Genomic DNA, 57,671 nt, shown 5'->3' on the forward strand with positions numbered 1-57,671 from the left:
CATGGAAGATGATCATGTGGCGACCTCCTACGAGACACCACTAAGGGCCGATGCTTTCGAGATGGATGACGATCTCAAAATGGAGCTTATTGCCAAGCACTTCAGGGAGATCATGCATATTTTGGGCATGGATCTGACCGACGACAGCCTGAAAGGTACTCCGAATAGAGTCGCTAAAATGTATGTTAAGGAGGTATTCAGCGGCTTAAACCCAAAAAACAAGCCTACAGCAAAGCTGTTTGACAACAAATACGAGTACAATGAAATGCTGGTAGAACGTGACATTACCTTCTATTCGTATTGCGAGCATCATTTTGTGCCTATTTATGGCAAGGCTCATGTGGCATACATTTCCAGTGGGAAGGTGATAGGCTTATCAAAAATCAACCGTATTGTTCAGTATTATGCAAAAAGGCCTCAGGTACAGGAAAGAATGACCGTGCAAATTGCAAATGAGCTGAAAAAGATTTTAAAGACAGACAACGTGGGAGTGGTGGTAGATGCCGTGCACATGTGTGTTTCTTCACGTGGAGTGGGCGACACCAACAGCAGAACAGGTACTGCACATTTCAGCGGAAAGTTTTCAGATGAAAACACCAAGAAAGAATTTTTGAATTACATCAATACGCCCAACAATCTCAATGGTAAATAGTTAGTGAAGTAGCAATAAGCTACACCAAAAAAACTATTTACTAATGAGTGACGGGAATGCAAAAAGCTATCTGGTCGTTGGCGGATCGAAGGGCATTGGGCTTGAGGTAGTGAAGAAGCTGCTTGAAATGGGGCATTCGGTTCACAGCATTTCAAGATCACAAAGCCCTTTGAGTCATGCTAACCTGGTGCACCATCAGCTTGACGTCACCATCGGAGACTGGTCGGGGGTCTCACTTCCTCAAGTGCTTGACGGATTTGTATACTGCCCGGGCACCATTAATTTGAAGCCATTTCACCGCCTCACTGAGGCAGATTTCAATCTTGACTTCATTGTCAATCTCATCGGCGCAGTAAAAGCCTTACAAAAGGCCTACCTATCGCTAAAAACTGCTGACAAATCTAGCGTAGTACTCTTTAGCACAGTGGCTGTGTCGCAGGGCATGGGCTTTCATGCTTCGGTAGGGGCCGCCAAAGGAGCCGTTGAGGGGCTTGCCAAATCGCTGGCTGCGGAGTGGGTGAGCCAGGGAATAAGGGTGAACACAATTGCGCCTTCTCTTGTGGACACCCCGCTTGCCGCCGGCCTTTTATCGTCTGAGGACAAACGAACCGCTGCTGAGAAAAGAAACCCAATGGGGCACGTAGGTACTGCCCAGGAACTGGCTGAAACTGTTATTCACCTTCTCACCTCCGCTAGCTGGATCACAGGCCAAGTGATGCACCTTGATGGCGGAATGTCGAGTATCAGACCGATTTAATCATCATTCTTCAAAACAATTCGGTCGATCTTAAAGATATAGATAGTATATCATTCAATATGTAATATTCATGCCAAGTCCGCCAGAAGCATTTCTAATTTTTAAAACTGAGTTAAAAAGGCTTGAGCTAGAGAAAGAAAGGCTTCGAATCCAGTATGAGCAAAGGATATCATTGCTAAACGAAGAACTTGATTACTTAAAAGAACAGATAAACTCTCAGGAAAGCATGCTTAAATCGGCTTTCGACTATGCGTCTAAGCTTGAGCAAAGCATGAAGGCCTTCAAAGAAGACATTATCCAGGACAAAGCACGCTTGAAAGAAAGCCGCCATTAAAGCCACGCCTATGGAAGCTATAAGAAACTTGAAAGAAGCCGACATGGAAGCAATGGGTTTCCAGCTACGTTTCGAAAACCGCTGGGCAAGGGTTGTCTATCACCCTGGCTTGAAGGTCGTCCTTTGCCAGCTACTTTCGGACTACGTACCTATAGAACATTTTCGCTCTATGTTTCAACAAATTTCAGCTCTAATTGAAAATGGAGATTTTACAAAATTCATTTTTGATAAAAGATCACTGCGCACATTTCATCAGCCTTCAATGGAATGGTATTTTCTTTATTGGAAACAGGAAATGATGCGTTATGGATTACTTCAACATCGAAAAATACTGCCGAATCTCAACTGGTTTAAGACAGCCGTTGCCATTGAACGAGAGAAGATCGCCAGCAAAATGTCGCCAGAAGCAGTTAAAAAACTAGACATCAGGTATTGCGATAATATTCAGGAAGCTATTCAACTATGAACAGTGCAAATGTTTCCCACCTCAGAGCTGAAGACATACTTTCCATGGAAAGCCTGGTTAGGCGCAACTTTGTCAATTCGCTAACGGGATTCAAAAGCGTGACCTTGATCGGAAGCAGAAGCTTGGAGGGAGTTAATAACCTGGCTGTTTTCAGTCAGGTGATCCATGTGGGAGCAACACCTCCGCTGATTGGCGTACTTTTCAGGCCGCATACTGTTTCCAGGCACACGTTCGAGAACATTTTGGCTACCGGTTCATTTACCTTGAACCATTTCACAGAAAAGACCGTGCTGCAGGCACATCAAACCAGCGCAAGGTATGGAGAAAGTGAATTTGAAGCCACCGGGCTAACACCAGAATTCAACGGAAGCTTTTCTTCTCCCTATGTGAAGGAAGGTACGATAAAAATAGGTCTTGAGCTTGTGGAAGTGCAAACCATCAAAGCCAATGGCACCGAACTCGTTATTGGAGCCATAAAAGAAACGTTGGTGCCAGAGTTTTGCATCGGATCAGACGGTTTTGTTGACCTGGAAGCTGCTCAGGTCGTCACTTGCAGTGGGCTCGATTCGTACCACTCCACCAACAAAATAGCCCGACTTACCTATGCCAAGCCTGGAAAAATACCACAACGAATAGACAAAATCTTGTCCCATTAAAAAATGTGGCTTTCCACACCGGTATTTGTTGAGGGAAATACCAAGTATCCAAAAATCATCCGATTATATTAAAATTTTTCAATTTACTCAGCTATTTTTGCGCCCCTGAAATGAGCCTTAACATGTATTAAGGTCTAACAACTTTTCATTGAACTAAAAACTGACCATGAACAGTATAGTGTATTTAGTCCCTGCTCTGGGGATTTTAGGATTGATCGTAATGATCATGAAATCGTCGTGGGTATCGAAACAAGATGCCGGTGATGACAATATGAAGGTATTGGCCGGCTACATCGCCGACGGAGCCATGGCTTTCCTGAAGGCAGAGTGGAAAGTGCTTGGCTATTTCGTGGTAATCGCCGCAATTCTGCTTGCCTATTCGGGCACTCTTGTTCCTGACTCTCACCCAACCATCGCCATCGCCTTTGTAATAGGTGCGGTTCTTTCTGCATTTGCTGGCTGGGTAGGCATGAACATCGCCACAAAGGCAAACGTGAGAACCACCCAAGCCGCCAGAACCTCACTGGCCCAGGCCTTGAAAGTTTCTTTTAACGGTGGTGCCGTTATGGGCCTTGGTGTAGCTGGTCTGGCTGTTCTGGGCCTTGGCTCACTGTTCATTGTATTGGTTCAGATTTTCGTGCCGGAAGGAGCTGCGGCTACCGGCCTTGAAATGAAAACTGCTATTGAAGTGTTAGCTGGTTTTTCTTTAGGAGCCGAATCTATCGCTCTTTTCGCCCGTGTTGGTGGTGGCATATACACCAAAGCCGCTGACGTAGGCGCTGACCTGGTGGGTAAAGTTGAAGCCGGCATTCCCGAGGACGACGTTCGTAACCCTGCAACGATTGCCGACAACGTGGGTGATAACGTAGGTGACGTAGCTGGCATGGGCGCTGACCTTTTCGGGTCTTACGTAGCCACCATCCTTGCCACCATGGTATTGGGACAAGAAATTGATGCTTCTGCCGATGCTTTCGGTGGGTTCTCTCCCATTTTGCTACCGATGATTATTGCCGGTATGGGTCTTGTTTTCTCTATAGTAGGTACATTTTTTGTCCGCATCAAAAGTGAAACTTCCAGTGTTCAGGCAGCTTTGAACATGGGCAACTGGTCATCTATCTTCCTGACTGGTGTTGGTTCTTTCTTTCTCGTAAACTACATGCTTCCTGCTGACCTTTCCATCAGAGGTTACGAATTCACAAACATGGACGTGTTCTACGCTATCCTGCTCGGCCTTGTGGTTGGCGCATTGATGAGCATAGTGACCGAGTACTACACTGCCATGGGTAAAAAACCTGTCAACTCGATTGTTCAACAGTCTTCTACAGGTCATGCAACCAATATTATCGGTGGCCTTTCTGTCGGAATGGAATCGACAGTGCTACCTATCCTAATTCTTGCCGCCGGCATTTATGGCTCGTTTTCGTTTGCTGGTCTTTATGGAGTAGCCATTGCGGCTGCCGGTATGATGGCCACTACAGCCATGCAGCTTGCGATCGACGCCTTTGGCCCTATTGCAGATAATGCCGGAGGTATCGCTGAAATGAGTGGCCTGCCAAAAGAAGTTCGTGAGCGCACTGACAACCTGGACGCAGTAGGTAACACTACCGCAGCGGCAGGGAAAGGTTTTGCTATCGCTTCGGCTGCACTTACTGCACTTGCGCTATTTGCAGCATTTGTCGGTGTAGCTGGAATCGACTCAATCGATATTTACAAGGCTGATGTGCTTGCAGGCTTGTTCGTGGGCGGAATGATCCCATTTATATTTTCCTCCCTTGCTATTGCCGCTGTAGGTCGTGCGGCTATGGACATGGTAAATGAAGTGCGCCGTCAGTTCAAGGAAATTCCTGGCATCATGGAGTACAAAGGAAAGCCAGAATACGACAAATGCGTAGCCATTTCAACCAAAGCTTCGATTCGTGAAATGATGCTGCCCGGTGCTATTGCCCTGCTGACTCCGATCATTGTTGGTTTCAGCTTTGGCCCTGAAGTACTCGGAGGAACGCTAGCCGGTATCACTGTTTCTGGTGTATTGATGGGAATTTTTCAAAACAACGCCGGTGGTGCCTGGGACAATGCCAAGAAGTCGTTCGAAAAGGGCGTTGAAATCAATGGCAAGATGGAATACAAAGGCTCTGAGCCGCACAAAGCGTCAGTGACTGGTGATACTGTTGGTGATCCTTTCAAGGATACTTCCGGGCCGTCAATGAACATTCTTATCAAGCTTACGTCTATTGTGGCGCTCATCATTGCGCCACATATTTCCGAAAAACCTCACACAGCATCGATAGACCAGCAGCTCAATGAGCAAACTGCAAAAGAGATCAGCGTGAAGGTGGAGAAAGTACTTGAAAAGGTTAAGTAAAACCAAGTCTCGCAAAAGCTATACAAGAAACGAAATGACCCGTACCTCTTTCTGGTACGGGTCATTTTTTTGCCCTATTCTGTGTGCTCCTTTGGAAACTTCACCACAATCGTGGTGCCCTTGCCAACCTGGCTCTTGAGCACGATTGCGGCCCCCAGCCTGTCAGCTATTTTCTTTACAACGTACAGGCCAAGGCCGTCTCCCTGCGATAACTGACTGCCTTTGAAAAACATATCAAAACATCTGTCCTGGACATTTTGCGGAATACCCACTCCATTATCTTCCACAGTAAGACTTACATGATCTTTAGGCCCCTCGGTAAAGCTTATTACGAGCACAGGTTCTACTTTTGAGGAAAATATCAAGGAGTTTTCGACGATGTTAGTGAGCACGCTTTCTATCAAGTCTTCGCTGGCATTAAAGCCTAAATCAGGGGCAATATTTACGGTGACTTTTGTACCATTGTCGGTCAATCTATCCTGAAAACCATCCAAAACCTTTTCCACCAGTTTGGCACACAAATCGCTGCCGATATGAGTAACCGTTAATTCGGTACTGGAAACATAGCTAATAGCAATTAGCTTCTTAAGCATGCTGTCCATCCCGCTGATGACCTTATCAATCAACTCATAGAGTTCTCCTACTTTCTCGTCAGTATTTCTATCCTCAACCAGCTGGACAATCCCTCTTAAAGTCGTTAAAGGGCGCCTCAAATCATGTGAGGCCCGGTAAAGAAAAGTGTCCAACTCACGGTAAGCTTTTTGCAGGTTAAGGGTCTTCTCCTCAACCAGCATTTCTAGCTTTGAGTTGATCAGATTGATTTGAGCATTCACACTGCTCAGTTCCTTGTTGCGGGACTCGATAAATTTGTTCTGTTCATCTACTTTGATCCGCTTTTCATCTAGCTCATTATTTTGCGATTTAATTTCACGCAACGCATTCTCCAGCGACTTACCCATGCTGTGAACCTGCGCACCGAGCTCACCCAAATTCTTATTCTTTGAAGCGTCCGAAAAATTAAGGTTCGCATACTGCTGTAGCGACTTTAGGGTCTCATTGAGGTTGTCACCAACCTTTGCACTCAGCAGCTCAAGCATGTGATTAATGTCGGCCCTCAGCCTCCTTAATCTTGGGTTTGCCGCCTGCTCTTTGAGTCTTACCGAAAAAACGCCGTTGTTCACCTGCTCGATTAGAAACTGCATTTCCATAATCAGAGCTTGATCTTTTTCGAGATTAGACTTGATCCTATCAACCTCCCGATTTATCTCACGGGCCATGTCTTGCATTTCCCTGCTTCCTTTCTCCGATATCTTTTCGTAACCGGTTCGGTCGCCGTTCAAAAAAAGAAAAAAATTGATGAGGCCGCTCTTCAGCAGCATAAGAGGCCTTACTACCCATCGGGAAGTAATAGCCACCACCAGCACTACGCTTAGCACAGCTCCTAAGATGCTCATTATCAAATTCTTCCATAGCATTCTAAGATAAGGAGCCATAAAATCTTCCTTCGGCACTTCCGCAACAACAAGCCAGTCAAACTCAGGCAAAACCCTAGTCATTAACAAAATGGTTTTTCCCTCCCTTTGGAACTCTGCGATTGACACCCTGCCACTAAGTATGTCGTCTGCCACTTTACTCAAGCCTGGCTCATTTTTAATATTTGATCCATTTGACTCAGAACTACTATACCCAATCCTGGTTGTGTCGTTATGAAGTTTGATTGTACCGCTACGGTCAACAATGTAAAGCTGACCAATGGACTGAAGGCTATCATAGGCAATTACTGAACTAAACTTATCAAGACGCATGGCCACATCAGCCAGCCCCAGCACACTTCCGTCATCCCCAACAATCTTGTTGTTGACATAGAAAAGCAATTGCTTTTGCCGCACGTATTTGTTGATGTCTATGTTGAACTCCCGAAAGTTGTCACTATTGAGGAATTTCTTAAAAAAAGGATCTGCAGCGTCGGTTAATTTTCTCCGAGGCCAATAATTTGAAATAATAACCGGGTTTTCAACCGGGATAATGTGAAGACTAACAATATTCTTGCTCGCCCCAATTTGGTCCAGGTACCTGAGAATTTGCGTGGTATCAGGTTGTTCGTTCCTGAGCCAGTCCTTAACAAATGGGCTGTTGGCTAAATATTTTGACACATGAATCGATTCGCTGACATTCTCCATAAACCGAACGGCAGCATAGTCAACCAACACAGGAAGCTCATTTGAAATCACCCTTTCCGTGACCGTCTTCTTATTTTGATAAAAAGTCCATACACTTAAAATGGCACCTACAACCAAAATCAATAGTGAAATCAGCACGGTTAGTATAACCTTGAGTCTCTGTTCCCCCAGAAAGGAAAAAAAATTATATGAAGGTTCTTTTAACGAAGACATCTACCCTTGACTGATCTGTATAACTTTAAATCTACAAGTTTGTTATCGTCATTAGCAACTGACTCCGGTAAAGGCCATTCAACTGTGTGCATTTGACAAACTTTTTCAAACATTAAACTCGGAAAAATAAGTGACTTATAAAGGGAAGATGTTAATCTTGTAGTAATGAAGTATATGAAAAAACTTGTTTTTCCCTGCCTTGCATTAATTCTGCTGCTTTCCTCCTGTAAGGATGAGGAGGATAAGAAGAGCTATCTCACCTTCGACATGTACAGCCCCGAGCTGGACGTAACGAAGACAATCTGGCTCTATCTTCCCGCCGACTACCAGACAACCGAAAAGGAATATCCGGTAGTTTATTTTCAGGATGCTCAATGGGTTTTTGAAAAGCCTGAAGGGTACTCACAGGAAATGCATGTGGATGAAAATCTGCGAGCACTTGAGAAAGAGGGGTTTGAAGGAGTGATTGTAGTAGGCATTCAAAGCAACGAAGAGACGAGAGCAGATGAATTTAGTCTATATGCCAACCCTTCGCTGCGGGCGGGTGGGAAAGGCCAGCAATATCTGGACTTTATGGTTCATACGCTAAAGCCAAACATTGACAGCCTGTATAGAACGAAAGAAGACCGCTCCAACACTGCTATCATGGGCGCAAGCCTCGGGGGCCTTGCAGCATTCTATGGGCTCACCCAATATCCTGAAGTATTTGGAAAGGCTGCTCTTTTTTCGGCGGCTTTGCATTTCAACGCTGACTCTGTGTTCTCACAGGCTAGCCATAAGCTCGTTATGGAAGACGCTCGGGTCTTTGGAGTTGTTGGGAAAAATGAGCACAACAGTGAAGTGAATTTTCCGGCAGACAATGAGACGCTTTTCAAGGCGCTGACAAAATACATCCCATCTGAAAACGTAAACTTCACCATCCATGAAGATGGCGAGCATAAAATTTGGTTTTGGGAAAGGGAATTTCCCAGTGCAGTACTTTTCCTATTCTAACCCTCGGAATTTTGCTGGATAAACACAGCTAACAGCTTTACTTTCCGGGAAAAACACCGTCAAAACTTCCGTTCAAGGTTTGCATATTAAATAATTATTGAAATTGCATAACGTTTGATGCACTTTGGCACTTTATGAAACTATCGGAGTATCTCCTCACAACCCCTTATTACCTTTTCTGGAAGGGCAAAAAACTATTTGACTCAAGTGACCAGGTCATAGACTTTTACATAGGAGAAATGATGGACTACTTTATTATGAAGCCGATCATAAGAAAGTTTCCCCAATCCAGAATTGTTGCAAAAAACAGACATATAAAAAAGGAGCTTGAATCACTCGGAGTAGCAGCTATATCCTGGCCCTCCTTTCCTGACGTCGTTGTAATGGCCAGACATGCCATGCACGAATTTCCCATTGACAATGTGATCAAAATAGGAATGGCGCATGGTGTGTACCAGTTCAAAAAGTTTATCGAAGCCAAAAAGTACAATGTTTTTCAGCGATTCTTTATGACCTCTGAGGAGCACATGATGATGGGTGAAAAAATTGGTATAAAATGCGGCGTTGCCATAGGTTGTCCTAAACTGGACCAAGCTTTTAACGGAGAAATTGACGATACTTATCTTGAGGAACTAAAGGCTTCTTTGAATTTGGATTCGGCAAAACCCACCGTGATGTTCTCGGCCACGTGGGACAAGTCGGGCATGTCTGCTATTCACCTGTGGCATGATAGAATAGAAGAGCTGACCGATACCTACAATGTAATGGTGACCCTTCACCCGTTTATGAGTAAACGATTCACGGATGGCTTACGTAGCAAAAAGAGCATCGTTTACATTGACAGCTACAATACTGTTCCTTACCTGATGCTGGCTGACGTTCTGATTTCTGATACCAGTAGCATCATTGGCGAGTATTGTGCCTTCAACAAACCTATCGTATCCTTTAAGGTAGATACAGGCACGAGATTAACAGACGACATCAAGGAGCTGATAAGGTCCATTAGCATTTCCGTCCAATCATTTGATGAAGCAAAAATTGCCATTGAAAAATCGTTAAATAACGACACCCTTGGGGCGGCCCGGGAGGCAGCCAATAAGAAATTCTTCTATGCGCTCGACGGAAAAGCATCCGATAGAGCGGCTGAAGAAATTGTAAAAGTGCTGCAAGAAAATAACCTGCACGCCGACGCATCATTAATGCAGGTTTAAGACCGAATAACAGCCTGCTCGCCAATCCAGCCAGCCCCAATTTAATTTACAATACTTTGTTCCTTGCCTTAAATAACTCTCACTTTTTTATAGATTCGTTTTGGTAGCCCTCATTCATTTTCGATCTCACACACCGCAAAACTCCATTGGAAAACCTTATCAAAGACGGCAAGCTGAGGTTTGTCAAAAAAGGCTGGAAGCCATTTGATTTTCAGGTTGATACCTGGCGGGCCTTTCTTGAGGGGAAATCTGGTTTGCTCAATGCGCCCACCGGGAGTGGCAAAACCTATGCCCTTTGGGTGCCCTGCCTGCTTGAGTACATGAGGGAATACCCAACCGACTACAGGAAACCCAGAAAGAACGGCTTGAGAATCCTTTGGATCACGCCATTGCGTGCACTGGCGAGAGATATTCAACTCGCCATGGAGGGCATGTGCACAGACTTTGAAATTCCCTGGGAAATCGGCATCCGAACAGGTGATACCAGCACTTCAGATCGGGCAAAACAGAAAAGATCAGCCCCGGAATGCCTGGTCACCACACCGGAAAGCCTGCATTTGCTACTTAGTCAGAAAGAGGCTGTCAATTATTTTAAATCGCTTACCACTATCATCGTTGACGAGTGGCACGAGCTTTTGGGCACCAAGCGGGGAGTTCAAATTGAACTGGCCTTTTCCAGGCTTCGGGCCACCAACCCGGGCAACCTCAAAATATGGGGCGTGTCGGCCACCATTGGCAACCTCGACCAGGCCCGGGAGGTATTGCTGGGGCCAACGCTATTCCCTGGCAGTGTTGCTATCAAAGCCAATATTCACAAAAAAATAGAAGTGATCTCTGTGCTGCCCGACGAGGCTGAGAAGTTCCCGTGGGGAGGACACCTGGGTGTGAAAATGATGGATAAAGTACTCCCAATCATCGAAAAGAGCAAAACTACCCTACTTTTCACCAACACCCGCTCTCAAACAGAAATCTGGTACCAGCAGATTTTGCACGCAGCCCCTCACCTTTCTGGTGCCATGGCCATGCACCATGGCAGCATGGACAACAACGTAAGAAAATGGGTTGAAGAAGCCTTGCACGCCGGCAAGCTCCAATTGGTGGTGTGCACCAGCAGCCTTGACCTTGGCGTTGATTTCAGACCGGTAGATACCGTCATCCAGGTCGGAGGGCCCAAGGGTGTTGCCCGCTTCATGCAGAGAGCCGGTAGAAGTGGTCATCAGCCTGGCGCTACCAGTAAAATTTACTTTGTGCCTACCCATTCACTCGAGCTGATCGAAGGAGCTGCCCTGCGGTCGGCTATAGACAAAGACTATTACGAAAGCAGGAAGCCTCTGGAAAAGTGCATGGATGTGCTGGTGCAATATCTGGTAACACTTGCCGTGGGTGAAGGCTTCATACCTGATGTCATTCTTCAGGAAGTAAAGCAAACCTATTGTTTTAGCTCTCTCAGCCAGGAAGAGTGGCAATGGGCGCTGCAATTTATTACCACCGGCGGCAGCAGCCTCGGCGAATACGATGAGTTTTCGAAGGTCGAAATAATTGAGGGCGTTTATCGGGTAACAGACAGGCGAAAGTCTACCATGCACCGGCTGTCCATAGGCACTATCGTTGGCGACCCGTCGCTTAGGGTCAAATACCTCACAGGTGGCAATATTGGCACTGTGGAAGAAAGCTTTGCTTCGAAGCTTACAAGAGGTGATGTATTCTGGTTTGCTGGTCGCAACCTCGAATTCATCATGATCAAAGACATGACCGTGCTCGTAAGAAAAGCAAAGAAAAAGCGTGGACTCATACCCCGCTGGGGTGGTGGGCGAATGCCTCTCTCCTCTCAACTATCCATCCTCATCCGGCAAAAATTAGAGCAAGCGGCGCTGGGCGACTTCAGTGATATTGAATTGGAAACCATACTGCCCATCATTGAACTACAGAAGCGATGGTCGATAGTGCCAGACGCTGGCAAACTCCTGATTGAGAAGGTAGAGAGTCGGTTCGGGCACCACCTCTTCATCTACCCCTTCGAAGGGAGGTTTGTACACGAGGTGCTCGGCGGCCTGGTGGCTTACAGAATCGGCAAACTTGCCCCGATCTCTTTTTCCATTGCCATGAACGACTACGGCTTCGAATTGCTGACCGACGAACCAATCCCCATCGAAGAAGCACTGGAGCTGGACCTGTTTTCCACCACCAACCTATTGGAAGACATTCACCACAGCATCAATGAGTCGGAAATGGCCCGTCGGCGGTTCCGGGATATTGCTTCCATCGCTGGCCTTGTTTTTCATGGCTTCCCCGGAAAAACAATCTCCAACAAGCACTTGCAAGCCAATTCGCAAATCATCTACAAGGTTTTTGAGGACTATGACAAGGAAAACCTGTTACTCAAGCAGGCCATGGATGAGGTGATCACCCTTCAAATGGAGCAAAGCAGACTGCTGGAGGCTGTAGACAGAATCAACTCACAGCAAATCACCCTCATGTACCCGCCCCGGCCAAGCCCCTTCGCCTTTCCCATCATGGTTGAGTCGCTGAGGGAAAGGCTCACTACCGAAAGCATTGAGGACAGGGTGATAAAACTACAGCAGCAGTTGGAGAAATTTGCCGATAGCCAGGGCTAGCACATTGCTTATTTTTGTTCTACTTCCTTATATTTAAGCAAACATCATCACTCATTATGCGAACCCTTGTCTTTATTTCTCTTTTGCTATCTTCCACTTTGTCACAAGCACAGTCCATAACCGGACAGTGGGTAACCATTGACGACAACACAGGTAAAAAGCGTTCTGTAGTAGAAATATATGAGAGCGAGGGGAAGTATTTCGGTAAAATTGTTAAGCTTTTCAGGGAACCTGGTGAAGAACAAGACCCTGTATGTGATGAATGTGAAGACTACAGAAAGGGCAAAAAAATAATAGGAATGAATATCATCACCGATATGGAAAAAGAAGGAAGTGAGTTGGACGGTGGTGAAATAATGGATCCTGAAAATGGGAATATCTACAAATGTAAAATATGGAGGGAAGATGATGAACTAAAAGTCAGAGGCTATCTCTACTTTCTCTACAGAACCCAAACCTGGCTGCCACAGGAATAAACAATACGTGAAGGATTCATTGGAGTTCACCCTACTTGAACAATCTCTGGTACTTTCGATTCATAAATCCATTTTCTGGAAGGAGCAGGAGTCCCTCATTGTTTCCGATCTTCATCTCGGCAAGGCCGGGCATTTCCGAAAAGCGGGCATACCCATCTCATCCAAAATTCATACCGAGGATTTGGACAGGCTCGATCTCTTGCTGAACAAGTATCAACCAAAGCGGCTCATCATGCTGGGAGACCTTTTTCACAGCGACAAAAACAATGAGTGGGAAGCATTCAGTGATTGGCGAAGCCAGTACCAAAACCTCAAAATCACACTGACTTTGGGCAATCATGATATTATCGAAACTGTCAATTACAAAAAAATTAATGTAACCGTGGTGGATGAACTTCTGCTAGCACCCTTTTTTATGAGTCATCACCCAACCGAAAACGCTAACGGATACAATCTTGCAGGACACCTCCACCCCGGTATCAGTCTCAAAGGAAAGGCAAGGCAAGGTGTGCGAATCCCTTGTTTTTATTTTGGGGAAAAAGGAGCTCTGATGCCTGCATTCGGCAATTTTACGGGGTACGTTGCTATTTCCCCAGGGCAACTCGACAAAGTTTTTGCAGTAACTCCCACTTCCGTAATTACCATTCAATGAAAAGCATTAATTTACATTTTATAACTTTACAATTTGTTAATATAAATCCGGGGGGTTACTTGACCAGCTATTTCAGTATTAAAGCAAAAGCCGCCAATGAAAGATGACGAGATTCTTGCAAAAATAAGCAAGGGTGACGAGACGGCTCTGGACTACTTGTATAAGAAGTACTACAGGATGATGACGAAGATCGTCTTGTCGAACAATGGTACAGAGGAAGAGGCGAAGGATGTATTTCAGGAGGCTTTGATCGTTTTTTGGCAAAAGGCTGTGAGTGGAAATCTTGTGATGACCTCCAAAATCAGTACTTTTTTGTACAGTATCTGTCTCAATCAATGGAGAAAAGAGCTGGACAGGAAAAGTCGGCTTTCAAATGAAGAGAAAGATGGAGAGGAATTTCAAGAGCATGACGCAGAAGAAAAGGCACGTATTATTCAGGAATGCATTGGCGATCTTGGGGATATTTGCAAAAAGCTGCTAACTTATTATTATTTCGACGGTATGTCGATGAATGATATAGCAGAGAAACTTCAGTTTGCGAACACAGACACAGCAAAGACCAAAAAATACAAATGCATGAAACGACTTGATCTATTGATCAGAAGTAGGTATAAAGAAGAAGACTTTCTCGACTAAGAATGAGTAACACGGACTTTAAAGAACTTATTGAGCAGTACCTGACAGGAACCATCTCCGATGGCAACAAAGCAGTCCTGGAATCTAAACTTGCCTCAGATGTCTCGCTTAGAGCTGAAATGAAAACTCAGAGCGACATGGTTTCCGGTTTGAAAGAATTCCGTAAGGCCGAACTAAAGACCAGGCTGGACAATGTTCCGTTAGAAGTTGGCGTGTTGGGCACCCTTGGCCAATCCGCCGTGGTGAAAGTGGCTGCAACTGTAGGCACTGCTATCCTGCTGGTGGGAGGCATGTACTACTTTAGTGAAGAGGCTGTTGACCCTGCCCCTGAAATTGGGCAAATGAACCCAATCACTTCTTTCGAGCAAGATAAAACTGCACCCGACATAGCATTTAAAGAGCTTCCTTCTGTTGAAACACCAGCCAAGCCCGTTGAACATAAGCAGCAGTTTGCATCTGTTACTTCAACCTCCAGCGCAACAGCTGCTGAAGATATACCGGACGTTGCGGTACCTGCCGCCGAAGAAATTACTCCCACATTTGAAAAACCAACAGTTGCTGAGTTTGAAACTGATGTGGAGTTTGAGGTTGAAGCAGTTGGCAAAGAAGATGCGCTGGCTGAAAGCGACCCTATTGAAATTAACAAGCCAATAGATATTGAGGTCAAATCTGAGGCTGGCAACAGCAACAAACTTCAGTACCAATTCTACGAAGAAAGGCTTTATCTGTATGGCAACTTCGAGGAAATCCCTTACGAAATATTGGAAATCAATAGCAAAGATGGTAAGCGGATTTACCTGTTCCATCAGGACGTTTACTACAAGCTAAGCTACCCAACCAAGAAGATCAGCACACTTGAAAAAGTTACCAACGAAGATCTTCTCAGCGAGTTAAAGATTTTCAGAGATAACAAGGCGCTTAATTAAAGCGCCTTTTTATTTCCCTTCCTGCCCTATAAGTAGCTGCAAATTACTATTTTTGGCTTTTCCCCGGTAAAGCTCAAATGGCTACATACGAGAAGAAAGTCAGAAAAAAGAAAAAACTCGGCAGCTACCCTTTCGTAAGCGTAGTATTCAGCATATCCCTTGCCTTGTTTGTCCTTGGCCTGTTCGGCGTTTTTTTCCTGCTGACAAACAACCTTACCAGTTTTATTCAGGACAATATTGAGGTGCAAGTTTACCTGAATAAAAACGTCACTGAATCAGAAAAAATACAGCTACAGAAAACGCTCGCCGATAAAGACTACGTAGCCAAAAAAGAAGGGAGCCATGTAGTTTTAATCTCCAAAGAAGAAGCTGCCAAAGAATTTATTAAAGAAACCGGCGAAGACTTCACTCAATTCATCGGCGATAACCCACTCAGAGACTTAATTATCCTTAAGATAACCCCTGATTATCAGTCCACTGAAAAACTCGCCCAGATAAAAAGCGAATTGGAAAGCATAAGGGGCGTGTTTGAGGTTGTGTACCTCGACAACCTGGTTGAAAGTATCAATAAAAACCTGACCAAGATAGGCCTTGTGCTTATTGGCTTCTCGGCTATCCTGTTGCTGGTCGTCATCATTCTGATTAACAACACTATTAAGCTGGCACTTTTCTCGCAGCGCTTCCTCATCAGAAGTATGCAACTGGTAGGTGCTACTGCCGGCTTTATTCAAAAACCGTTTCTTATGAGAGCCACGTTTTATGGCTTGCTATCTGCTATTATTGCCAGTGTCGGTCTTTTTGTGCTTTTGAAATATGCCAATTCAAAAATCGAAAACCTGGCAGATTTGCAACGAACCGACGAGGTAATGATTCTTTTCGGTAGCCTGCTGCTGGTGGGCATGCTGGTAGGCTTCGGCAGCACTTACAGAGCTATCAACAAATATCTGAAAATGTCTTTGGACGAATTATATTGAAGAAATGAGCAACAAAGAAAAGTTTCCATTCCAGAAGATGAACTACATCATCATGATTGCCGGGGTATTAGTATTGTGTCTTGGCTTTATTATCATGACACTCGATACTGAGCCTTATGGTTTCGGGTTTGCCGGGTTAACACTTGGCCCCCTTACCGTGCTCGCCGGCTTCATTATCGAATTTTTTGCGATTTTTTATCAGCCCAAAGAGAGTAAATGAACGTATGGGAAGCCATTGTCCTTGGCATCGTTCAGGGACTGACCGAGTTTTTGCCGGTTAGCAGCAGCGGCCATATTGAAATCGGAACCGCCATCTTCGGCATACAATCTGAAGACAACCTCCTGTTCTCCATTGTTGTACATGCCGCAACTGCACTAAGCACGATTGTCATCTACAGAAAGGACATTCTACAACTCATCGTTGAGTTGTTTAAGTTTCAATGGAACGACTCCACCAAATTCGTTTTTCAAATAGCCCTATCTATCATTCCGGTAGGTATCGTGGGCGTTTTTTTTGAAGATCAGGTCGAATCCTTCTTTGGCGGACGAATCATGCTGGTGGGATCCATGCTGATAATAACAGCTGCACTACTGGCATTCACCCACTTTAAAAAGAACAATGAAGGAGAGCTAACTTTTCCCAAGGCGTTCGCTGTAGGCATCGCTCAGGCCATTGCTATTCTTCCTGGTATTTCAAGATCAGGTGCCACTATCTCCACTGGGCTGTTGCTGGGCATCAAAAAGGATGTTGTGACCAGGTTCAGCTTCCTTATGGTGTTGGTACCAATCCTGGGAGCTGCTTTCCTTAAACTGCTTGATTTCTTGAAGACTCCGGAAATTGCCAGCCAGGTAAGTGCTACTGCCTTATCACTAGGCTTCCTGGCTGCTTTTGTTTCAGGCATGGCAGCCTGCCAATGGATGATTAGCATAGTAAGGAAAGGCAAACTGATCTATTTCTCTGTTTACTGCCTTATTGTAGGTCTTGTTGCCATATTTGTTAGCCTGTGAAAGGAAAGAAGCATTACGACTTTGAGGCTGGAGAGACCATCGGTATAGATAAACCTAAAGAATGGACCTCTTTTGATGTTGTAAAGAAAGTTCGCAACACAATCAGGATAAAGAAAGTGGGCCATGCAGGAACGCTTGATCCTCTGGCTACAGGCCTGCTGATCATCTGCACAGGCAAAGCCACTAAAACCATCAACCAGATTCAGGAACAAAGAAAAAAGTATACCTGCACACTGGTACTGGGCAAAACGACCCCAAGCGTTGACCTGGAAACGGCTTTTGACAGTGAGACAGACACAAGTCATCTGTCATCAGAGCAGGTAGCTGGGGTTCTCGACACCTTTCAGGGAGTTATTCAGCAAGTGCCGCCGATCTATTCTGCCATCAAGGTGGACGGTAAACGAGCCTACGAAAGTGCCCGAAAAAATGAAACACTTGAACTGAAAGCACGTGAAGTAACTATTTACTCACTGCAGATGTTGCGCATAAATCTTCCGGAAGTGGAGTTTGTTGTAGAGTGCTCGAAGGGCACCTATATCCGAAGTCTGGTGAGAGACATAGGTGAAAAAATTGGTGTGGGTGCCTATATGTCTGCCCTTCGAAGGAACTCTATAGGTGATTATCAGGTTGAAGATGCTTTTACCATAGAAGAGTTCAGCAATATTTTTACATCAAAGCCAGGAAATGAAAGTAGTTGAGGGCATTGCAAGGCTTGATCATGATGGCTACATGGTTGTTACCGCCGGCACTTTCGATGGCGTGCATGTAGGACATAAGGCTATTTTGCAACAGGTATGCGAACAAGCCAGCATTCACAATGGTAAATCTGTTGTTATCACCTTCTGGCCTCATCCAAAGTTCATATTAGGCGATGCATCCACACTCAAACTTCTTTCTACCTGGAAAGAAAAAGAGGAGTTGTTCAGAAAATCGGGCATCGACTTTCTCGTTAAGATCCCATTTACAAAAGAGTTCTCAGAGCTAACTGGTGATGCGTTCATCAGGCAAGTGCTGGTAGATGCGATTGGCACCAAAAAGCTCATTATTGGCTACGACCACAAGTTTGGCAAAAACCGTGAAGGAAGCTTCGAATACTTACAGGAAAATGCTTCTCAGTACGGCTTTGAAGTAGAAGAAATACCCCGGCAGGACATTGACCATATTGGCATAAGCTCAACCAAGGTTCGCAAAGCACTCATGGATGGCAATATTGAACATGCCAACGAATTTCTGGGTTATCACTATATGCTCGAAGGCGAAGTAGTGAAGGGCGACAATATAGGGACAGGTTTGGGCTTCCCCACTGCCAATTTGCACGTTGAAGAAACCTTTAAACTGATCCCAGCCGATGGCATTTATGCGGTGACCGTTGATTTCAAAGGAATGAGCTTTGATGGGATGCTCTACATCGGCAACAGACCCACGCTGCAAGCCTCACCCAAAACTATTGAGGTAAATATTTTTAACTTTGATCAATCAATATACGGAGAAAGAATCCGGGTGAACTTCGTGGCATTATTAAGAGAAGACCAGCGGTTCGAAAGCCTTGAAGCACTCAAGCATCAACTAGCCTTAGACAGAGGGCAGGCGATCAAAGTATTGAAACAGCTTAAATAATTGCACCTATGATTAGCAAAGTTGTGAAAAATGCCGAGGAAGCAGTGGCCGACATCCAGAACGGCTCGGTGTTAATGCTAGGCGGCTTCGGGCTTTGTGGCATCCCCGAAAACTGCATATCTGCCTTACTTTCAAGCGGCGTGAAAAACCTCACATGTATTTCAAACAATGCTGGTGTGGATGACTTCGGCATTGGGTTGCTGCTAAAAACAAGGCAAGTCAAAAAAATGATTTCCTCCTATGTGGGAGAAAATGCAGAGTTTGAGCGGCAACTGTTGAATGGTGAGCTGGAGGTAGACCTGGTGCCTCAGGGCACGCTGGCCGAAAGAATTAGAGCTGGCGGCGCTGGCATTCCAGCCTTCTTCACCCCTGCCGGTTACGGCACCGAAGTGGCCGAGGGTAAAGAAGTAAGGGAATTTGATGGAAAAAAATATTTGTTAGAAGCCTGGTTGAAGGCGGACTTTTCGCTGGTAAAAGCCTGGAAGGGAGACACCGCCGGGAATCTGGTTTTTAAAGGCACAGCCAGGAATTTCAACCCTATGATGGCCACCGCTGGTCGGGTTACAATTGCTGAAGTAGAAGAGCTGGTGCCTGCCGGTACGCTCAACCCCAACGACATTCATACGCCGGGAGTTTTCGTTCAGCGAATTTTCCAGGGTGTGAACTACGAAAAACGCATCGAGCAAAGAACAATACGCCAGGCGTAACTGTAGCCGTTTAAATATTGAACCAATGGGATTAGATAAAATAGCCATCGCCAAAAGAATAGCCCAGGAGGTGAAGGATGGCATGTACATCAACCTGGGCATAGGTATCCCTACCCTGGTGGCCAACTACCTTCCTGAGGGTATCGACGTGGTGCTGCAATCGGAAAATGGTTTGCTGGGCATTGGCCCCTTCCCTACTGAAGATGAAGTAGATGCCGACCTGATCAATGCTGGGAAACAAACAGTGTCTATGATACCTGGCTCTTCCCTTTTTAGTTCGGCCGACAGCTTTGCGATGATCCGTGGGGGGCATATACATTTGACTATTTTGGGTGCTATGGAGGTGTCGGAAAATGGTGACATCGCCAACTGGAAAATCCCCGGCAAAATGGTAAAGGGCATGGGGGGAGCGATGGACCTGGTTGCTTCTGCTGAGAATATCATAGTGGCCATGCAACACAAAAGCAAAGACGGCCAATCGAAATTATTAAAGGAGTGTACACTACCTTTGACGGGCATTCGGTGCGTGAAGAAAATAGTAAGCGACCTCGCCGTGCTGGAAGTACTATCTGAAGGCGGGTTCAAACTGCTCGAAAGAGCACCAGGCGTAAGCGTAGAAGAAATAAAAGCTTCGACTGCTGGCAAGCTTATTGTAGAAGGTGAGATTCCTGAAATGAGGATTAATTAAACATAACATAAATGAAAATTCTTAAAAGCTTTTGGATTGCAGGTCTTCTTTTGGCCGTCGTTGCTTGTAAAAAAGATGATGACGATGGTGGTGGATTGCCTGTTTTCTTCTCTTTGCAAAATGATATTGACCTGGGTAAGCAGGTAAGTGATGAAATTGCAGCCAACCCGGCTGAATACCCGGTTTTGGACGAGACAGAGTATGTTGAAGCGTATGCCTACCTTCAGGGAATAACAGACGAAATCTTAAACAGTGGCAAAATCGAATATAAAGATGAATTTGCCTGGAAAATCCACATTATCCATGATGACGAAGTACTCAACGCATTTGCTACGCCTGGCGGGTACATTTACGTATACACAGGTTTAATCAAATACCTTGAGCAGGAAGACGACTTGGCTGGCGTAATGGGGCATGAGCTTGCCCACGCCGATAGAAGACACAGTATGCAGCAGATGCAGAAGGCATATGGTCTTCAACTGGTACTCAACGTTATCCTTGGCCAAAACCCTTCAAAGCTGGCAGAAATTGCTGGAGCTGTTGCCGGAAATGCAACCACCCTGGCATTTAGCCGTGACAACGAATCAGAGGCTGACGAGTATTCTGTGATTTACCTGGCAGAGGGCAAATACGCCTGCAATGGCGCCTATAGCTTCTTTCAAAAACTAATCGATAGCGATCAGGCTGGCAAAACACCAAAGTTTCTTAGCACACACCCAGATCCTGCGTCAAGAGTGGAAGACATCAATGCCAAAGCGACCGAGCTAGGCTGCGACACCACTCCTCTTGCGCCAGCCTCCTACGAGGACTTTAAGAATAGTTTACCTGAATAATAAAGCATTAATGAATAAGTCAGAAATACGTTTTACTGTTGAAATGGACGAAAACCGTGTCCCGGAGAAAATAATCTGGGATGCCGACGAAAAGGCGGGTGAAGAGCTCAGCGAAACCAATGCCATAGCCCTGGCCTTGTGGGATGCCGACCAAAAAAACACGCTCCGCATCGACTTGTGGACGAAAGATATGGAAGTGCCCGACATGAAACGTTTCTACATAGACTGCATCGGCGGCATGGCGCAGAGCGTACTCAATGCCACTGGAGACGAATTTATGTCGCAAGAAATGAATGCACTATGTGACAAATTGGTCACTTACCTGCAAAAAGAAGGAGAGCAATAAGCTCTCCTTTTTCCTTTTAACGGATAAAGCTCTTCTCCATCCGGCTTTTTTCCCTTCTTCCCTTCCCTCCCATTTTATGTTTGTGGCCCATACGTGAGTGCAACTGGGCAAAGTAACTGTAAGGCGTGGCTATTCCATCCATTGGGCACGACTAATCGCATAAAGAACTCCAGTGTTTCACCTGGCAGCATTTCGTGACAATTTTTAACAACTCCGTACCATTCAACCGGTGAAATAGCATTTTAAAAAATTACAATTTCACTATTCTAATGTGGAGCCTACTTTTATAGCCTGGTTACACACTCTATCGGGCACTGAATTTGGCCGACAGAAAATAGCTACATCATATACTCAATAGCTTAAACGTGTCCTAAATAATGACTTTGAAGAATAGTTATCAAAGCACAGGTACACTTATTTCCTATTTTTATACTACTAGCATAACTATTTGATGTTAAGACTTCTTACCATTATATCCCTGTTGTTTTCGTCTGTTGCAGCTCATGGCCAAACAGTCTCCATTTCGGGGACAATAAAAGGAGCCAACGATTACTCCGGTCTACCTGGTGCCACCGTGCTGGGTGAAAAACTAAGCTCTCCCCCAGCCTCAATGGGTGTGGTAACTGATCTCGAAGGGAAATTCAAACTGGAAAAAGTAGAACCGGGTAGCTACAGATTTCAGTTTCAATACATAGGTTATCAGACGGTGATAAAAAATGTAACAGTCGGTGCAAAGGATATTTCCTTTGGAGACATTTTACTCGAAGAAGAAACCACTACGCTTGAAGAAGTAAAAGTCACCGCTCAGGCGATGATGAGTGAGCAGAAAGGAGACACCTCTGTTTTCAATGCCCTGGCTTTCAAAACAGTGCCCGACGCCAGCGCTGAAGACCTGGTGCAAAAGATGCCGGGCATTGCTATGGTGGATGGCGTGATGCAAGCCCAGGGTGAAAATGTTCAACGAATTCTTATCGATGGGAAGCCATTCTTTGGTGGGGACGTGCAGGCAGCCTTGCAAAGTTTGCCAGCCTCCGTTATAGAAAGTATTCAGGTGTTTGACAAAAAGAGCGATCAGAGCGAGCTAACGGGGTTCGACGATGGCGAAAGAATAAAGACCATTAATATCATTACGAAACCCAATCGCAGAAGAGGACAGTTTGGAAAAACGTCGGTGGGCGCCGGTACTGATCAACGGTACATGGCAGGCGCTAATCTCAATATGTTCAATGGCGACCGTCGGGTCACTATCTCAGGCCTTAGTAACAACATCAATATTCTCAACTACTCGGCAAGCCCCAATGCAAGTGCCGACAGCAGAACCCAGGATGGTATCATCGTCAACAATGCCATCGCAGTAAACTTTGCAGATACCTGGGCAAAGTCGCTGGAGGTAAGTGGCAGCTACTTGTACAACCACAGGCAGGATGAAACAACCCAAACCAGGTTCAGAGAATATGTGCTCCCATCTGACTCAGGGCAGGTTTACTCAGAAAGCAGCTACAACAATGCCACAAACGCCGAACACAGGGTGTTTATGAAAGTCGACTACAAGATCAACGACAACAACAGGATCATCTGGCGGCCATCTACTTCCTTCGGCAACAACATCCGCAACTCCAACTTCCTGGGCCGTACCACAACCGACTTTGGCCCTTTGAATCAAACCGAAAACAGCTCTTCATTCGATCTTTTCGATTTAGACTACTTCAATAACCTGATGTACAACCATCAATTTGAAAAAAAGGGCAGGGCGTTCACCATCAACCTCCGAAACGGCTTTCACGTCAACACCGATGACAGGTACAGACTGGCCGAAAATATTTTCTACCAGTCGGCTGACAGTAGTGAGTTGCTTAAGCAAAATATTGAGTGGAACCGAAGGGGGCACGACTGGAGGGTCAACGCTTCCTATACTGAGCCCGTCGGTGCGAACGGACGGATTGAACTGGAACATACAATGGGAGACAGAATCAATGATTCTGACAGAAGACTGTACGACTTTTCGGAGCAGTTTGATGACTACACCCTACTCGACCAGGCGCTGAGCAACACCTTCGACAACAGTTACTTTACGCAAGAAACAGAGCTGGGCTACCAGTACTCACTAAAAAAACTTACTGCGCAGGTAGAAGTGGAATATCAGGATGCCAAACTGAAGAACGACCAGCAGTTCCCAAGGGAATACACGCTCAACCGACGCTTCAACAGCGTGCTGCCATCGTCCCGGCTTCGCTACAAATTTACGGACAATACCAATATCGAATTAGATTACCGCACCTGGACCAGGGAACCACAAATAGGACAGCTACAGGACGTTATTGACAACTCAAACCCGCTTCAACTTCGCACAGGAAATGTAGATCTTAACCAAACTTATACCAACAGAATAAGGACCAGGATCAGATCAAATAACCCCGAAACGAACAGGTCGATGTTTGTTTATGCCCACACCGAACTCACCGGGAACTATATCGGAACCAGCACCTTTATTGCCGAAGAACAAACTACCGTTGGTGAAGGGGTGGTGCTTGAAAAAGGCTCTCAGCTTATAAGCCCGGTTAACCTGGATGGGTACAAGGAATTCAGGTCATACCTGAGTTATGGCCAGCCCTTCTCATTGATTAAATCAAATATCAACTTCAATGGTGGCGTTAACTACACAAGCAGGCCGGGCCTCATCAACAACGAGCTCAACCTGGCCAACTCGTGGAACTATAGGCTTGGCTTTTCGCTAAGCAGCAACATCAGTGAAAATATCGACTTCAGGGTGGCCACCTGGTCGAGATACAATGTGGTGGAGAACAGCCTGCGGCCGGCGCTCAACAATAACTTCTTCACTCAAACTACCAGGCTCAACTACAACATGATCTTCGGAAACGGCTTCACGTTCAGAACAGACGTGAGGCATCAAATCAACGCAGGGCTTTCTGCCGGTTTCGACAACAGCTTCACTCTTTGGAACATGAGTGTGGGTAAAAAATTGTTCAAAAACAAGCTTGGTGAAGTAAGTTTGAATGTGTACGACATCCTGAAGCAGAACAACAATATCCGAAGAAATATATCCGAAATTTACATTGAGGATACCCAGTCGAATGTGCTTAACCGGTATGTGATGCTTTCTTTCACCTACAATTTCCGGCATTTCTCCATGGGAGCCAGCCAGGAAGACTTCGAAGAGATCAAAACGAATTAGAAAAGGCAATATGGGACACGGAGAGGCTAGAGGCTTTGGAATCTTAAAAGCACTTCCTCCTTATAGCTCCGGCTGATGGGCACCTCTTTGCCTGCAACGTTGACGTGCTCGTTGGTAAATGACTTTATCTGTGCACTGTTGATCACAAATGACCGATGTGTTCTGATAAAACTGCCGGGCAGGCTTTCTTCAATATGACTGATTCGTTCTTTGGTGATGATGGTCTCGTCAGCCGTGAAAATCTTTATGTAGTCGCTATAGCTTTCAATGTAAAGAATGTCGTCCAACACTATTTTCACAGTTTTTCTATCTGATTTTACCAGTATTGAGGCTGGTATTTGCGGGACTGCTGTGTGCGCTTTTGTGTTGCCTTCAGTCAACTGATAAAATTTATCTACCGCCTTCATGAACCGCTCCAGAGAAACTGGCTTGAGCAGGTAATCCACCACATCCAGATCAAAACCCTCAATGGCATATTCCCGGTAGGCCGTTACCAAAATCACCTTTGGTCGGTGCTGAAGTGCCTTCAGGAAATCGAGACCTGTGAGCTTAGGCATTTGAATATCGAGAAAAATAAGGTCGATGGAATGGCTGCGCAAAAGCTGAAATGCCTCCGTGGCCGTACGGCACTCAGCTACGATTTCAAAGCCACCAATTTGCAGCAGATAGCCCCTGATCACCCGAATGGCAATCGGCTCATCGTCGACAATAATACATTTACGAGTCGCTTCCGGCATCATCTTTTGGCTTTAAGTCTAACTCCAGGTTTACAATAAAATGCTGCTTATCATTTTCAATCCTGAGCTCGTGGCTGCCAGGGTACAACAACTCCAAACGTTTCCTCACATTTGACAGCCCCACCCCGCCGAGCTGCCCCGCTTCCTTCTCGTTTTCTGAGAATGAATTGGTCACTGCGAGGTAAAGCCGCTCACCCTTTGTTTGGATTGAAATGGAAAGAAAAAGCTGCTGATCGTCCTGCATAAAACCATGCTTGAATGCGTTTTCCACAAATGGAAAAAGAAGAAAAGGTGCGATACTACAGTCATTCCCGTTGGCCTGAATATCCAACTCAAGCCGAAGTCTTTCTTCAAACCTAAGTTCTTCCAGTGCTATGTAATCCTTCATTAACTTAATCTCGTCGGCCAGCGGCACCAATGGCTTATTGCTTCTGTACAAAAGAAAGTCGAGCAGTTCGGAAAGGCGCAGGATGCTAACAGGGAGAACATCCGACTTCTCCAATGCCAAACCGTAGAGGTTATTGAGGGTGTTAAATAAAAAGTGAGGGTGTATTTGACCCTTGAGCAACTGCAGTTCTGCTTCCTTCAGCTTCAACGCTGCTTCGAGGCTGGCACTTTTCAATTCGGCCCTTTCTCGCTCAGCTTTCATCCAAAGTCGCAGCAACTTAAGAGCGACACCCAACAGTACGATAGAATAAAGACCTACCGGCTGAAAAATGAAATCCCCGGCTACCGGCCCTAGTTTCTCATAGTTGTACTCAGCGATGGAGATATAGGTGAGTGCAATTACCCACATCTGGAAATACATCGACACAATAAGTGTGTACACGAAATACAATCCGAACTTGCCATAGTTCCTCGTCAGAAGGTACTTAGGTACAAGGTTGTAATTAATGAAATAAGTGGTGCCAATGGCCACGGGCAGCATCAGGCAGGCAAAACGCAGAGAGAAGCCATAATCGCTACTTATCCTGGCAAAATAAACCATCAGGAAAGCAAGGGAGAGCCACCAGAAGACCACATGTGCCAGCACTCTACCACCTTTTGAATAGGCCAACTTGTTGAGATAATCGCTTATCATTGCTGCAAAATGCCGATAAATTCTAAATCATACAGTGAAAGTCGACGAAATGCCATTTTCGGCAGGTATTCTACCAAAAATGTAGAATCCCCACGAAAAGTGGTTGTCCACCGACATCGTCGGCAACTCCGTCTACTTTGCCCATTTTGCCTGGCTAAAAACCGTAAGATTGCCCTGGATGTTTTTTTTAAACCCTTAAATCTTTACAACTATGTTTGAATTATTTTGGATGGGCGGAATAGAATTCATGTCAGTTCTTACGCTAATGTTTCTTGCTGCATTGATCTTCAGCGGGCTTTCTGCCTCAGATATTTTCTCCAAAGGGTTGAAAGGTGACGAAGTCAAAAGGAGGCTGGACTATGTAAAGTTCTTTGGACTATTGGCCCTTGTCACTGGAGTGCTTGGTCAACTCATTGGAATGTTCATGGCCTTCCAGGCAATCGAGCAAATTGGAGAGGTATCGCAAGCCATGCTGGCAGGTGGGCTGAAGGTGTCAAGCATCACCAGCATCTACGGCATGCTTATTTTTGTTATCACAAGGCTTATCTGGTTTGGCCTGCACTACAAAGCCAACAAATAGCAGCAGTTTGCATTTGCCCCTGCAATGCAAGCGGGCTACCCATCGTCCACTCAACTCCACTGTTATGTAGGGCAGTTCGGAACGGCAGGATAAAAGTTTGTTTAATAGTTGTTTGGAAAAAGAGGCTTCACTTATGGGGTCTCTTTTTGTAATAATATAACTATTTCAATTATTAATTGACTTATTTAAATGAATCGCCATTTTTTTGAACGATCTCTGCCCATATCACCTTGTGTTTAAAGATGCATCGAAGTATCGCAGGACGTGTATGCCTAAATCTGATGACCGACCGGCTTCTCTCCACTAACGGGTTCCCTCTGTCCTCTTCGCATCTTCAATAGATTTCTCACCTTAAACCAATATAGATATGGCAAAATGTTTCGCATTAATGGGCTGGAGTTTGCCCGTGATAGAAAGCATGCAAAAACTTGGAAAGCCTTATGTAGTCGTTTCGTTTCCAGACTTCGCACCGTATGCAGCCGAACATAACATACCCTTTGTTCCTTATCAGCTAGATGAGTGGAGTGACACTTCCAATTCGCTTGACCTTGTTGAAAAGCTAAAACCATATAACGCTGACGTGGCTGTTCCGCTTTACGAGGAAACAGTAGAATGGGCCGGAGCACTGAATTCAATTTACAGAAATGACCCCAGGGTACTTAACCGGGCTTTTCTTTTTCGAAACAAGGCCATTATGAAGCGCAAAGCCCTTATTGGAGGACTGAGGGTTGGTCTGTTTGAAGAGGTGTATAGCAAAGACGGTGTGAAGGCCTTTATGAGACGACTGAATGAAGCCAATCTGCAGCTGGAAGGTGAAGAGGATAGCTGGGTACACATCAAGCCCTTTGCCTCGGCCGGTACTGTTGGCCATCGCCTGATGAAGTCAATGGCTCAAATAGACGAAGAATGCGAAGATGGCGATTTCCCATGTCTTGCTGAGAGTCACTTGCCGGGCAGGGAGTTTTCCTGTGAAGCATTTATCCATAAAGGCAAAATCAGGTTCCTCAATATCACCGAGTATGTGAAACTCGGGTATTCTAATTTTATTCCCGAAGGCAACTATCTGGAAACAAAGCGTGAATTGATCCACAAACAGGTGCAGAAAATGGTCGATATTTTCGGTATTGAGTTTGGTATGGTACACCCCGAATGGTTCCTTACCGAAAACGATGAGCTGAATTTTGGAGAAACTGCCTGTAGAATTCCCGGCGGACACATTCTTGAGCTTTGCTCCAAGTCGTACGAGTTCGATGCATTGGCAGCTTTTGTCGTTTCGCACGATCCGAATGCAACCGACGAAGAGCTGGATGCTATCTTCCCTCCAAAGGGCTTTAAACCGGAGTACTATCACGGTAATGTGATGATCTATCCTCACAAGCGTCAGTTCTCGAAACTTGAAATACCCGAAGAGCTCAACAACGACCCTTACTTCATTGAGCACAGCCTGGTGCCGCCCTACGAAGGTCAGAAAATCAGTGGCGACCGTGGAGGATTTGGCAATCACTTTGGAACTATCAACTTCAAGGGAGAAGACCCCGACCGCATGACAGAGCTTTTAAAGCATTATCAGAAAGTCGATTTTTATGTATAAGCGAAGGTAAACCACCCTTATGGAAATAGCATCCGACAGGATATTTCAAAATTTTGAAAAGAGTTTAGAAGAGTTTAAAGAGTCAATTGAGTTAACCAAGCAGGAGAAAGCTGCCAAGCTGGCAAGTCAGGTAGATATACTCAGTCAATCCAGGAATGGGCTGGTCTACCTGCTTCAAAAAATCGGTGAGCTCGACCGTGCGGGCATTTTCAACAACACAGTATGGAGCGAGCCCGACAAGCTCATTCCTCTGCTGGTGAAGGGCACCCTGAAAGTCGGCCACCCTACCTCCAGCTTTGAGATTCTCTCTGAGCTGCGGCTGTTAGCTTTTGCAACCGGCATTGAAAAAAGCGATAAGATAGCGCAGAAAGACGCTCAAAGCTTTTTGGAAGAGGTGATGGTGCACAACCTTGAGTTTGCTCACCAGGACGTTTCGGAAGAAACCCGTTTGGCCATGCCTGTGAGAGAGTTGAAAAAGGCGTTCAATCTCTTCGGCTTCATCGTCTCAGAAATCGACCTGCAGGGCGTGTATGAAAAGCTCGCCGAGGAAATCCGACTCATCTGCGCTCAACGGCCCATCATGACCCGCAAAGCCAGAGAGCTCATCCGATTGGTTAACGAGCGTTTCGATACCACAGGAGACTCCGAAACGGATCGGTCAGTCCGGCTGTACATCAACGCTATCTATGCTCCTTCTGAAGGAGCAAGAAACAATGCCAGCCTCAAGGATTACGAGCATTTCCTTTCGGAAAGCAGCGTGGCCACTTTGGAAAGGGAGGCCAGAGCCATGGGCGACCATATGAACGCCACTGGCCTGGTGAGTGGCTACCACTCTGTGCTACTCAAAAAGCTCGTTGCTGACTATGAAGACCTGGTTCCTGTTTGCCTCCACCTCAATGACCGGGGCGTAGCGGAATGGGAAAAATTTCATGGATTGATTTCCACGCTGATCAATGAAACAGTCAGCCCCGACAATTGCCAGTGCATTTATGGACTGGCCCGAATGTTGGGAAAAAGCCTGTTTTCCCGCCGGCCTGTCAGGGTGGGTCTCGAGAACCTCCGCAAAGTTAAAATCCACAGTATGGTGGAAAAGCGGATTAGCAAGTCACTGATCAACAAAGATGCTGATGTAACCGTATTGCAGTACCTGATCGGTGGCACCATCAAAGTGCTGGGGCAGCACCTTGGTGTTGGCCAGGGCAACAACCCCACCTGCCAATCGGCCAGAGGGATCAGCATGTGGAGCCAGCATGCCCCCGCCATGCTCATAGATATGATCATTACTGTGGCCGCTCAGAACGATCTGGTTATGCGCTTTGACAACCAGGACCTGACCTCTAACCAGCTGGGGAAAGGGCTGCTTGACAACCTGGATCACAACCTTGATGTGGTGTCGGTAGTGCTTGTGCCTCATTTGGATAAAATCTACAATGAGATGATGAGGCGTTCGTCATTTCGTGGTGAAGATCCGCACAAATGGGTAAACCCGGCCATGTATGGGCAGTGGGTGCACGTGGGCTTTGCTTCGTGTTATGACTACCCGAGCAATTCGATCGTTGACTATGCAGGTTTTGTCAAAATCTTTTACGCTGCTTTCCACCCCGACTTCAACGGTCAGCACCAAATGGTGTACCCCAACCCAGTAGGCATTTTTCTTACTACCAACAAAGGAGTGATGGTGGGGCTTCATGCCATCTCGCTGCTCCGTGTAGACAAGAACAAAAAAGGAGAAATGAGGGCCTACTTTCTCAACCCCAACAATGAGGGGCGGCAGGACTGGGGCCAGGGAATTAAACCCACAGTGTTTGGAAATGGCGAGAAGCCCGGGGAATCATCGCTGCCGTTCTATCAGTTCGTTGCCAGGGTGTACGCCTTCCACTACAGCGCCCTGGATGTGAAAAGCTGGTTGAGCCTGGTGCCACAAGAGGAAATCAGTAAAGTAGAGCCCCTGGCCAAAGAAAGCTGGGGAAAATCATATGTCTGGAATCAACAAACTAAACTATGGTAAGGCACTCATCGAGAATTGAGCTCAGCCAGTCTTCTCTGGTGAAAAACATCAACTTCATCAGAAAGAAAATTGGTCCAGATGTGAGGATTTCCTCGGTGGTGAAAGCCAATGCCTATGGCCATGGCATAGCGCAATTTGTGAAAATGGCTGAGAAAGCTGGCGTAGATCATTTTGCTACGGCATCGGCTTTTGAAGCCGAGGAAGTATTGGCAGCCAAGTCGGAAAAGGGAGGTATCATGATCATGGGCATACTGTACGATCAGGATATTGAATGGGCCATTGAAAACGATATTGAATTTTTTGTTTTCAACTACGCCCGGCTACCTCTGGTAATGGAAATAGCGAAAAGGCTTGGAAAGCGTGCAATGGTACACATTGAAGTGGAAACCGGTGCCAATCGCACTGGCATGAATGCTAAGGAGTTTCCAAAAACGCTCACTTTCCTCAAGAAAAATGCCCCCGATCTCGAGTTCAAAGGGCTATGTACACATTTCGGTGGTGCTGAAAGCTTCGCTAACCAGTTCAAGATCACCTCTCAGCATAAGCGTTACAAGGACTTCCTTCGGGAGTGCAAACAAAAGGGCATCATGCCCGAATACCGGCACATCGCCTGCTCGGCCGCTGCATTGGCGATGCCCGACACAGTATATGACATGGTGAGGATTGGCGTAGCTCAGTATGGTTTTTGGCCCAGTCCGGATATTTACTACACCCACTTACAGGAAACAGGCAAGCCGTCCGATGGAGCCCTGAAAAGGATTTTCAATTGGAAAACTGATGTAATGGACGTGAGGGATGTTGACCCCGGCGAGTTTATCGGATATGGCACTTCCTATCAGGCAACACAAAAAATGAAAATAGCAGTAATGCCTTTAGGTTATTCCAACGGCTACCCCAGGGCGCTCTCGAACCGGGGACAGGTGCTCATTCACGGGAAAAAAGCCCCGATAGTGGGCCTGATCAACATGAACCTGTTTATGGTAGATGTATCCCATATACCTGGCGTAGAAGTGGGCGACGAAGTGGTGCTCGTAGGTCGGCAGAACAACAACACCATCAATATCAGCTCTTTTACGAACGTGACTCAGCTGATCAACAACGAAATGCTCAGCAGATTGCCGGCAGCCATCCCAAGGAAAATTGTCAAATAGCCGGTTGCACTAATTTGATTCCATAGTTTAAATAACTGTCGTTGTTCCATAGATTTGCACTGCCATTAAAACACTATTCCATGGCCAAACGATTTGTGGATTTTAAGAAACTTAGAAACTTCCGTCTGCTTCGCAGGATTTTCTTCCTGCTTATTTTTCTTGGTGTTGAAGAAGGACTAAAATGGGCTGATAGTGAGAGGTACATTACTATTCCAAGCTATCTCGACAAGCTGTTGGATGTGGTGTTGTGGGCAGTAGGCGCACTGATTACCGTAACTGTCATATTAAGATTTACCGAAAATAGGGTCTTTCGGTTCAATGACGATGAAGTAGACATCGAACAACGAATTCTTTTTACAAAAATCTATTCGACCACACTGTATCTTCTTGTAGCAGCGGTAGTGTTCTGGAGAATGGGGCTGGAAATTGAAAACATCACCATTTTTCTGGGCCTTATCACCACGGGCGTAGCCTTTGCCGTTCGGGACGTCATTAACTCCTATTTTGCGTGGTTTATTATTCTCACCAAACATCCCTTTCGCATAGGTGACTATGTGAAAATTGGGGATGAGGCAGGCACTGTAGAACGCATCGGCACTTTCTTCGTGACTTTACAGAATCCCGGAGCCATAGATTTTATTAAAGTACCGAACAATACACTGCTTAGCAAAGCCATTATCAACATGGGGAAAAACAGGGTAATGCATACGGTAAAGTTCCCCATCAAAACCATCCCGGCCGATATCCAGGCCAGAATGGACAAAATTGATGAACTGGCAAAGGCGGTTGTAAAGGACAAATCGATCCCAAAAATGCAGCTACAGGCCGACGGAGCCGTCATGACAGTCTACATTGTGCTCCCCCTACCTGTCGGTCAGGTAACCAAGCGCACTGAGTTCATTGTGAAGGCCAATGAGGTGCTGTCAGACATCATTGCTGAGCCAAGGGCACTGCTTTCGTAAGGAGCCTACCAATTAAAATTTGATTAGAACTAAAAGCAACACCATATTGGTAGGGTTGAATTTCAAATTATCATTATTTTTGACCATGTTCACTAATTCTAAGTGGCGGTCGAAATGAGATTTCTGTTTAAAATACTAGCGATTACTTTGCTAAGCCTTTTCATAGCGACTGAGGCCCAATTTGTCTTGTTTGTTTTCGACAACAACAGTGCTCTACTGGAGGACATCGAATTAGCAGAATTGGGAGGAACCGAAAGTGGCGAAGAAGAGAAAGCTGATGACAGTAGCGAAGAAGTAGAAAAGTTTTTCGCAGCACACCAGTTTGACCTTTACCCAGAGCTGTTTTTGCATCGTGGGCAGCAGTTTTTCTACAACATGTTCATAAAAGCAAATTTGCATTTCGAGGTGATATCACCTCCTCCTCAATTACTTCCGCTCGCCGCCCCTCTGGCAGTTTTCTAAAAATTTGTAGCGATAGCAGATTACCTTTATCCTCTGCAAAACGCATCACTTGAAGTGCCACCATAGCTGGCAATTTAAGTAACATGCTTCAAAGGTATCAGGTTTCCGGGGGTCGCCGATCAGGTGACCAATTTGACTGATTTAGATTTGCTTCAGGTGCTACACTGAGGCACCACATATATTTAATTAACACTAACAGGTAAAACACTGTGAAAGCACATACAAAAGAAACCCAAAGCACAATGACGCCAGCAAAAGCGCTGGCCTTTCTCAAAGAAGGAAATCAACGATTTCAAAACAACCTCAAAGCCAACCGCAATCTGCTGGAGCAAGTGAACGACACAAGTGAGGGACAGTGGCCTTTTGCAGTAATATTAAGCTGTATCGACTCCCGGGTGTCGGCAGAGTTGGTCTTCGACCAGGGGCTGGGCGACATCTTCAGCGTGCGGATAGCAGGCAACTTTGTCAACGAAGACATATTGGGCAGCATGGAGTTTGCCTGCAAAATAGCAGGATCAAAGCTCGTTGTGGTACTGGGCCATAGCAAATGCGGAGCCATCAAAGGCGTATGCGATAATGTGACCATGGGCAACCTGACTGCGCTCATGAGCAAACTCAAGCCTGCTGCAGACGCTGTTAAAGAACCTTCGGAGAACAGAAATTCAGGCAATTCCGAATTCGTGGAAAATGTGGCAGCTATGAATGTGAGAATGACGATGAAGAATGTAAAGGATAGAAGCCCCATTTTGAAAGACATGCTCGACAAAGGAGATATTGGTATAGTTGGTGGTATGTACGACGTAGAAACCGGAATTGTCCGGTTTTTTGAAGATTAATTACACGATGTAATTAAAAAGGGAGCCCTAATCAGCCCGGTCAGCACCTGGGCTGGTTAGGTTTTTTTTATCGCTTAGCGGCCACATAGTTGGCCACTGTGCCCACCGGTGCCAGCCAAATACCGTTAGCGGGGTTAGCAGCATATTTCATCAGCTCTTCCAGCATCTTGAGTCTGGTGGTTTGGTCTCCACCCTCCCCCATCTCGTGCCCGGCCAGTACCAGCCATTGGCCCGATCTTTTGGCCTGTTCGATCAATGAAAGTATTTTATCGAAATCTTTGCCGTCGCTCTCCACACCTGTGAGCTGTGCAAAGTCAACGTAGGAAGGGTCATTAGCCGATTCGTCCATCCAGCCCCGGCTGTTATCAAACATTTTTGCCACTATGGGCACATAGCTTTGGGTGCCCTCGCCCCTGCCAACGAAAGTCTGGCCACAGGGGTAAGCAAATACCTTGCAGTCGATGCCAAGCATCTCTTTGATTTGCTTGTTCGCTTCTATGAGCTCCGCCCCCATTTTCTCCAGCGTATACTCTTCCAGGGCTTTTGAACGAGACCACACAAAATTGCCGGAGCAGGGATGATTCAGAGAATGGTTGCCTATTTCATGACCCGAGGCCACCGCCTTTTTCCAGCCTTCCAATTGGCCTTTTACCGCTGAGGGCACCACGTAAAAAGTGGCCTTCACTCCGTATGCGTCCAACAGCGCTGTGCCCCCATTCACCTGACTGGCACGGGCGTCGTCGAAGGTCAGGCTAACGGCGCATTGCTTGCCATCGGGCCAGGGAAAGGGTTGAGAATTTGCTTGTGCAAAAATGTTGCAGTTTACAAGTAATAAAAAGGCGAAAACAAACACCCCCTGCTTTGCGCTCGTGCTTCCGTATGTAACAAGTATTTTCATACTACTCTTGATTATCCGATTGAAACCCTTTTTCGGGACTAAAACTTCAACTAAGCAATGATGGTGTTCAGTCTTTTTTGAAACTACCTCACGAGCTGAATTTACGATTAAAAAAGTCTTGTCCATAGCCGGGGCTCGATAGCCACCGGCTAGAGGAATGATTTAATGGAGACAGTGTATTGATCGATTGTTTATTTTGGATATTTTAGAGCATCAATAGACCATCAACTCACATGTATACCAACTTTATCAGTCGATATAACCGGGGAGCCTGTGTGTTGCTGCTTTTTGTGTTTCACAGCAGTTTTTCGCAAAGCCCGAAAGCGGATCAGGACATACCCCTTTACCCGCTTGAAAAAATATTCAGCATGCTCCGGTCCCAGCCCGACTCGGCAATTATGCTTTTACCCCACTATTTTGCCGCCAGCAACGACAGCATCAAAGGAAAGGCCTATAACTACATGGGCAATGCCTACTATTTCAAATCGAATTATGACACTGCCATTCAATACTTTACCAGGTCATCAGAGATATTCAGCAGGCTACAGGACGACGAGAACCTTTCAAAAAACTACAACAACATGGGAGTTGCTCACTATTTCCTGAGCCAGTATGAAAAAGCCTTTGAGTTTCATAAAAAAGCACTGGAAATCCGGGAGAGGCATCAAGACCCTGGCATTACGTCAACCTATAACAACCTGGGGCTGGTGCTTACTGACCTTGGGTCAACTGAGGAAGCACTCTACTACTACAAAAAATCGCTAGATGCGAAAATACAATACAGGCAGTTCACCAGCCTGTCCACAACTCTTACTAATATCAGTAATATTTACAGAGACAGAAACGAGCTTGATTCTGCTTTGATGTATGAATTAAAAAACCTTCAGCACCTTGATAGTTTGCCAGACAACAGAAACCTGGCCACCTGCTACAACAATCTGTCAATAAGCTACCTGCGACTGCTTGACCTCAAAAAGGCTGAATTCTATGCCCTAAGGGCGCTTCGGCTGGAAAAAGAACTGCAGAGAGGTTTTGAGTTGATCAATGTGTGCAAAAATTTAGCAGAGATCTACCTTCAACAGAAAAAAGCGGCCCTTGCTTACCAGTACCTCGACTCCGTTTTTTTGCTTGTGCCCAATCATGGCGATTACAGGGCGGTTACAGGCGTATATCTTTCGCAGGCTATTGCCGATTCTGTGAAAGGAAACATGGGTGCCGCATACGTCCATATGAGGAAGTATATGGATTCCAAAGTGCATTTCGACGAGTTAGAAAGAAAGAATCTGGTGCTGGATCTTGAGAAAAAATACCAGGGAGAGATCAAGGAGCAAAAAATTCTGAAACTGGAGCAGGCCCACACCATCAAAGATCTTGAAGCAGAGCGCTCGAACCTGTTCAGGTTGTTCCTCATTGCCATAGTTATCCTGCTCTTGCTGGCTGCTGCAATCCTCTACAGCCGCTACCGGCTAAAACAAAAGACAGCCGGGATGCTGGACGCTAAAAATAAGGAGTTGCAAAGCCTGAATCAGGTCAAAGACCGTCTGTTTGCTATTGTTTCCCACGACTTGAAAAGCCCGCTGTCGTCGTTTCACACTGTCACCAGCACCCTAAATCAATACTATGAGCAGATTAGCCCCGATGACATAAAAAGGTATCTTACAAAGCTGGAAACCGCTGCCAAATCGTTGGAGGATCAAATGAAAAACCTGCTCGAATGGTCGTTGCACCAAATTTCCGAAAGAAGCTTAAAAACGGAAGTATTTGAGCTGCGGGACATGGCTGAAAAATTGAGGAGTTTCTTTCATCTCAACCTTGAGGTGAAGCGGCAAAACATTTACATTGAAATTGAAGCGCCGATTCACCTGGAGACTGACAAAGAGTACCTGCAAACCGTTTTGCGTAACCTTATTTCTAACGCTATCAAGTTCACACCGGCAGAGGGAAGCATCTGGCTGCGGGCCAATGTTATTGACAATAATGTGATCATAGAAGTGGAAGACTCAGGAATTGGGATAGCAAGTGACGATTTCCACAAACTTTTCACACTGGAATCGGACAAAAAATCGATTGGCAGCTCCAAAGAAAAGGGAACAGGGCTGGGGCTTGTTTTAGTGAAAGAAATGATAGAAAAACTAGGGGGTACCCTGGCGCTGACCAGCGAGCTGGGAAAGGGCACAACGTTCACGATCCGTATGGCTGGCAAACAACTTAAAAAAGCAGCCTGATGAGCACTGGTAAGGTCAGGCTGATAATGATCGACGACCATGAGTTGTTCAGAGATGGTCTGTCTTTGTTCCTTCAGATGCAAACCGACCTGGAGATCGTAGCTACGGCGGCCACGCCCATGGAACTGCGTCACCTGCTGTCAGCCCACCAGGTGGATGTGGTGATGATGGACATCAGCTTGCCTCAGCAGTCGGGCATTGACCTCAGCAAGCAGCTGCTAAAAGAATACCCGAAGCTGAAAATCATTTTTCTTTCAGGCAACGAGGGACAAGCCTATATAGAGCAGAGCCTGAAAGCGGGCGGTAAAGGCTTTGTGCCGAAAAGCGCCCCAAAGACGGAAGTGCTGGAAGCTATCCGACATGTAGCTGGCGGACAGTTCTACTTTCCCAGCGAATTGGCGCAATCTATTTTCCAGCAATATATCTCACAGCTGCACCTCCAAACTGATGCAAGCACTGTAACAGAGAGAGAACTGGAAGTGCTCCGCTGCTTTGCCAATGGCATGAGTTTCAAGGAAATTGAAGACCATCTACACATCAGCAAGAAGACCATTGAGCACCATAAAAAAGCTATTTTCGACAAGCTGGGCTTTTCTTCCAACGCCGATCTGGTGAAGTATGCGATCAAAAACAATATCATAGAATTATAAGTAGGGGTTTTTCTCTCGATTTTTGCGGGATTCCCCCCATACTAAAAAATCAGGCTTAGAGTGACTTTTGGTGTATAAACCAAATGAACCATTAGTCATGATTACTTTACTCGCTGCCATTTTTAAAAGCCTATCTGGCACTTTTAGGCTTTTCGCTATTTTTTTAATCTCATCAAGTGTTTTCTTGGCACTTGAAGCCCAGGCTCAAAACCACCAATGGGTAAGCGTGTTTTCTGGAGCTTCGACTGTTCAAAGCAATTCCGTCGCGGTGGATGCTTCAGGAAACGTTTATACGACCGGGTTGTTTCTAGGCACGGCCGACTTTGATCCCGGCGCTGGTGAAAGCACGCTCACTTCGTCTGGAAGTGAAGACGTATTTATCACCAAGCTAAATAGCAGCGGTGGACTAGTTTGGGCTAAGAAGGTCGGAGGAACAAGTAGTGACAAGGGATTGTCAATAGTAGTCGATGCCTCCTCAAACGTTTATGTGTCAGGTACTTTTGGGGGAATCGTGGATTTTGATCCAGGAGCGGGAACGAGCAATATGACCGCCACCAGTTCTACAGATTTGTATGTCTTAAAACTAGATGCGTCAGGCAACTATGCCTGGGCAAAACGTTGGGGTTCAAATCTAGGCGTGACACCAATAGGTCTGGCTGTGGATGCTTCAGGCAACGTTTATACTGGTGGCTCTTTCGTCAATATAGTTGATTTGGATCCTGGCGCAGGAACGGTAAATGTTAACACTGGTCTTTCAAATGTTACCCACACCTTTTTGGTAAAGCTGAACGCATCTGGAAACTATGTAATAGGGAAAAGGCTGGGGGTTACTAATTACGGAATTGTGAATTCCAGTGCAATGGAAATGGATGCCTCAAATAACATCATCTTGACAGGCATTTTTGGAAACCTCAATTCTGGCGTAAACGGAACAAATGTAGACTTTGATCCTGACGCTGGAGTATCAGAACTTGACGCAGCAAATGGAGCGTATTTCATTGCAAAATACAACTCCTCTCTTTCATATGTGTGGGCCGTGCATTCACCATCTGTACAAAACACGACGGCCATGCATATTGATGGCAGTGGAAATCTACTTGTCACGGGCTATTTTGCGGGGGCAAAGGACTTTGACCCAGGGGTCGGTGAAACGAATTTGACTCCCGTAGGCAACGAGGATGCCTATGTCTTTAAACTGAATTCATTGGGGGAATTTCAGTGGGCCAAAAATTTTGGATCGACTCTGTCTGACTACGGCTATGCTGTTACTAGTGACGCTGTGGGAAACGTATACGTTACCGGGGTGTTTTGGGGCACTACTGTCAACGATTTTGATCCGGGGCCGGCAGTGGTGGCCTTGCCAACTGGAACCAATGGATATGATGGTTTTATCGTCAAACTAAATGCCTCGGGAGACTACCAATGGGCCAAGTCTATCTATGCTCCCTTCGTCAACGGCTGGGACCAGGTGAATGGCATTTTTTTGGATGGATCAAATAATATCTACTGCACAGGTTTTTTCACCAACGGCACAGTAGATTTCGATCCGGGGGCGGGAGCCGACAACAAGACTTCAACTGGCTCCGATGCCTTCGTCCTTAAATGGAGCCAGAGTGCACTCATTGCCCAAACCATAACCTTCAATCCGCTGCTATCCAAGGCCATGGGCGACGCACCATTTGCACTTACTGCCACGGCCTCTTCAGGGCTTCAGGTGAGTTACACCAGTTCCAACACTGGTGTGGCTACTGTAAGTGGCAACACAGTAACGCTGGTTGCCCCTGGCACCACCACCATCACGGCCTCTCAGCCCGGCAACGGAACTTACAGCCCAGCCTCCAACGTAAATCAGCTGCTTACCGTAACGGCAGCCGCCGACGTGACCCCACCCTCAATTTTATCTTACTCTCCTTCGGACAACTCCACCAACGTGACAATTGGGGCCAATCTTGTAGCTACTTTTTCTGAAACAGTAACAGCAGTTACCTCCAAAGTCGTGAGTATCAAATACGCTGGCGGTGAAGTACCCGATGCCATTTTTGAGTCATATACATTGCCATCAGCCAATGTGACCATTTCCGGGAACTCTGTCACCATCAACCCGACCAGTAACCTCGTTAACCTGGCTGAATACTATGTCAATATTGAATCCGGTGCTTTTGTCGATGCCGCTGGTAATCCTTTTGCAGGCATTTCCAATGCAACCACATGGAATTTCACTGCAGTGCCGGCTTCGGCGCCAGTGGCTACCGCATTTTATCCTGTCAACAATGCTACGAATATCCCAGTTGGTGTAAATAGCTTCACACTCGTTTTCGACGACTTTGCCCAAGTCAATCAATCGGCTCTGGGGACGGTGCAATTGAAAAAACTTGACGGCACAGTTGTGTTCGAGACAACTGCCCCGAACATCTCTACTTGCTGTCAGAATGTGCCTTTTTATATGGGCGAGGCTATTTTAGAGCCGGCAACCACCTATTATTTCAATATAGGCAATGATATTTTCCGTAAACCCGGAGGTGTCAGTTATTATGCCGGGATATCAAATAATACGGACTGGCGATTTACCACAGGCAGCGTAAACTCCGTTATCAGCAGCTACTTACCGGCACGAGGCGCTACCTCAGTGAGCACTTCACTGGGAAGCATCAAGATGTACTTCAGCAATGAAGTGTATGATAGCTATGGATATTATCGCCTAAGAAAGGCGTCTGACAACTCGCTGGTAAAACAATGGGATGTATATGCAGACGTCACCTACGGCTATGATGCACAAGCTGGCCTATACTTTGCCGAGCTGCCGCTCAGCGCCGCCCTTGAGGCAGGCACTTCCTATTACGTTGACAACCAATTTAATAACGCTGGTGGGTATGAGCCAGGATGGATGGAGTACGATTTTGCCTACAATGAGCCTGAAGATATCTGGACAACAGCGAGAATAGTTCCCTGGGCCACCAACTTCTGGACTTTCACAACAACACCCGCAGCAGACATAACCCCTCCTACCATCACCAGCCTTTCACCCGCAGATGGTGCCACAGGCGTAGCTGTTGCTTCCAATTTAGTAGCTACTTTCTCAGAAAACGTTACAGCAGTTACCTCCAAAGTCGTGAGTATCAAATACGCTGGCGGTGAAGTACCCGGTGCCATTTTTGAGTCATATACATTGCCATCAGCCAATGTGACCATTTCCGGCAACACTGTCACAGTCAACCCGACCAGCAACCTGGCCAACCTGGGTGAGTATTACGTCAATATTGAGGCTGGAGCTTTTATTGATGTAGCTGGTAATTCTTTTGCAGGTATTTCCAATGCAACCACATGGAATTTCACAGCAGTGCCTGCTTCAGCGCCGGTGGCCACTGCTTTTTACCCGGTCAACAATGCCACTGATGTCCCCGTTGGTGTAACCAGATTCAACATTGTGTTCGACGACTTTACCTATGTTAATGAATCGGCAGTGGGGACAGTGCAACTGAAAAAACTTGACGGTACAGTTGTGCTCGAGAATACTGCTATGAACATGGGTTCTGGCTATCAGAATGTGACTTTTGATATGGGAGAGGCGGTTTTAGAACCGGCAACTACCTACTATTTCAACATAGGCAATGATGTTTTCAGAAAATCAGGAGGGATTAGTTACTACAGTGGTATTGCAAATAACACAAGCTGGCGATTTACTACTGGCAGCGTAAACTCGGTTATCAGCAGCTATTTACCTGCAAGAGGCGCAACCTCAGTGAGCACAGCATTGGGAAGTATCAAGATGTACTTCAGCAATGAAGTGTATGATAGTTATGGATATTATCGCCTAAGAAAGGCGTCTGACAACTCGCTGGTAAAACAATGGGATGTATATGCAGACGTAACATACGGGTATGATGCACAAGCAGGCCTATACTTTGCCGAACTGCCGCTCAGCGCCACGCTTGAAGCAGGTACTACCTATTATGTTGACAACCAATTTAATAATGCTGGTGGGTATGAGCCTGGGTGGATGGAGTACGATTTTGCCTACAACGAGCCCGAAGACATTTGGACAACCGTAAGAATAGTTCCCTGGGCAACCACTCACTGGATCTTTACCACAGAGCAGGACATTACCGCCCCGCAGGTTGAAGTGTTAAGTCCATCAAACCTGGGTGTTCAAGTAGCTATAGATGCCAACCTTGTGATCACTTTTGACAAAGCCATCGCCATCAACAATAGCAGTGCTCAGGTGCAGATTTACAAAAAATCAGACAATAGCCTTTTTGCCGAGTATACGATGGGCAGCGCCCAGGTGAATATAAGTGGTAACACACTAACGGTTAATCCAACTACGGACTTTGCTTACGAAACGATTTACTATGTGCTTTTGGATGCCAATGCCATTCAGGATATTGGAGGTAATTTATTTACGGGGATATCAGCGCAGGGCACCTGGCAGTTTCATACCACCAAGCCGGCTGGTAGTGAGAATGAGGCTCCTTATATCGTGTTTTTTGAGCCTGAGCATTTAACAGAAGAATATCCACTTGATGGAAAGGTGACGGCTCACTTCAACGAACCTATTCGTATGCCTTTTTTGAGGGTTTTTAGTCTTAGCTCCGATGATAAAAACACCTACTCGAAATCATTTTCTATAGGTGCTGCCGGCTCCACGTCTATCATATCAGGAAACAAATTGATCATAAATAATGCTGCGTTTCCTTACCTGGCTACTGGCGTGCATATGGTTTTACCAGCGAATACCGTATGGAATGATCCTGGAAGTGGCAATGCCGCAATAAACACGAAAGACAGCGACACATGGTTGATTTCCACTTCAACACAATTTGACCCCGGCGCCCCACCATTGACCCTTAACGTGATTGAATACCCTGCCAATGATGCAACTGGAGTTTACTGGTCAGCAGGTACTTATTCTTTTACCATGAGCCCCGATTTGGCAGGAAATGAATCCTTCTCCGTTTACAAAAACACGACTGGAGGTATACGGATTAAGAAGCTATCAAATGACCAAGTAGTAGCAGAGTATACAGGAGCTGAAGTACGGGACTTCTTAAACACTGGCCCCTTCGGCACCAGCCTCTATTTTGCTACCGAACTAGAACCTTCTACTACCTATTACATCACGATCGACGACGATGTGATTTATAACACTATTACCGGTTCTTTCTTTGAAGGAATTCAAGACAATACGACGTGGCGTTTCACAACTGAAAGTGTAGCCAATTATGAATCCAGGTTCGCCTCTTTTTCACCTTCCCGGGGAGCTGTGGATGTAGACTCCGAATTGTCGGAGATACAGCTATTCTTTAATGAGGAAGCCTTCTTTGGAAGCGGCGCACCCCTTCGGTTGAGAAAGGCTGGTTCAAATGAAATTATTAAGGAATGGGAATCTGAATCGCCCGACTTTTCAAAAGTAAACAATCTGCAGTACACCTTTACAGGCTTTTCTCTTGAACCCGAAACGACGTACTATATTGAAAATGTATTTCAGAATGATCAATATCCATTCTCACTAAGTGCTGACTATATGGGGGGATGGTCCAATGATTTCTGGACATTTACTACGGGAGAAGGGCCTGATGAAACACCGCCAGGTGTGGTCTCTTTCAGTCCTGCCAATAATGCTACAGAAGTGTCCCTGGCTACTACTTCTATATCTATCACTTTCAATGAGGAAATAAAAATAGCTGCCAGTGGTTCCACCAAGCAGGCCATTATTTGGTGGACTCCGGAGGGCGAATCTTTGACGAACACAACTGTCGATCTGGAGAATGAATCAGCCTTTACAATTTCTGGAAATACTCTGGTGATGAACTATGATGGTTGGTTACCCGGGCTTACGTATTATGTTACTTTGGCTGACGGCGTTATTGCCGACCTTGCCAACAATTGGTTTGGTGGCTGGACAGGAAGCGCTACATGGAGTTTTACAACAGAAAAAGCCAACCAAACCATCACCTTCAATGAATTGCCTGCAAGAACTCTACAGCAAGGCAACTTCACACTGGAGGCGACAACAAGTTCGTCTTTGGATGTGAGCTACTCGAGTTCCAATCCCTCTGTGGCTACCGTAAGCGGAAACACCGTGACTGTCGTTGGAACAGGCACCACCACCATCACCGCTTCGCAGGCGGGCAACAATAATTACAATGCCGCTCTGCCAGTTGAGAGGACTCTGTTTGTGACTGATGCTACGAAAACGAATCAGTCGATAACGTTTAACACCCTCGCAGAAAGGGCCTTCGGCAGCGGCACATTCCAGCTTGAGGCAAGCGCCAGCTCAGGACTGGCGGTGAGCTATAGCAGCAGTAACACGGCAGTGGCGATGATAAGCGGTAGCACGGTTACCTTAATTGGAGTAGGTGAAACTACCATTGCGGTCACGCAAAATGGGAATGACACCTACAATCCAGCCCCCGAAAAGCAGCAAGTGCTGACAGTAGTAAAAGGCAGCCAAACCATCACTTTTGATGCCATCGCCGATAAGTCTTTTGGCGACGCTGCCTTCACTTTGTCACCAACGGCCTCTTCTTCCCTGTCCGTCAGCCTGGGGGTAGTGAGCGGGTCTGTGACCCTGAATAGCAACCAAGTAACCATCACTGGTGCAGGAACAGCCACCATCCGGGCAACACAGACCGGCAACGAAAATTTCAATGCGGCCACTCCTGTCGAAAGGTCTTTCACCATTGCGAAAAAGGCCCAGGTCATAACAATTGGTGAGCTGGCCGACAGGCTCACCACCGACCCTGCTTTTGATGTCGTTGCCTCTGTAGACAGCGACCTGGCATTATCATACAGCATCGATGGCCCGGCCACGCTGTCGGGTGCAACTGTGACACTGACAGGTGAAGAGGGCACTGTGACTATTACAGTCAGCCAGGGGGGCAACGAGAACTATCTCGCTGCTGACGCTGCTACAACTTTTGAAGTGACCGCACCAGAGGTAGCCGAAAAACAAGAGCAAACCATCACTTTTGCAGCCATAGCAGACAAAACCTTTGGTGATGCAGCCTTTGCCCTGGAAGCAACGGCAACCTCCGAACTTGCCGTCAGCTTTGAGGTGGTAAGCGGCCCGGTTACACTTGCTGGAAATACCATTTCTATCACCGGTGCGGGATCCGCTACCATTCGGGCCACTCAGGCAGGAAACGAAGCATTTAAGCCCGCCACTCCTGTGGAACGAAGCTTTGTGATAGCTAAAAAAGGACAAATCGTCACCATTGAACGCATTGGCGACAAACTCACAACAGATGGGCCATTTGTTGTAATCGCCTCTACAATCAGTGGACTTGCCCTTGGTTACAGTGTAGTGGGGCCAGCTACTCTCTCAGGCACCACACTTACATTAACCGGTGCCGAAGGCACAGTCACCATTACCGTCATCCAGGCTGGTAACGACAATTACCTTTCTGCTGAAGCCACCGAAACATTTGAAGTGACGGCACCAGTTGTAAAAGCGTTGAGTATCTCGGGCGTGGCTTCCCTGGGCAACTCCGCCTTCACCCAGGGCGAAGCAAAGCTTCACCCGAAAAACAACGACGGTAGCTTTGCGACGGCGCTCGTGTCGGCATTGTCTGCCAATGGCGCATTTACATTTGATGATGTGCCAGCGGGCCAATATGCTTTGAGCATTGCATCTGCTTCCACTGCCGTGCTCACTACTTATTTTGAGAAAGCCACCACCCTTGCCAATGCTACCTTGCTCACGCTGTCAGCGGAAAGCATTGAAGGAATAGTTGTTGACATGATCGAAAAGCCGTCGGTGCCAGGCGGGCCTGGCTCTATTGCAGGAAAGCTATTGCTTTCGGGCGATGGAAGCCGCCATCTGGTGACAGACGGAAGAACCATGGAGGGCACGCCTCTTTCAGGTGTCACAATCTTGCTTGTAAGCAGCCCCGGGGGTGAGCTGATCGCCAGCACCGTAACCGCCAGCGACGGAAGTTTTGGGTTCAGCAACCTGCCACTCGGCGCTTACAAACTCCTGATCGACTACGAAGGGAATGTAAGCCTGGAATCGCCTGAAATAACCATCAGCACCGGGCAGCTAAGCTTTGAGGTAGCCTCTGAGGTAACAGACGAAGGCATTGTGATCATTGCCATGCCCACCGCTACCACGGGCGTTTCAGCCGAAGTTCTCCGCTCGATGATCAAAACTTACCCTAACCCATCGCAGGGACAGTTCACCATAGCTTGGGATGGTTCGCTGGCAGATGTAAAAGAAATTATCATCCACAACAACAACGGCTCAGCCGTGTGGCAGCATTCGATGACTACGGCACAGCTGACTGTCGATATCAGCAGTCAGCCAGCCGGAGTCTACATTCTCAGGCTAATCACCAGCCACGGGGCAGCCGTGCATAAGCTTGTGATCAAGTAAAGTAAAAACCGCCGCCCCATGGGTGGCGGTTTTGTTTTTTGGGGGGTACCGTCGCCAGATGTGCGCCACTCAAAAAAATGTGAGGACAAAAAAATCCCGCAGCTGAGTGCGGGATATCAGGTTAGGAACTGAGTCCGAAGGCGACGTATCATGCAGCCTCCTGGTCAGTTTCCCAATCGATGGACGAGCCTTTGGCTCCCAGCGCCACTCTGCTGTATTTGATCGTTTTCAGCTCGTCTCGCATCTCGTTGCTGGGTGTAAACAACACCTTGCTTTTTCTGATGCTGAAGTTGCCTACTTCCTCTGGCGTTTCGTAGCCCTTGCTGCTGATGTTGATCGAAAAGCGACCCAGCTGGCCCAGGTTAACAGTGCGGCCGTTGCGAAGAAACTTAGGAACGAGTTCGAGAAAGTTCTCGATCACTGCCATGGCATCTGCCGTGGTTACGGTGCTTCGGGAAGAGATCTCCTTTACGAGCTCTCGTAACGTTGCCTCACGCTCTCTGTAGATACCGGCGTAGAATTTGACCTGCCCGCCGCCAGCCACTCCGGGGGTCCGGCCACCCGGCTCGGCTCTGCGGATTATTTTATCCCCCCCGACATTGCGCAACCCCGGCGCCGCCCTTGCTCAATGGCACCTCCGCAGTTGCCCTGCACCTGTGGTGGCTATTGGGCGAGATGGATAGCGGAGCTTGGGCTGGCGGAGAAGCAAAAAGTGCTACTGACCAATGACTCGAAGGAGCTGTTTGATTTTTTGGGGTTTTGATAGTGCGTAAAGTTGTTTCGTTTGCCAACGAGCGAGGGAATTTTTGAGGCCCTCCTCAGCTCCTTTCACCTAAGCGGTTGCTCAGAGCATTATTGATTGTATATTTATCAGCTAAGAAAATCATTTTTTGCCATGCCCTCCATTCAGCCCCGAAAAGCACTCAACAAAGCCTACCTAAAAGTAAAGCCCAGCAGGGCCGAAATTGAGAAGTTTAAGACTAACCTCATTGGCGTGTTGGATCAAATCAATGAGGGAGAATCTGAGGAATTCCACAAAAACCTGGTAAGCGACTTTTTAAAGAAAACGTATTACGACCCTGCCCATTCCATCAATACCAAGGGGCGGAATGACATGGTGATCCACAATGGCAAAGATGGCAAGTCCACCGTGGGTGTGATCCTCGAAGCAAAAAAGCCTTCCAATAAGGGTGAAATGCTTAAGCAGGAAAATATTAACGGCAAAGCATTGCAGGAGCTTGTCCTCTATTACCTGAGGGAGCGTATTACTTCAAAGAACCTCGAAATCAAACACATAGTAGCCACCAACATCAACGAGTGGTTTATTTTCGATGGGCAAGCTTTCGAAAAAGCTTTTGCTCAGAACAAGGCGTTGGTGAAGCAATTCACAGACTTTGAAGAAGGTCGGCTGGGTGGCACAAAAACCGATTTTTTTTATAAAGAAATCGCTAGTCCTGCCATCGAAGCAATCAAAGACACCCTTGAGTTCGCCTACTTTGATATCAGGGAATATGACAAGACCCTGCGCAACGCTGATAAGACTGACGACAACAAGCTAATAGCCCTTTATAAGCTGCTTGCTCCGGAGCATCTTTTGAAGCTCCCGTTTGCCAACGACAGCAATAGCCTGGACAAGTCTTTTTACTCTGAGTTGCTGCATATTATTGGCCTGACTGAAACCAAAGAAGGAGGTAAGAAGATTATTGAGCGCAAAAAAGCAGGAGAACGTAATGTTGGTTCCCTTCTGGAGAACGCTATTGTGCAGCTTGATAGCCTCGATAAACTGTCCCGACTAGAAAAGCCAAGTCAGTACGGCAATACCACGGAGGAAAGGTTATTCACTGTGGGATTAGAATTGGTTATTACCTGGGTCAACCGCATTCTTTTTCTCAAGCTACTGGAGGCTCAACTCATTACTTACCACAAAGGCGATAAATCCTATGCCTTCCTGTCACATGACAGAATACATGACTACGACGACCTCAATAGTCTCTTCTTTAGTGTGCTGGCAAAAAAAGAATCAGAACGTGATGAGGAGATCAAGCAAGCTTTTGCTAAGGTTCCCTATCTGAATAGCTCGCTCTTTGAGCCCACGGAAATGGAGCACACGACGATCTTCATCAGCAATTTGCGAAATGAGCGCAATTTGCCAGTGCTGTCTTCTACCGTGCTGAAAACAAGTGCTGGAAAAAAGCTGACCGGTGAACTGGATGCGCTGACCTATTTTTTTGAATTCCTCAACGCCTACGATTTTAGCAGTGAAGGATCAGAGGACATTCAGGAGGACAACAAAACGCTCATCAATGCCTCCGTTTTGGGGCTGATCTTTGAAAAGATCAATGGCTACAAAGATGGATCCTTCTTTACGCCCGGCTTTATCACCATGTACATGTGCCGGGAAACGATCCGCAGGGCTGTGGTGCAAAAGTTTAGAGAGGCAGGATATAGCCTTCCTGAATCCACTGATATTTCGGAAAGCTTCAATTTGCTGTACGATCTAATTGAGCCCACGCAGGAAGGCAGAACTAAGGCCAATGACATTGTTAATAGTTTAAAAATATGTGACCCTGCAGTTGGTTCCGGACACTTTCTGGTGTCTGCACTCAACGAGCTAATTGCCATTAAAAGCGACTTACACATTCTACAGGATACGGAAGGCCGTAGGCTAAAGGAATATCAACTGGAGGTGGTGAATGATGAGTTGATAGTGACAGATGAGGACGGCGAGCTCTTTGATTACGTGCCAGGAAGTAAGGAAAGCCAACGCATTCAGGAAACACTTTTTCATGAAAAGCAGACCATTATTGAAAACTGCTTATTTGGGGTCGACATCAACCCGAACTCTGTAAAGATATGCCGCTTGCGGCTTTGGATTGAGCTACTCAAAAGTGCCTACTACAGGCCTGGAACTGAAGAGCTGGAAACCCTACCTAATATTGATATCAATATTAAAACAGGTAACTCCCTCATTAGTCGCTTTACGCTGGATGCCGATATTAAGCAAGCCCTGAAGAAAAGTAAGTGGAGTATAGATAGTTATCGCCTGGCCGTGCAGACCTACCGGGAGGCAAAGAGTAAAGAAGAGAAGCGGGAAATGGAGAGGCTGATTGACGAAATAAAGAGCAACTTCAAGACAGAAATACGCAGAAGTGACCCAGTACAAAAGAGGCTAGATAAGTTAGGGAATGATCTTTTCATGCTGACTGGCAAAGGAACAGATGGTATTGGCATGATGCTTTTTGAACCAGAACAGGAGTATGGCAAGGATGGGCAAAAAAGGAAAGAAAGAGAAAAGAGGATAAAGGCAATAGAAGATGAGATCAATAAGCTTGCCGCTCTCAAAGAAGATGCTCAAAGTAATAAAATTTATGAAAATGCCTTTGAGTGGCGGTTTGAATTTCCTGAGGTACTAAGCAATGAAGGGGACTTTGTTGGCTTTGATGTAGTGATTGGGAATCCCCCCTATATTCGGCAGGAAGAGCTTTCCCCCGTAAAGCCATATTTATCAAATCGGTACAGGACGTTTTCAGGCACAGCCGATCTCTTTGTATTCTTTGTTGAATTGGCAATGGATCTCTTGAAGGACAACGGAGAGTTCATTTACATTATCCCAAACAAGTGGATGCGAGCAGGGTATGGAAAGAAATTGAGAAACTTTGTAAAGATGCATCGCATCCACCGACTAATGGATTTTGGCGACCTGCCAGTTTTTGAAGAGGCTACAACATACCCGTGTATTATAGAGCTTTCTAAAACTACACCTACAAGTGAATTCGAAGCATTGAATCATATTACCCTAGAATGGGATGTACCTTTGCCAGAGTTTATTAAGGCTAAAAAAATGATTGTGTTGACTGAAGAATTAGACGACAATGGCTGGACTTTAACCGACAGTATTACACAAAAACTTTTAGCAAAAATCCGAGCAAATGGAACCCCTCTTGGAGAATTTGTAAATGGCAAAATTTTCTATGGGATCAAGACTGGTCTAAACGAAGCGTTTGTGATCGACGGGGTAACTCGTGATAGATTGATCAACGATGACCCTAATAGTGCTGACATTATTAAACCTTTTCTGGCAGGTAGGGATGTTAAGCGTTACGAACAACCAAGCAGTGACAAGTTTTTGATTCTTCTGAAAAATGGAGATACAAAAGAATGGTTTGGCGAAGTTGATGAGAAGCAAGCAGCATTACTACTACTTCAAAAATACCCTGCCATAATGGGCTACTTGAAGCAGTTCGAGAAGCCCGCCAAAGCCCGCTATGATCAGGGACAATTTTGGTGGGAGCTGAGAGCTTGTGACTATTATGAGGAGTTTGATAAGGAAAAAATTTTGTGGCCAGGCATCAGTAGCAACATTACGTCTTTTGCTCTTGACAACTTAAAGTATTACGGCAATGATAATAATCAAATGATTATTACTTCTGACCTTGTAATCTTGGCAATATTGAATTCTTCAGTATCGAATTTGTTTCTAAGAAGCGTATGCGATTTCGTCAGGGGGGGCTTCGCCAGACTTAAGATTGTTTATGTAGAAAAAATTCCCATTCCCTCAGCCTCTGACAATCAAAAAGAAAAAATTGAGCAGAATGTTAGAAAGTTGCTGGAAATTAGGAGGAAAAGTGGCGACGTCAATACAACAAAAATTGAAAAGGAAATTGATAACTTGGTATATGAACTATATCATTTGACTGAAGACGAAATCAAAATCATCGAGGGACAATGAAGTCTGAAATCAAGTCTTTGATCGAAAAATACGCTGAAGTATACGGCAAATTTGAGGCCCTCCAAGATAAAAATTGCAAATCGTTACCTGGTGGCGATCAGAAGACTGGTGTTATAGCGGAGTATTATGTAAAATGCTATATCGAATATTCGAACCATGTTGTCGCAGAATATGCCAGCCATGGGAGTCCGTTTGACATTAGCTACACATCAAACTCAGGACAAACAATAAGAGCCCAGGTAAAAGCCGTCTCTGCGCACTCAAAAACCAGGATCATTGCGCCGCTTCGATTATTTGACGATGAGGGCAATAGAACCTTCGATGATCTTTACTTGGTTGAATTGGGATACGATTTTTCCCCTGTTGGCTTGTACATCAACTCATTTGAGGCCATCCAACAAAGAGTCAATAATCCATCCAGGAAAAGAATTCAAGGCTCAAAGATGATTGACAGCACAGACCAAAAGAAGCCAGGCTCAAGCTTCTTTGATTTTTCTGAAAACAAAGTGGATGAGCTGCTGAGAGCGATTGTTTAGACATTGCGTGAGGGATAGCAGCGGAAAGCCCGGACCTGCCAAACGATGTTTGTTTTTACTGTCTGGCTGAAGCACGTCGATCGCTCCCACACCAACGTCATGTCGATTCCGAGGAACGAGGGAGACATCCCCCTGGTAATGGTAGCTAGTTGTTTAAATGCACTGCAAACATCGGGGGGACTTCGTTCCGGCGTCGGGTTCCTCGTCGGCTCCACTACGTTGCGAAGTGACGGCTGTTATGGAAGTGGTGGCTGATTGGTGGCCCTGGTGGTGAACCCAATCGCCGCCTCTGCGTGAGGGATAGCAGCGAATAGCCCGAACCTGCCAAACCGTTTCGGTTACTTTCAAACGAACTATTGCTGGCGGGGGGCACGCCCACAAAAAGAAAAAGCAATGAGCGTATAGAAAGCTCAGTATGTGCAAAAATTGCACATACTGTCGCAGATGGCAAAACCTATACACCAGCTTTTATCAATTAGAAGCCATCGTGGAACGACACATCCCCCAGGTGATTGCAGCGAGCCTTTAGAAAACACTGCAAGGTCACGGGGACTTCTCCGCTACGTTGCGAAGTGACGACTGTTATGGAGACGGTGGTAGATCGGCAGCCTTGCTGGTGAACCGACTCACATGCTCTTGCGTGAGGGATAGCAGCGGAAAGCCCGGACCCGCTCCCGATATTATCGGGACGGGGAGGACTTGGAGCGAATAGCCCGACCCCCGCCAATCGAGCAGGTTACTTTCAACCGAAATGTGGCTGGCGGGGGGCACGCCCAAAAAAAGAAAGAGTAAATAGCAATACAGACAATTGTTAGCCAGAAAGGTGTACCCTGGAAAAATTAAAGAGGTTACTTTCTGCGGAAGCGCAGAGAGTAACCTCTTTAATGCAAGTCGCCGGTTATTTGGCTTCGAAAGGCTATAAAACAGACCAACTACACCTTCACGCAACGAACAGAAAGGCCGTCTTTCTTTTCGTAGTAGCTTCGGTTCACATGGGCGTTGTCGTATTCCATGATGTAGCTCCAGGCGAGCTTTTTGCCTTCTTCGGCGGGTGTCCACCAGTAGCCGATGCTGCCCCTGTCCATAAAGGAGCAGTCGTCGTCGCACAGGCCGCCGGGCTTGGCGTTGAACCCAGCCTCGTTGGTAGCGCCTTCGTTGGGTGCCTTCCACAGCTCAGTTGACTTGAGGATGGCGCCGGCATTTAGATGTCCTCCCACGGTTTGCAGAAGCAGTTTCCAGTCGTCGTCTCCAGCGATTCGGAAGCCCTCCGGGGCCAGTCCCCTGGGGTCGACCAGGGCATACCAGTTGTACAGCTTGCCATACAGCTTGCCGTTTTCGGGGTCGTTGTTGTAGTAGCACCAGGCGCCGGTGGTGAGGCGGTCCCATTCGTCAGTGTCGGTTACCTCGGGGATTGGGTCACCGTTGCGATATGTGTCTACGTCCAGGTTGTCGGCCATCCATATCTGGTTACCGATTTTCACCAATTTGAATTCCATGGTTCGGGCAATTAGTATGTCGATAAAAAATTTGTTAGGCTATAATAGCTGTATGCCAAACAAAAAACAATAGCTATTTGATGGTATCAAGTACCAATGCGTCAGTATCCACACTACCGTCGGCTAAAAAAAGATCAATTTCTTTCAGACATGTGGGGTATTTCTCTAGTAGCAACTGCTCCGACAATTGCATATACGTGCCCAACGTTCGCTGGAAGCTGTGGAAATCATTCTTCCTGCCATTTCCAATATTTCTCAGGTCACTGATTAACAGGTTGTCTATGCCGGCTACCTTTTCCTGAAGATCATAAGATTCGTTAATTGCGTACAATAGATTAAAATCGATTGATGACAATATGGAAGAATTGAGACTCGTTTTCCACGCCACTTCAGGCAAGCCAAGCAATTCGATTTCTATATCAAGCCTGCCTCTCGCTAGCAGTAAGTCCGGGAATTGCGCCTGAAGGGAATCAAATTGACTACTGGAGCCTAAGAATGTCATATCATCATCCACCAATGGAAGGTAAGCATCCAAAAAGCCGAGCTGACGTGCGTTAACTTGAACTAGCGTATCCATGGCAGACTGATTTCTTGCTACTTCACTTCGAATATTTTTCAAAGCCACCTCTGCTATTTGCTGCTCCCGCCTGTTACCCGCCCAGTTGTTAAGCCAAAAGGCTATCAGCACACCCAAAACCACTCCTGCAAATCCAAGGACGTGATTTAGCCATTCAATTTTGTCCGATGTGCTCTTTTTCTTTTTTGCCATAAAACGAAAGTCTCGCTTTAAATTTATCAACCCTGTGGGAGGAAAACAACCCTGGGGCACATTGCTATTGGCTGACGGGAAAAAACGAAAAACCCGGCCAAAGGCCGGGTCTTTTTAATACCGGAACATATTATCCATACACCTGCTTATTCCGGTCGTTCTGATATAACGTAGCCAGTGGGTATTTCCTTGTCTGGCAGGTTAAATGTTTCCTTTACAGCATTGTAGTCGCTGTAGTCCATCCGGCCTGTGAACTGCCCAGGCACCACCACTACCCTGGCCAGCCAGTTATCGAGAAATGGTGAGCCCAGGTTGTCGAGGTTGAAGTCGGAATCGAGGAATACCCTGGCGTCGAACTTGGTGAAGTCGAAGTTGTACTGTAGAAAGCCGAAGTCGGTGATCATAGACTGTGGCAGCAATCGCCACACTTCAGTGCCATCATCGAGTGTATCCCACAGCAGGTAAACCAAAACCACATCGGAGTCCAATGCAGTAAATCCATCGGGGTACTCAAGAAGGACACCATAATCGGGCGATTCAAAGTCGAAGACGAATTCAAACACATAGGCTTCCTCGCCATCTTTTCCGTCGACACCATCATAACCATCGAACCCCTGTGGGCCGGGAGGGCCCTCCGGGCCAACGCAGGATTGACCGATAAGGAGCATAGCAACAAAGGCTGAGTAAATGAGCTTTTTCATATCATTAGATTTTTTGGTTCATGCCAGCAATAAGCCAAAGATTGTTCCAAAAAATATTTTTGAACGACTTTCCTTTTACCTTTGAGGCAAAACCAGATCATGAAAAAGACCCTAATCTACCTAAACAGCCTGTTTTTCATTCTTTTTTCCTGCTCGGAAAAAAAATCGTCCGAGCTGTTCAAAGCCACGGATTTCACTGCCGAAAATCTTTTCACCAACAACATTGAGGGGCCGGCCTTTGATGCTGACGGCAACCTGTACGTAGTCAACTTTGGAGAAGACGGCACCATTGGTAAGGTGGATAGCGAAGGCAATGCATCGCTCTTTTTGACCCTACCGGAGGGCAGCACCGCCAACAGCATCAAATTTGGCAAAGACGGCACCATGTACCTGGCCGACTACACCGGCCACAATGTGCTGGCGGTTGACATGGCCACCAAAGCGGTGTCCACCTTTGCTCACAACGACGCTTTCAATCAGCCCAACGACCTCTGCATTGACCGCCAGGGCAGGCTCTTCGCTTCCGACCCCAACTGGGGAGACAAAACCGGGCAGATCTGGAGAATTGAACCCGATGGCAGCACCGTTTTGCTCGACAGCGCCATGGGCACCACCAATGGGATTGCGCTGAGTCCCGATGAAAAGACGCTGTATGTGAATGAGAGCGTGCAGCTGAAAATCTGGGCATTTGACGTGGATGCCAATGGAGAAATTACCAACAAGCGGGAATTTGCTTCCTTCGATGATTTCGGTTTTGACGGTATGAAATGCGACAAGGAGGGAAACCTTTATGTGGCACGTTATGGAAAAGGCGTGATTGCGGTACTGAATCCCGCTGGGGAACTTGTAAGGGAGGTGGCGCTGATGGGCAAAAAGTGTAGTAACCTGGTCTTTGGCGGTGAGGATGGCAAAACAGTGTTTGTTACGCTACAGGACAGAAAAGGCATGGAGAAGTTTTTGAACGACATTCCAGGCAAAGGCTACTAGGCAATGGCACAGCTGCTGAAACACATCGCCCTGGTGGTGGCGGACTACGACGAGGCCATTGAGTTTTACACTAAAAAGCTCTGTTTCACCCTTGTGGAAGACACTCGCCTGAGCGAGACCAAAAGGTGGGTGCTGGTGGCACCACCTGGCGGAACCGATGGTTGCCTGCTGTTGCTAGCAAAGGCCGCCAGCGACGAACAACAAACCAGGGTGGGTAACCAAACCGGCGGCAGGGTGTTTCTCTTCCTTCATACCGACGACTTCAAAGGAGACTACCAAAACCTGCTTGATCAGGGCATCAAAATTGTTCGTGAGCCTTCGCAGGAAGAATATGGTACTGTGGCTGTTTTTGCTGACTTGTATGGTAATTTGTGGGATTTGATTGGATCGAACCAATCCGACGGCTGACGGCCCCGATGTTTCCGCCTTTCGGGCGTCTGACGGCTCCGTCGCACATGGCCTGCTGGCCGTGCCGACGCCTGGCCAATCTGGGGGTACAAACCTTCTTGCAGGATGTGGCTTCACCGACATCCTCGAGGTATTACGCCCTTTCAGGGCTTGGAGAGGTACGAGCCCTGAAAGGGCCCGGACGGAGTGAAATATGTATGCGAAGGGTAAAGCCTACGCACCAACCGGCGGCTGACCGCTCCATCGCCTTGGCTCACTGGCCGTGCCGACGCCTGGCCAAACAGGGAGCACAACCACTCTTGCAGGATGGGGCTGCACCGCCATCCTCCTGATTATCACGCCCTTTCAGGGCTTGTAGAGGTACGAGCCCTGAAAGGGCGGTATATTCATGCGTTGGGTAAAGCCCGACGCACCAACCAGCGGCTAACGGCTCTACCGCACAAGACCTGCTGGCCGTTCCGACGCCCTACCAATTAGGGACACAAACCTTCTTGCAGGATGGGGCTGCACCGCCATCCTCCTGATTATCAAGCCCTTTCAGGGCTTGCGGAGTTTCGAGCCCTGAAAGGGCGGTATATTCATGCGTTGGGTAAAGCCCGACGCACCAACCAGCGGCTAACGGCTCTACCGCACAAGACCTGCTGGCCGTTCCGACGCCCTACCAATTAGGGACACAAACCTTCTTGCAGGATGGGGCTGCACCGCCATCCTCCTGATTATCACGCCCTTTCAGGGCTTGCGGAGTTTCGAGCCCTGGGCCGGGCACCCCTGAGCCGGGCACCCCTGAGCCGGGCACCCCTGAGCCGGGCGATATATCTATGCGTTGGGTGGAGCCCTACGCAACAATTCGGCGGCTGACAGCTCCACCGCAATGAGTTCCTGGCCTTGCCGACGCCTGCTCCCATCTTCGGTCTCCGGTCTTCCGTCCCCTACCTCATTCATACCTCAGCGACTTCACTGGATTCATTCTGGCGGTGTTGATGCTGTGCCAGGCCACCGTGAGGAAAGCCACAACCACTACCGCAACGCCAGTGACAGCAAAATATACCCAGCTCATGCTGATGTGATAGGCAAAATTTTCCAGCCATCCATTCATAAAATACCAGGCAAAGGGCCAGGCGATGAGGTTGGCGATCAACACGAGCTTGAGGAAATCCCACGACAGCAGCCTTACCAGACCGATTACATTGGCACCAAGGGTTTTTCTAATCCCTATTTCCTTGGTTCTTTTTTCAATCATGTAGTTGGTCAACCCAAACAGCCCTAACACCCCAATCACCACCGAGAGCAGGGTAAACAGCACCAACACGCTGGCCTGTCGTTGCTCGCTGTCATAAAGCCGCTGTAGCTCCGTATCAAGCAGGCTGTACTCGAAGGGTGCGTCGGCGAAGATGTTCATCCAAACGTCACGCACATGGTCCACCCCGGCGGGGTCGTTGATGCTATTGACTTTCACGTACACATACCTGTCCTGCCACGGGCTGATGAAAAAGAAAAGTGGATCTATTTGGCTCCTTAGTGAGTTGAAATGAAAATCTTTCATCACCCCTACTATCTTTCCGCTCGCTTCGTCTCCATAATGGAGTGTTTGTCCAACGGCCTCCTCAGCTCTCCAGCCCAGCATGCGCACCAACGCTTCATTTACCACCACATGGCTATTGAGCGGTTCGTCGGTGCTATCGTTCAGCTGCATGGAGGTAGCATTGAAACCCTCCCCTGCCAGCAGCTCGATACCGAGGGTATTTACCATTTGATCGTCGGTGGTAAACCCAAGGGTACGAATGCCCTTGTTGGGATCCATGCCGTCTTTGTACGACGACCAGGTGGCGAGAATATTGCCCATCATGGCCGAGCCTCTGCTCACATCCCCAATGGCACTATTCTGCTTTAGCTCGCTGCTGAAGGCCTCAAACTTGTTGAACATCTTTCTATCGGCAAAGGGCACAACAATTACCTGTTCTGAATTGTAGCCCAGGTCTTTGCTGTTGGTGAAATTGA

General features: G+C 46.7%; 46 protein-coding genes (2 of these 46 running past the window's edge). 37 read left to right on the plus strand and 9 right to left on the minus strand.

The genetic code is table 11. From position 1 onward, the window contains the following. From folE to GC130_RS06180, 6 genes are all read left to right on the plus strand, one after another. Positions 1-652, plus strand: the 3' portion of a protein-coding gene (gene folE / locus GC130_RS06155) for a GTP cyclohydrolase I FolE (protein WP_151997402.1). Its footprint begins 59 nt before the window's first position; only the last 652 of its 711 coding nucleotides appear in the window; its start codon lies beyond the left edge, outside the window; it ends in the stop codon at positions 650-652. 43 nt (positions 653-695) lie between these two features. Continuing rightward, on the plus strand, positions 696-1,409 hold the full coding sequence (locus tag GC130_RS06160) for an SDR family NAD(P)-dependent oxidoreductase (RefSeq protein ID WP_151997403.1): 714 nt from the start codon (positions 696-698) through the stop codon (positions 1,407-1,409). A gap of 70 nt (positions 1,410-1,479) precedes the next feature. Then, on the plus strand, positions 1,480-1,743 hold the full coding sequence (locus GC130_RS06165; RefSeq protein WP_151997404.1) for a hypothetical protein: 264 nt from the start codon (positions 1,480-1,482) through the stop codon (positions 1,741-1,743). 10 nt (positions 1,744-1,753) lie between these two features. Next, positions 1,754-2,209 (plus strand): hypothetical protein, encoded by a 456-nt coding sequence (locus GC130_RS06170; RefSeq protein ID WP_226940390.1) that lies wholly within the window; start codon positions 1,754-1,756, stop codon positions 2,207-2,209. After that, positions 2,206-2,865 carry a flavin reductase family protein gene (locus tag GC130_RS06175; protein WP_151997405.1) on the plus strand — a complete coding sequence of 220 codons (660 nt, stop codon included), beginning with the start codon at positions 2,206-2,208 and terminating at the stop codon, positions 2,863-2,865. Before GC130_RS06170 ends, GC130_RS06175 begins: the two co-directional genes overlap by 4 nt. Before the next feature lie 166 nt (positions 2,866-3,031). Then, positions 3,032-5,227, plus strand: a complete 2,196-nt coding sequence (locus tag GC130_RS06180) for a sodium-translocating pyrophosphatase (protein WP_151997406.1) — start codon at positions 3,032-3,034, stop codon at positions 5,225-5,227. Between the two features lie 74 nt (positions 5,228-5,301). On the opposite strand, the gene GC130_RS06185 is transcribed toward GC130_RS06180, so the two are convergent. Then, positions 5,302-7,545: a sensor histidine kinase gene (locus GC130_RS06185; RefSeq protein ID WP_193217783.1), complete on the minus strand. Its 2,244-nt coding sequence runs from the start codon at positions 7,543-7,545 to the stop codon at positions 5,302-5,304. Positions 7,546-7,794: 249 nt separating this feature from the next. Between GC130_RS06185 and GC130_RS06190 the strand changes: the two genes are divergently transcribed. The 17 genes from GC130_RS06190 (at position 7,795) to GC130_RS06270 (ending at position 24,495) form a co-directional block, all read left to right on the plus strand. Next, positions 7,795-8,613: an alpha/beta hydrolase gene (locus GC130_RS06190; RefSeq protein WP_193217784.1), complete on the plus strand. Its 819-nt coding sequence runs from the start codon at positions 7,795-7,797 to the stop codon at positions 8,611-8,613. Positions 8,614-8,747: 134 nt separating this feature from the next. Beyond that, positions 8,748-9,824, plus strand: coding sequence for a CDP-glycerol glycerophosphotransferase family protein (locus GC130_RS06195; RefSeq protein ID WP_151997409.1), 1,077 nt, complete (start codon positions 8,748-8,750; stop codon positions 9,822-9,824). 146 nt (positions 9,825-9,970) lie between these two features. Next, the gene (locus GC130_RS06200) at positions 9,971-12,439 is read left to right on the plus strand and encodes a ligase-associated DNA damage response DEXH box helicase (RefSeq protein ID WP_151997410.1); all 2,469 of its coding nucleotides are present in this window, start codon (positions 9,971-9,973) and stop codon (positions 12,437-12,439) included. Between the two features lie 56 nt (positions 12,440-12,495). Beyond that, entirely contained in the window at positions 12,496-12,915 is a 420-nt protein-coding gene (locus tag GC130_RS06205; RefSeq protein WP_151997411.1) for a DUF2147 domain-containing protein, read from the plus strand. 7 nt (positions 12,916-12,922) lie between these two features. Beyond that, the gene (pdeM, locus tag GC130_RS06210; RefSeq protein ID WP_193217785.1) at positions 12,923-13,567 is read left to right on the plus strand and encodes a ligase-associated DNA damage response endonuclease PdeM; all 645 of its coding nucleotides are present in this window, start codon (positions 12,923-12,925) and stop codon (positions 13,565-13,567) included. A gap of 96 nt (positions 13,568-13,663) precedes the next feature. Next, a complete protein-coding gene (locus GC130_RS06215; protein WP_151997413.1) occupies positions 13,664-14,203 on the plus strand; it encodes an RNA polymerase sigma factor in 540 nt (179 codons plus the stop codon). 2 nt (positions 14,204-14,205) lie between these two features. Then, positions 14,206-15,129, plus strand: a complete 924-nt coding sequence (locus GC130_RS06220; protein ID WP_151997414.1) for a hypothetical protein — start codon at positions 14,206-14,208, stop codon at positions 15,127-15,129. A 77-nt stretch (positions 15,130-15,206) separates the two neighbouring features. Then, entirely contained in the window at positions 15,207-16,103 is an 897-nt protein-coding gene (locus GC130_RS06225; protein WP_151997415.1) for an ABC transporter permease, read from the plus strand. A gap of 4 nt (positions 16,104-16,107) precedes the next feature. After that, positions 16,108-16,323, plus strand: coding sequence for a DUF3098 domain-containing protein (locus GC130_RS06230; protein WP_151997416.1), 216 nt, complete (start codon positions 16,108-16,110; stop codon positions 16,321-16,323). Beyond that, the gene (locus GC130_RS06235; RefSeq protein WP_151997417.1) at positions 16,320-17,111 is read left to right on the plus strand and encodes an undecaprenyl-diphosphate phosphatase; all 792 of its coding nucleotides are present in this window, start codon (positions 16,320-16,322) and stop codon (positions 17,109-17,111) included. The genes GC130_RS06230 and GC130_RS06235 overlap by 4 nt, the downstream gene beginning before the upstream one ends. Beyond that, positions 17,108-17,809: a tRNA pseudouridine(55) synthase TruB gene (truB, locus tag GC130_RS06240; protein WP_151997418.1), complete on the plus strand. Its 702-nt coding sequence runs from the start codon at positions 17,108-17,110 to the stop codon at positions 17,807-17,809. The genes GC130_RS06235 and truB overlap by 4 nt, the downstream gene beginning before the upstream one ends. Beyond that, complete coding sequence (locus GC130_RS06245) at positions 17,796-18,728, plus strand: bifunctional riboflavin kinase/FAD synthetase (protein WP_151997419.1); 933 nt, start codon at positions 17,796-17,798, stop codon at positions 18,726-18,728. Before truB ends, GC130_RS06245 begins: the two co-directional genes overlap by 14 nt. Before the next feature lie 8 nt (positions 18,729-18,736). Further along, positions 18,737-19,435 carry a CoA transferase subunit A gene (locus GC130_RS06250; protein ID WP_151997420.1) on the plus strand — a complete coding sequence of 233 codons (699 nt, stop codon included), beginning with the start codon at positions 18,737-18,739 and terminating at the stop codon, positions 19,433-19,435. Between the two features lie 25 nt (positions 19,436-19,460). Beyond that, complete coding sequence (locus GC130_RS06255) at positions 19,461-20,123, plus strand: 3-oxoacid CoA-transferase subunit B (RefSeq protein ID WP_151997421.1); 663 nt, start codon at positions 19,461-19,463, stop codon at positions 20,121-20,123. Between the two features lie 11 nt (positions 20,124-20,134). Beyond that, positions 20,135-20,956 (plus strand): M48 family metalloprotease, encoded by an 822-nt coding sequence (locus tag GC130_RS06260; RefSeq protein ID WP_193217786.1) that lies wholly within the window; start codon positions 20,135-20,137, stop codon positions 20,954-20,956. Positions 20,957-20,966: 10 nt separating this feature from the next. After that, on the plus strand, positions 20,967-21,302 hold the full coding sequence (gene gldC / locus GC130_RS06265; protein WP_151997422.1) for a gliding motility protein GldC: 336 nt from the start codon (positions 20,967-20,969) through the stop codon (positions 21,300-21,302). A gap of 451 nt (positions 21,303-21,753) precedes the next feature. Next, positions 21,754-24,495 carry an outer membrane beta-barrel protein gene (locus tag GC130_RS06270; RefSeq protein WP_151997423.1) on the plus strand — a complete coding sequence of 914 codons (2,742 nt, stop codon included), beginning with the start codon at positions 21,754-21,756 and terminating at the stop codon, positions 24,493-24,495. Positions 24,496-24,521: 26 nt separating this feature from the next. On the opposite strand, the gene GC130_RS06275 is transcribed toward GC130_RS06270, so the two are convergent. Together GC130_RS06275 and GC130_RS06280 are read right to left on the minus strand one after the other, a co-directional pair. Then, entirely contained in the window at positions 24,522-25,235 is a 714-nt protein-coding gene (locus tag GC130_RS06275) for a LytTR family DNA-binding domain-containing protein (protein ID WP_226940391.1), read from the minus strand. Continuing rightward, a complete protein-coding gene (locus GC130_RS06280; RefSeq protein WP_151997424.1) occupies positions 25,213-26,313 on the minus strand; it encodes a sensor histidine kinase in 1,101 nt (366 codons plus the stop codon). Before GC130_RS06280 ends, GC130_RS06275 begins: the two co-directional genes overlap by 23 nt. Before the next feature lie 211 nt (positions 26,314-26,524). Between GC130_RS06280 and GC130_RS06285 the strand changes: the two genes are divergently transcribed. The 7 genes from GC130_RS06285 (at position 26,525) to GC130_RS06315 (ending at position 33,903) form a co-directional block, all read left to right on the plus strand. After that, on the plus strand, positions 26,525-26,893 hold the full coding sequence (locus GC130_RS06285; protein WP_151997425.1) for a MotA/TolQ/ExbB proton channel family protein: 369 nt from the start codon (positions 26,525-26,527) through the stop codon (positions 26,891-26,893). A 367-nt stretch (positions 26,894-27,260) separates the two neighbouring features. Beyond that, the gene (locus GC130_RS06290) at positions 27,261-28,484 is read left to right on the plus strand and encodes an acetyl-CoA carboxylase biotin carboxylase subunit family protein (protein ID WP_151997426.1); all 1,224 of its coding nucleotides are present in this window, start codon (positions 27,261-27,263) and stop codon (positions 28,482-28,484) included. A gap of 19 nt (positions 28,485-28,503) precedes the next feature. Further along, positions 28,504-30,492 carry a hypothetical protein gene (locus tag GC130_RS06295; protein WP_151997427.1) on the plus strand — a complete coding sequence of 663 codons (1,989 nt, stop codon included), beginning with the start codon at positions 28,504-28,506 and terminating at the stop codon, positions 30,490-30,492. Continuing rightward, positions 30,486-31,643, plus strand: coding sequence for an alanine racemase (gene alr, locus GC130_RS06300; protein WP_151997428.1), 1,158 nt, complete (start codon positions 30,486-30,488; stop codon positions 31,641-31,643). Before GC130_RS06295 ends, alr begins: the two co-directional genes overlap by 7 nt. An 80-nt stretch (positions 31,644-31,723) precedes the next feature. Next, positions 31,724-32,605 carry a mechanosensitive ion channel domain-containing protein gene (locus GC130_RS06305; protein WP_151997429.1) on the plus strand — a complete coding sequence of 294 codons (882 nt, stop codon included), beginning with the start codon at positions 31,724-31,726 and terminating at the stop codon, positions 32,603-32,605. Positions 32,606-32,719: 114 nt separating this feature from the next. Then, positions 32,720-33,067 (plus strand): hypothetical protein, encoded by a 348-nt coding sequence (locus GC130_RS06310; RefSeq protein ID WP_151997430.1) that lies wholly within the window; start codon positions 32,720-32,722, stop codon positions 33,065-33,067. Positions 33,068-33,276: 209 nt separating this feature from the next. Next, positions 33,277-33,903 (plus strand): carbonic anhydrase family protein, encoded by a 627-nt coding sequence (locus GC130_RS06315; RefSeq protein WP_151997431.1) that lies wholly within the window; start codon positions 33,277-33,279, stop codon positions 33,901-33,903. A 67-nt stretch (positions 33,904-33,970) separates the two neighbouring features. On the opposite strand, the gene GC130_RS06320 is transcribed toward GC130_RS06315, so the two are convergent. Then, a complete protein-coding gene (locus GC130_RS06320) occupies positions 33,971-34,801 on the minus strand; it encodes a polysaccharide deacetylase family protein (protein WP_151997432.1) in 831 nt (276 codons plus the stop codon). Between the two features lie 233 nt (positions 34,802-35,034). Here GC130_RS06320 and GC130_RS06325 point away from each other — a divergent pair, with 233 nt between their 5' ends. The 3 genes from GC130_RS06325 to GC130_RS06335 all read left to right on the plus strand — a co-directional run bounded on the left by GC130_RS06325 (position 35,035) and on the right by GC130_RS06335 (position 46,047). Next, positions 35,035-37,026, plus strand: a complete 1,992-nt coding sequence (locus GC130_RS06325; RefSeq protein WP_151997433.1) for a tetratricopeptide repeat-containing sensor histidine kinase — start codon at positions 35,035-35,037, stop codon at positions 37,024-37,026. Then, the gene (locus GC130_RS06330) at positions 37,026-37,676 is read left to right on the plus strand and encodes a response regulator transcription factor (RefSeq protein WP_151997434.1); all 651 of its coding nucleotides are present in this window, start codon (positions 37,026-37,028) and stop codon (positions 37,674-37,676) included. Before GC130_RS06325 ends, GC130_RS06330 begins: the two co-directional genes overlap by 1 nt. A gap of 97 nt (positions 37,677-37,773) precedes the next feature. After that, positions 37,774-46,047: an Ig-like domain-containing protein gene (locus GC130_RS06335; protein WP_151997435.1), complete on the plus strand. Its 8,274-nt coding sequence runs from the start codon at positions 37,774-37,776 to the stop codon at positions 46,045-46,047. Positions 46,048-46,195: 148 nt separating this feature from the next. On the opposite strand, the gene GC130_RS06340 is transcribed toward GC130_RS06335, so the two are convergent. After that, a complete protein-coding gene (locus GC130_RS06340; protein WP_151997436.1) occupies positions 46,196-46,654 on the minus strand; it encodes an HU family DNA-binding protein in 459 nt (152 codons plus the stop codon). A gap of 288 nt (positions 46,655-46,942) precedes the next feature. Here GC130_RS06340 and GC130_RS06345 point away from each other — a divergent pair, with 288 nt between their 5' ends. After that, positions 46,943-50,776: an Eco57I restriction-modification methylase domain-containing protein gene (locus GC130_RS06345; protein ID WP_151997437.1), complete on the plus strand. Its 3,834-nt coding sequence runs from the start codon at positions 46,943-46,945 to the stop codon at positions 50,774-50,776. After that, a complete protein-coding gene (locus GC130_RS06350; protein WP_151997438.1) occupies positions 50,773-51,312 on the plus strand; it encodes a hypothetical protein in 540 nt (179 codons plus the stop codon). Before GC130_RS06345 ends, GC130_RS06350 begins: the two co-directional genes overlap by 4 nt. A gap of 932 nt (positions 51,313-52,244) precedes the next feature. Here the strand turns inward: GC130_RS06350 and GC130_RS06355 are convergent. From GC130_RS06355 to GC130_RS06365, 3 genes are all read right to left on the minus strand, one after another. Further along, entirely contained in the window at positions 52,245-52,808 is a 564-nt protein-coding gene (locus GC130_RS06355; RefSeq protein WP_151997439.1) for a fibrobacter succinogenes major paralogous domain-containing protein, read from the minus strand. 73 nt (positions 52,809-52,881) lie between these two features. Further along, the gene (locus GC130_RS06360) at positions 52,882-53,577 is read right to left on the minus strand and encodes a hypothetical protein (protein WP_151997440.1); all 696 of its coding nucleotides are present in this window, start codon (positions 53,575-53,577) and stop codon (positions 52,882-52,884) included. Between the two features lie 146 nt (positions 53,578-53,723). Next, positions 53,724-54,278 (minus strand): collagen-like protein, encoded by a 555-nt coding sequence (locus GC130_RS06365; protein WP_151997441.1) that lies wholly within the window; start codon positions 54,276-54,278, stop codon positions 53,724-53,726. 99 nt (positions 54,279-54,377) lie between these two features. Here GC130_RS06365 and GC130_RS06370 point away from each other — a divergent pair, with 99 nt between their 5' ends. Together GC130_RS06370 and GC130_RS06375 are read left to right on the plus strand one after the other, a co-directional pair. Beyond that, entirely contained in the window at positions 54,378-55,265 is an 888-nt protein-coding gene (locus GC130_RS06370) for an SMP-30/gluconolactonase/LRE family protein (protein ID WP_151997442.1), read from the plus strand. Between the two features lie 3 nt (positions 55,266-55,268). Next, entirely contained in the window at positions 55,269-55,673 is a 405-nt protein-coding gene (locus GC130_RS06375) for a VOC family protein (RefSeq protein WP_151997443.1), read from the plus strand. Positions 55,674-56,607: 934 nt separating this feature from the next. On the opposite strand, the gene GC130_RS06380 is transcribed toward GC130_RS06375, so the two are convergent. Continuing rightward, positions 56,608-57,671, minus strand: partial view of an FtsX-like permease family protein gene (locus GC130_RS06380; RefSeq protein ID WP_193217787.1) — the final stretch only. 1,342 nt of this gene lie beyond the right edge of the window; the window shows 1,064 of its 2,406 coding nt (coding positions 1,343-2,406); its start codon lies beyond the right edge, outside the window; the stop codon is at positions 56,608-56,610.

The sequence above is a fragment of the Imperialibacter sp. EC-SDR9 genome (assembly GCF_902498805.1).
Taxonomy (GTDB): Bacteria; Bacteroidota; Bacteroidia; order Cytophagales; family Cyclobacteriaceae; genus Imperialibacter.

Coding starts and splice junctions, on each gene's coding strand:
- GC130_RS06160 (WP_151997403.1), top strand. CDS start 696: ATGAGTGACGGGAATGCAAAAAGCTATCTGGTCGTTGGCGGATCGAAG.
- GC130_RS06165 (WP_151997404.1), top strand. CDS start 1,480: ATGCCAAGTCCGCCAGAAGCATTTCTAATTTTTAAAACTGAGTTAAAA.
- GC130_RS06170 (WP_226940390.1), top strand. CDS start 1,754: ATGGAAGCTATAAGAAACTTGAAAGAAGCCGACATGGAAGCAATGGGT.
- GC130_RS06175 (WP_151997405.1), top strand. CDS start 2,206: ATGAACAGTGCAAATGTTTCCCACCTCAGAGCTGAAGACATACTTTCC.
- GC130_RS06180 (WP_151997406.1), top strand. CDS start 3,032: ATGAACAGTATAGTGTATTTAGTCCCTGCTCTGGGGATTTTAGGATTG.
- GC130_RS06190 (WP_193217784.1), top strand. CDS start 7,795: ATGAAAAAACTTGTTTTTCCCTGCCTTGCATTAATTCTGCTGCTTTCC.
- GC130_RS06195 (WP_151997409.1), top strand. CDS start 8,748: ATGAAACTATCGGAGTATCTCCTCACAACCCCTTATTACCTTTTCTGG.
- GC130_RS06205 (WP_151997411.1), top strand. CDS start 12,496: ATGCGAACCCTTGTCTTTATTTCTCTTTTGCTATCTTCCACTTTGTCA.
- GC130_RS06215 (WP_151997413.1), top strand. CDS start 13,664: ATGAAAGATGACGAGATTCTTGCAAAAATAAGCAAGGGTGACGAGACG.
- GC130_RS06220 (WP_151997414.1), top strand. CDS start 14,206: ATGAGTAACACGGACTTTAAAGAACTTATTGAGCAGTACCTGACAGGA.
- GC130_RS06225 (WP_151997415.1), top strand. CDS start 15,207: ATGGCTACATACGAGAAGAAAGTCAGAAAAAAGAAAAAACTCGGCAGC.
- GC130_RS06230 (WP_151997416.1), top strand. CDS start 16,108: ATGAGCAACAAAGAAAAGTTTCCATTCCAGAAGATGAACTACATCATC.
- GC130_RS06235 (WP_151997417.1), top strand. CDS start 16,320: ATGAACGTATGGGAAGCCATTGTCCTTGGCATCGTTCAGGGACTGACC.
- GC130_RS06245 (WP_151997419.1), top strand. CDS start 17,796: ATGAAAGTAGTTGAGGGCATTGCAAGGCTTGATCATGATGGCTACATG.
- GC130_RS06250 (WP_151997420.1), top strand. CDS start 18,737: ATGATTAGCAAAGTTGTGAAAAATGCCGAGGAAGCAGTGGCCGACATC.
- GC130_RS06255 (WP_151997421.1), top strand. CDS start 19,461: ATGGGATTAGATAAAATAGCCATCGCCAAAAGAATAGCCCAGGAGGTG.
- GC130_RS06260 (WP_193217786.1), top strand. CDS start 20,135: ATGAAAATTCTTAAAAGCTTTTGGATTGCAGGTCTTCTTTTGGCCGTC.
- gldC (WP_151997422.1), top strand. CDS start 20,967: ATGAATAAGTCAGAAATACGTTTTACTGTTGAAATGGACGAAAACCGT.
- GC130_RS06270 (WP_151997423.1), top strand. CDS start 21,754: ATGTTAAGACTTCTTACCATTATATCCCTGTTGTTTTCGTCTGTTGCA.
- GC130_RS06275 (WP_226940391.1), bottom strand. CDS start 25,235: ATGATGCCGGAAGCGACTCGTAAATGTATTATTGTCGACGATGAGCCG.
- GC130_RS06280 (WP_151997424.1), bottom strand. CDS start 26,313: ATGATAAGCGATTATCTCAACAAGTTGGCCTATTCAAAAGGTGGTAGA.
- GC130_RS06285 (WP_151997425.1), top strand. CDS start 26,525: ATGTTTGAATTATTTTGGATGGGCGGAATAGAATTCATGTCAGTTCTT.
- GC130_RS06290 (WP_151997426.1), top strand. CDS start 27,261: ATGGCAAAATGTTTCGCATTAATGGGCTGGAGTTTGCCCGTGATAGAA.
- GC130_RS06295 (WP_151997427.1), top strand. CDS start 28,504: ATGGAAATAGCATCCGACAGGATATTTCAAAATTTTGAAAAGAGTTTA.
- alr (WP_151997428.1), top strand. CDS start 30,486: ATGGTAAGGCACTCATCGAGAATTGAGCTCAGCCAGTCTTCTCTGGTG.
- GC130_RS06305 (WP_151997429.1), top strand. CDS start 31,724: ATGGCCAAACGATTTGTGGATTTTAAGAAACTTAGAAACTTCCGTCTG.
- GC130_RS06310 (WP_151997430.1), top strand. CDS start 32,720: ATGAGATTTCTGTTTAAAATACTAGCGATTACTTTGCTAAGCCTTTTC.
- GC130_RS06320 (WP_151997432.1), bottom strand. CDS start 34,801: ATGAAAATACTTGTTACATACGGAAGCACGAGCGCAAAGCAGGGGGTG.
- GC130_RS06325 (WP_151997433.1), top strand. CDS start 35,035: ATGTATACCAACTTTATCAGTCGATATAACCGGGGAGCCTGTGTGTTG.
- GC130_RS06330 (WP_151997434.1), top strand. CDS start 37,026: ATGAGCACTGGTAAGGTCAGGCTGATAATGATCGACGACCATGAGTTG.
- GC130_RS06335 (WP_151997435.1), top strand. CDS start 37,774: ATGATTACTTTACTCGCTGCCATTTTTAAAAGCCTATCTGGCACTTTT.
- GC130_RS06345 (WP_151997437.1), top strand. CDS start 46,943: ATGCCCTCCATTCAGCCCCGAAAAGCACTCAACAAAGCCTACCTAAAA.
- GC130_RS06350 (WP_151997438.1), top strand. CDS start 50,773: ATGAAGTCTGAAATCAAGTCTTTGATCGAAAAATACGCTGAAGTATAC.
- GC130_RS06355 (WP_151997439.1), bottom strand. CDS start 52,808: ATGGAATTCAAATTGGTGAAAATCGGTAACCAGATATGGATGGCCGAC.
- GC130_RS06360 (WP_151997440.1), bottom strand. CDS start 53,577: ATGGCAAAAAAGAAAAAGAGCACATCGGACAAAATTGAATGGCTAAAT.
- GC130_RS06365 (WP_151997441.1), bottom strand. CDS start 54,278: ATGAAAAAGCTCATTTACTCAGCCTTTGTTGCTATGCTCCTTATCGGT.
- GC130_RS06370 (WP_151997442.1), top strand. CDS start 54,378: ATGAAAAAGACCCTAATCTACCTAAACAGCCTGTTTTTCATTCTTTTT.
- GC130_RS06375 (WP_151997443.1), top strand. CDS start 55,269: ATGGCACAGCTGCTGAAACACATCGCCCTGGTGGTGGCGGACTACGAC.